50 protein-coding genes and 1 pseudogene (1 of these 51 cut by a window edge) are annotated in these 57369 nt (G+C 73.3%); 21 read left to right on the top strand and 30 right to left on the bottom strand.

The genetic code is table 11. The features are described 5' to 3' along the window. The 10 genes from pks13 to ACH0BZ_RS07065 all read right to left on the bottom strand — a co-directional run. Positions 1 to 3663: the 5' portion of a polyketide synthase Pks13 gene (pks13, locus tag ACH0BZ_RS07110; RefSeq protein ID WP_406897319.1), read on the bottom strand. 1332 nt of this gene lie to the left of the window's left edge; only the first 3663 of its 4995 coding nucleotides appear in the window; its start codon is at positions 3661 to 3663; its stop codon lies beyond the left edge, outside the window. Between the two features lie 90 nt (positions 3664 to 3753). Then, positions 3754 to 5700: a long-chain-fatty-acid--AMP ligase FadD32 gene (gene fadD32, locus ACH0BZ_RS07105; RefSeq protein ID WP_406897317.1), complete on the bottom strand. Its 1947-nt coding sequence runs from the start codon at positions 5698 to 5700 to the stop codon at positions 3754 to 3756. A 153-nt stretch (positions 5701 to 5853) separates the two neighbouring features. Then, on the bottom strand, positions 5854 to 6813 hold the full coding sequence (locus ACH0BZ_RS07100) for a cutinase family protein (protein ID WP_406897316.1): 960 nt from the start codon (positions 6811 to 6813) through the stop codon (positions 5854 to 5856). A 135-nt stretch (positions 6814 to 6948) separates the two neighbouring features. Then, complete coding sequence (locus ACH0BZ_RS07095; RefSeq protein WP_406897315.1) at positions 6949 to 7449, bottom strand: DUF732 domain-containing protein; 501 nt, start codon at positions 7447 to 7449, stop codon at positions 6949 to 6951. Next, positions 7446 to 9320 carry an alpha/beta hydrolase-fold protein gene (locus ACH0BZ_RS07090; RefSeq protein WP_406897313.1) on the bottom strand — a complete coding sequence of 625 codons (1875 nt, stop codon included), beginning with the start codon at positions 9318 to 9320 and terminating at the stop codon, positions 7446 to 7448. Before ACH0BZ_RS07090 ends, ACH0BZ_RS07095 begins: the two co-directional genes overlap by 4 nt. 204 nt (positions 9321 to 9524) lie before the next feature. Further along, positions 9525 to 10637 (bottom strand): alpha/beta hydrolase, encoded by a 1113-nt coding sequence (locus ACH0BZ_RS07085; RefSeq protein WP_406897312.1) that lies wholly within the window; start codon positions 10635 to 10637, stop codon positions 9525 to 9527. A 196-nt stretch (positions 10638 to 10833) separates the two neighbouring features. Beyond that, on the bottom strand, positions 10834 to 12771 hold the full coding sequence (gene zomB / locus ACH0BZ_RS07080) for a flagellar motor control protein ZomB (protein ID WP_406897310.1): 1938 nt from the start codon (positions 12769 to 12771) through the stop codon (positions 10834 to 10836). 14 nt (positions 12772 to 12785) lie between these two features. Continuing rightward, entirely contained in the window at positions 12786 to 13808 is a 1023-nt protein-coding gene (locus tag ACH0BZ_RS07075; protein WP_406897308.1) for a decaprenyl-phosphate phosphoribosyltransferase, read from the bottom strand. Next, a complete protein-coding gene (locus tag ACH0BZ_RS07070) occupies positions 13805 to 14419 on the bottom strand; it encodes a phosphatase PAP2 family protein (RefSeq protein ID WP_406897306.1) in 615 nt (204 codons plus the stop codon). Before ACH0BZ_RS07070 ends, ACH0BZ_RS07075 begins: the two co-directional genes overlap by 4 nt. Then, on the bottom strand, positions 14403 to 16409 hold the full coding sequence (locus ACH0BZ_RS07065) for a glycosyltransferase (protein ID WP_406897304.1): 2007 nt from the start codon (positions 16407 to 16409) through the stop codon (positions 14403 to 14405). The genes ACH0BZ_RS07070 and ACH0BZ_RS07065 overlap by 17 nt, the downstream gene beginning before the upstream one ends. A 130-nt stretch (positions 16410 to 16539) precedes the next feature. Between ACH0BZ_RS07065 and ACH0BZ_RS07060 the strand changes: the two genes are divergently transcribed. Next, positions 16540 to 17280, top strand: a complete 741-nt coding sequence (locus tag ACH0BZ_RS07060) for a peptidylprolyl isomerase (protein ID WP_406897303.1) — start codon at positions 16540 to 16542, stop codon at positions 17278 to 17280. Between the two features lie 30 nt (positions 17281 to 17310). Here the strand turns inward: ACH0BZ_RS07060 and ACH0BZ_RS07055 are convergent, their stop codons facing one another. Then, positions 17311 to 18768: a DUF5129 domain-containing protein gene (locus tag ACH0BZ_RS07055; protein ID WP_406897302.1), complete on the bottom strand. Its 1458-nt coding sequence runs from the start codon at positions 18766 to 18768 to the stop codon at positions 17311 to 17313. 79 nt (positions 18769 to 18847) lie between these two features. Between ACH0BZ_RS07055 and ACH0BZ_RS07050 the strand changes: the two genes are divergently transcribed. Beyond that, positions 18848 to 20125 (top strand): hypothetical protein, encoded by a 1278-nt coding sequence (locus ACH0BZ_RS07050; RefSeq protein ID WP_406897301.1) that lies wholly within the window; start codon positions 18848 to 18850, stop codon positions 20123 to 20125. 47 nt (positions 20126 to 20172) lie between these two features. On the opposite strand, the gene glf is transcribed toward ACH0BZ_RS07050, so the two are convergent. Further along, positions 20173 to 21375, bottom strand: a complete 1203-nt coding sequence (gene glf, locus ACH0BZ_RS07045) for a UDP-galactopyranose mutase (RefSeq protein ID WP_406897300.1) — start codon at positions 21373 to 21375, stop codon at positions 20173 to 20175. A 448-nt stretch (positions 21376 to 21823) separates the two neighbouring features. On the opposite strand from glf, the gene ACH0BZ_RS07040 reads away from it, so the two are divergent. Continuing rightward, positions 21824 to 23800 (top strand): N-acetylmuramoyl-L-alanine amidase, encoded by a 1977-nt coding sequence (locus ACH0BZ_RS07040; RefSeq protein ID WP_406897299.1) that lies wholly within the window; start codon positions 21824 to 21826, stop codon positions 23798 to 23800. A gap of 132 nt (positions 23801 to 23932) precedes the next feature. Here the strand turns inward: ACH0BZ_RS07040 and ACH0BZ_RS07035 are convergent, their stop codons facing one another. Both ACH0BZ_RS07035 and ACH0BZ_RS07030 read right to left on the bottom strand, forming a co-directional pair. Then, complete coding sequence (locus ACH0BZ_RS07035; protein WP_406897298.1) at positions 23933 to 24820, bottom strand: HAD family hydrolase; 888 nt, start codon at positions 24818 to 24820, stop codon at positions 23933 to 23935. Positions 24821 to 24833: 13 nt separating this feature from the next. Continuing rightward, complete coding sequence (locus ACH0BZ_RS07030) at positions 24834 to 25649, bottom strand: lysophospholipid acyltransferase family protein (RefSeq protein WP_406897296.1); 816 nt, start codon at positions 25647 to 25649, stop codon at positions 24834 to 24836. Between the two features lie 59 nt (positions 25650 to 25708). Between ACH0BZ_RS07030 and ACH0BZ_RS07025 the strand changes: the two genes are divergently transcribed. Further along, positions 25709 to 26245, top strand: coding sequence for a PaaI family thioesterase (locus ACH0BZ_RS07025; protein WP_406897295.1), 537 nt, complete (start codon positions 25709 to 25711; stop codon positions 26243 to 26245). 6 nt (positions 26246 to 26251) lie between these two features. On the opposite strand, the gene serS is transcribed toward ACH0BZ_RS07025, so the two are convergent. Together serS and ACH0BZ_RS07015 are read right to left on the bottom strand one after the other, a co-directional pair. Beyond that, a complete protein-coding gene (gene serS, locus ACH0BZ_RS07020; RefSeq protein WP_406897293.1) occupies positions 26252 to 27514 on the bottom strand; it encodes a serine--tRNA ligase in 1263 nt (420 codons plus the stop codon). Between the two features lie 21 nt (positions 27515 to 27535). Then, complete coding sequence (locus tag ACH0BZ_RS07015) at positions 27536 to 27979, bottom strand: ankyrin repeat domain-containing protein (RefSeq protein ID WP_406897292.1); 444 nt, start codon at positions 27977 to 27979, stop codon at positions 27536 to 27538. 46 nt (positions 27980 to 28025) lie between these two features. Between ACH0BZ_RS07015 and ACH0BZ_RS07010 the strand changes: the two genes are divergently transcribed. The 3 genes from ACH0BZ_RS07010 (at position 28026) to ACH0BZ_RS07000 (ending at position 31012) form a co-directional block, all read left to right on the top strand. Further along, positions 28026 to 29111: a septum formation family protein gene (locus ACH0BZ_RS07010; protein ID WP_406897290.1), complete on the top strand. Its 1086-nt coding sequence runs from the start codon at positions 28026 to 28028 to the stop codon at positions 29109 to 29111. Further along, positions 29108 to 29458, top strand: a complete 351-nt coding sequence (locus ACH0BZ_RS07005; RefSeq protein WP_406897289.1) for a metallopeptidase family protein — start codon at positions 29108 to 29110, stop codon at positions 29456 to 29458. The genes ACH0BZ_RS07010 and ACH0BZ_RS07005 overlap by 4 nt, the downstream gene beginning before the upstream one ends. 147 nt (positions 29459 to 29605) lie before the next feature. After that, positions 29606 to 31012, top strand: coding sequence for a DUF222 domain-containing protein (locus ACH0BZ_RS07000; protein ID WP_406897288.1), 1407 nt, complete (start codon positions 29606 to 29608; stop codon positions 31010 to 31012). Between the two features lie 3 nt (positions 31013 to 31015). Here the strand turns inward: ACH0BZ_RS07000 and ACH0BZ_RS06995 are convergent, their stop codons facing one another. From ACH0BZ_RS06995 to ACH0BZ_RS06985, 3 genes are read right to left on the bottom strand one after another with little or no spacing between them, the layout of a single operon-like run. Beyond that, a complete protein-coding gene (locus tag ACH0BZ_RS06995; RefSeq protein WP_406897287.1) occupies positions 31016 to 31663 on the bottom strand; it encodes a histidine phosphatase family protein in 648 nt (215 codons plus the stop codon). Further along, positions 31660 to 32643 (bottom strand): prephenate dehydratase, encoded by a 984-nt coding sequence (gene pheA, locus ACH0BZ_RS06990; RefSeq protein WP_406897286.1) that lies wholly within the window; start codon positions 32641 to 32643, stop codon positions 31660 to 31662. The genes ACH0BZ_RS06995 and pheA overlap by 4 nt, the downstream gene beginning before the upstream one ends. 26 nt (positions 32644 to 32669) lie before the next feature. Then, the gene (locus ACH0BZ_RS06985) at positions 32670 to 33215 is read right to left on the bottom strand and encodes a hypothetical protein (RefSeq protein ID WP_406897285.1); all 546 of its coding nucleotides are present in this window, start codon (positions 33213 to 33215) and stop codon (positions 32670 to 32672) included. A gap of 41 nt (positions 33216 to 33256) precedes the next feature. Here ACH0BZ_RS06985 and ACH0BZ_RS06980 point away from each other — a divergent pair, with 41 nt between their 5' ends. The 3 genes from ACH0BZ_RS06980 (at position 33257) to ACH0BZ_RS06970 (ending at position 36254) form a co-directional block, all read left to right on the top strand. After that, on the top strand, positions 33257 to 33907 hold the full coding sequence (locus ACH0BZ_RS06980; protein WP_406897284.1) for a hypothetical protein: 651 nt from the start codon (positions 33257 to 33259) through the stop codon (positions 33905 to 33907). Positions 33908 to 33926: 19 nt separating this feature from the next. Continuing rightward, positions 33927 to 34757, top strand: coding sequence for a CPBP family intramembrane glutamic endopeptidase (locus ACH0BZ_RS06975; RefSeq protein WP_406897283.1), 831 nt, complete (start codon positions 33927 to 33929; stop codon positions 34755 to 34757). A 75-nt stretch (positions 34758 to 34832) separates the two neighbouring features. Continuing rightward, a complete protein-coding gene (locus ACH0BZ_RS06970; protein WP_406897282.1) occupies positions 34833 to 36254 on the top strand; it encodes an LCP family protein in 1422 nt (473 codons plus the stop codon). 44 nt (positions 36255 to 36298) lie between these two features. Here ACH0BZ_RS06970 and ACH0BZ_RS06965 read toward each other — a convergent pair whose 3' ends face one another. The 5 genes from ACH0BZ_RS06965 to ACH0BZ_RS06945 form a co-directional block, all read right to left on the bottom strand. Beyond that, positions 36299 to 37069: a hypothetical protein gene (locus ACH0BZ_RS06965; protein ID WP_406897281.1), complete on the bottom strand. Its 771-nt coding sequence runs from the start codon at positions 37067 to 37069 to the stop codon at positions 36299 to 36301. 94 nt (positions 37070 to 37163) lie between these two features. Next, a complete protein-coding gene (locus ACH0BZ_RS06960) occupies positions 37164 to 38081 on the bottom strand; it encodes a DUF5926 family protein (protein WP_406897400.1) in 918 nt (305 codons plus the stop codon). After that, the gene (locus ACH0BZ_RS06955) at positions 38065 to 38910 is read right to left on the bottom strand and encodes a glycerophosphodiester phosphodiesterase (protein ID WP_406897280.1); all 846 of its coding nucleotides are present in this window, start codon (positions 38908 to 38910) and stop codon (positions 38065 to 38067) included. Before ACH0BZ_RS06955 ends, ACH0BZ_RS06960 begins: the two co-directional genes overlap by 17 nt. Then, positions 38907 to 39782, bottom strand: coding sequence for a DUF4328 domain-containing protein (locus ACH0BZ_RS06950; protein ID WP_406897279.1), 876 nt, complete (start codon positions 39780 to 39782; stop codon positions 38907 to 38909). The genes ACH0BZ_RS06955 and ACH0BZ_RS06950 overlap by 4 nt, the downstream gene beginning before the upstream one ends. A gap of 42 nt (positions 39783 to 39824) precedes the next feature. Next, the gene (locus ACH0BZ_RS06945) at positions 39825 to 40442 is read right to left on the bottom strand and encodes a protein-L-isoaspartate O-methyltransferase family protein (RefSeq protein WP_406897278.1); all 618 of its coding nucleotides are present in this window, start codon (positions 40440 to 40442) and stop codon (positions 39825 to 39827) included. 27 nt (positions 40443 to 40469) lie between these two features. Between ACH0BZ_RS06945 and ACH0BZ_RS06940 the strand changes: the two genes are divergently transcribed. Continuing rightward, a complete protein-coding gene (locus ACH0BZ_RS06940; protein WP_406897277.1) occupies positions 40470 to 41516 on the top strand; it encodes a tocopherol cyclase family protein in 1047 nt (348 codons plus the stop codon). An 11-nt stretch (positions 41517 to 41527) separates the two neighbouring features. Here the strand turns inward: ACH0BZ_RS06940 and ACH0BZ_RS06935 are convergent, their stop codons facing one another. Then, complete coding sequence (locus ACH0BZ_RS06935) at positions 41528 to 43372, bottom strand: pyruvate kinase (protein ID WP_406897276.1); 1845 nt, start codon at positions 43370 to 43372, stop codon at positions 41528 to 41530. Positions 43373 to 43639: 267 nt separating this feature from the next. Here ACH0BZ_RS06935 and ACH0BZ_RS06930 point away from each other — a divergent pair, with 267 nt between their 5' ends. After that, on the top strand, positions 43640 to 43843 hold the full coding sequence (locus tag ACH0BZ_RS06930; RefSeq protein WP_406897274.1) for a cold-shock protein: 204 nt from the start codon (positions 43640 to 43642) through the stop codon (positions 43841 to 43843). Positions 43844 to 43945: 102 nt separating this feature from the next. Here ACH0BZ_RS06930 and msrA read toward each other — a convergent pair whose 3' ends face one another. Further along, positions 43946 to 44626, bottom strand: a complete 681-nt coding sequence (gene msrA, locus ACH0BZ_RS06925) for a peptide-methionine (S)-S-oxide reductase MsrA (protein WP_406897273.1) — start codon at positions 44624 to 44626, stop codon at positions 43946 to 43948. Between the two features lie 127 nt (positions 44627 to 44753). Between msrA and ACH0BZ_RS06920 the strand changes: the two genes are divergently transcribed. Further along, entirely contained in the window at positions 44754 to 44912 is a 159-nt protein-coding gene (locus ACH0BZ_RS06920) for a hypothetical protein (RefSeq protein WP_406897272.1), read from the top strand. 50 nt (positions 44913 to 44962) lie between these two features. Here the strand turns inward: ACH0BZ_RS06920 and ACH0BZ_RS06915 are convergent, their stop codons facing one another. After that, positions 44963 to 45403, bottom strand: coding sequence for an NUDIX domain-containing protein (locus ACH0BZ_RS06915; RefSeq protein ID WP_406897271.1), 441 nt, complete (start codon positions 45401 to 45403; stop codon positions 44963 to 44965). 163 nt (positions 45404 to 45566) lie between these two features. Between ACH0BZ_RS06915 and ACH0BZ_RS06910 the strand changes: the two genes are divergently transcribed. Continuing rightward, a complete protein-coding gene (locus tag ACH0BZ_RS06910) occupies positions 45567 to 46169 on the top strand; it encodes a superoxide dismutase (RefSeq protein ID WP_406897269.1) in 603 nt (200 codons plus the stop codon). Between the two features lie 83 nt (positions 46170 to 46252). Here ACH0BZ_RS06910 and ACH0BZ_RS06905 read toward each other — a convergent pair whose 3' ends face one another. Together ACH0BZ_RS06905 and ACH0BZ_RS06900 are read right to left on the bottom strand one after the other, a co-directional pair. Beyond that, positions 46253 to 48499 (bottom strand): glycosyltransferase family 2 protein, encoded by a 2247-nt coding sequence (locus ACH0BZ_RS06905; protein WP_406897267.1) that lies wholly within the window; start codon positions 48497 to 48499, stop codon positions 46253 to 46255. 62 nt (positions 48500 to 48561) lie between these two features. Then, positions 48562 to 49503 (bottom strand): WcbI family polysaccharide biosynthesis putative acetyltransferase, encoded by a 942-nt coding sequence (locus ACH0BZ_RS06900; RefSeq protein WP_406897266.1) that lies wholly within the window; start codon positions 49501 to 49503, stop codon positions 48562 to 48564. Between the two features lie 154 nt (positions 49504 to 49657). On the opposite strand from ACH0BZ_RS06900, the gene ACH0BZ_RS06895 reads away from it, so the two are divergent. From ACH0BZ_RS06895 to ACH0BZ_RS06870, 6 genes are read left to right on the top strand one after another with little or no spacing between them, the layout of a single operon-like run. Further along, positions 49658 to 50701 (top strand): hypothetical protein, encoded by a 1044-nt coding sequence (locus tag ACH0BZ_RS06895; protein ID WP_406897265.1) that lies wholly within the window; start codon positions 49658 to 49660, stop codon positions 50699 to 50701. Then, a complete protein-coding gene (locus ACH0BZ_RS06890) occupies positions 50698 to 51792 on the top strand; it encodes a glycosyltransferase (protein WP_406897264.1) in 1095 nt (364 codons plus the stop codon). Before ACH0BZ_RS06895 ends, ACH0BZ_RS06890 begins: the two co-directional genes overlap by 4 nt. Continuing rightward, positions 51789 to 52832, top strand: a complete 1044-nt coding sequence (locus tag ACH0BZ_RS06885; protein WP_406897263.1) for a glycosyltransferase — start codon at positions 51789 to 51791, stop codon at positions 52830 to 52832. Before ACH0BZ_RS06890 ends, ACH0BZ_RS06885 begins: the two co-directional genes overlap by 4 nt. Further along, on the top strand, positions 52829 to 53674 hold the full coding sequence (locus tag ACH0BZ_RS06880) for a glycosyltransferase family 2 protein (protein ID WP_406897261.1): 846 nt from the start codon (positions 52829 to 52831) through the stop codon (positions 53672 to 53674). Before ACH0BZ_RS06885 ends, ACH0BZ_RS06880 begins: the two co-directional genes overlap by 4 nt. A 58-nt stretch (positions 53675 to 53732) precedes the next feature. Next, positions 53733 to 55781, top strand: coding sequence for a neutral/alkaline non-lysosomal ceramidase N-terminal domain-containing protein (locus ACH0BZ_RS06875; protein ID WP_406897259.1), 2049 nt, complete (start codon positions 53733 to 53735; stop codon positions 55779 to 55781). 59 nt (positions 55782 to 55840) lie between these two features. Continuing rightward, positions 55841 to 56608, top strand: a complete 768-nt coding sequence (locus ACH0BZ_RS06870) for an SDR family NAD(P)-dependent oxidoreductase (protein WP_406897258.1) — start codon at positions 55841 to 55843, stop codon at positions 56606 to 56608. Between the two features lie 88 nt (positions 56609 to 56696). Here the strand turns inward: ACH0BZ_RS06870 and ACH0BZ_RS06865 are convergent, their stop codons facing one another. Next, positions 56697 to 57056 (bottom strand): hypothetical protein, encoded by a 360-nt coding sequence (locus ACH0BZ_RS06865; RefSeq protein ID WP_406897257.1) that lies wholly within the window; start codon positions 57054 to 57056, stop codon positions 56697 to 56699. Between the two features lie 10 nt (positions 57057 to 57066). On the opposite strand from ACH0BZ_RS06865, the pseudogene ACH0BZ_RS06860 reads away from it, so the two are divergent. Continuing rightward, positions 57067 to 57369, top strand: a pseudogene (locus tag ACH0BZ_RS06860) (hypothetical protein); the annotation flags it as partial.

The following is a 57369-nucleotide window of genomic DNA, read 5'->3' as shown; positions in this document are numbered from 1 at the left end:
CGCCATGAGCGAGTCCAGTCCCAGGTCGAGCAGCGGCAGCTCGCGCGGGAGGTCGTCGGGGCTGTACCCCATCGACGAGGCGACGATCCGGGCGAGGCGGTCGGCGATCGATTCGCCGGAATCCGGGCTCCAACGGGTGTCGGCCTCGTCGTCGTCCCCGGCCTCCACCACCGGGGCGTCGGACTCGGCGGAGACGTAGTGCGGCTCGGGCACCTGGTCGGGGTCGATCGGCGTGCCGCCGGTGACCGCGCACTCCGCGACGAGCGAGAACTCGCCGGGGTTCGCGCCGTGGGCGTGGACCTGCAGCGAGGCGCCGCCGGGGTGCGGGGTCATCGTCGTCGTCACCGGGCCCGCCGCCGGGAGGACCCCCGGGCGGTTCACGGCCGTGAGCGAGGCGCCGTCGAGGACCGACGCGGCAGCGGACTGCATGAGGGCATCGACGCTCGGCACCGCCGCGGCCTGGACCTGCCAGGCGTGGCGGCCGTCGGGCAGCGCCACGTGCGCGCCCGGCATGCGGCCCTCGCCCGAGCCGCCGCCGGCGGTGACCTGCGGCCACAGGGTGCGGCGCTTCCACGCCGTGCCGGGGACGGCGGCGTAGCGGCCGGGACCCGTGACGTGGCCGTGGAGCATCTCCACGACCGAGGCCATGTCAATCTCGTGGCCGTGCACGTACAGCTGCGCGATCGCGTGGAGCAGGGTGTCGGACTCCGACTCCTTGCGCTTGAGCGTGTACAGCAGGTTGGGCTCGGAGAGCCCGGCGTCGAAGCACGTCGCGGCCACCGACATGGCGGCGACGGGGTTGGGCGCGAACTCGAGGAACGTCACGTACCCGGCCTCGACGGCCTTGCGGACGGCCTGGGTGAACCACACCTGGTGGCGCATGCCCTTGACCCAGTACTCCTCCGCGTGGATCGGCTCGTGGCCGGCGCGGTAGAACGTCTCGCGGTCCACCGAGGAGAACAGGCCCGAGGTGAGCGGGCGCGGGTCGAGACCGGCGATCTCGGCGGCGAGCTCGCCCAGCAGCATGTCGACGTCCGAGGTGTGGCCGGCGCCGCGGACCTGCAACTGGCGGGCGAACTTGCCCTGCTCCTCGACCCAGGCCACGAAGTCGGCCACCGGCTTGGCACGACCGCCGACCGTGGTGTGGGTGGGGGCGGCGTAGACGGCGGGCTCGATCGAGGCGAACTGCGGGTTCGCGGCGATGATCTCCGCCACCTCGTCCGCCGAGTACTCGACGAGCGCCATGGCGCCGGCGTCCTCGTCGGACACCTGCTGCTCGGCGTCGCCCATGAGGCGCGAGCGCACGCAGATCACGCGCACCGCGTCCTCGAGGTTCAGCCCGCCGGAGGCGTACGCGGCCGCGACCTCGCCCATCGAGTGGCCGATCACGGCCTCGGGCTTGGCCCCGAGCGCCCGGAGCGTGTCGACCAGGGCCACCTGGATGGCGAAGATGCCCACCTGGGCGGTCTCGACGCCGTAGGTCACCGAGTCGTCGAGGAACATCTCGGCGACGCGGTAGCCGGCCTCGAAGTCGATGAGCTCGTCCACCGCGTCCAGGCACGAGGCGAACAGCGGGTTGGACAGGTACAGCTCCTTGGCCATCTTGCGGTGCTGCGCGCCGAAGCCGGCGAAGATCCACACGTCGCCGGTGCCGGCGGGGGCGTCGGCGCTGAACACGCCCGGCCCCGGATCGCCGGCGGCCAGCGCCCGCAGGCCGGCGACGAGCTCGGCGCGCGAGTGGCCCACCACCGCGCCCCGGGAGCGGCCGTGGTTGCGGGTGGCGAGGGTGCGGGCGACGGCGCCGAGGTCCAGCGTGTCGTCCTGCTGCTCGAGCCAGTCCGCGATCTGCCCCGCGGTGGCCTTGCGGCGCGAGGGTAGCGAGCCGGACACCACGAGGACCGTGGCCGCCGGGGCGAGCCCCTCGCCGTCGCGGGCGACCGTACCGAGCGTGGCCAGCTCGTCGGCGTTGCGCACGACGGCCTCGGACACGCAGCGGGCCACGTCGTCGTCGGCCTCCTCGCCGACCTCCGCGGCCGGGGCGTCGACCGGCGCCTCGGGGGCCTCGGGCCGGTACTCCGCCACCACGACGTGGGCGTTGGTGCCGCCGAAGCCGAAGCCGGAGACGCCCGCGAGGGCGCGGCCGCTGTAGCGCGGCCAGGCGGTGGTCTCGGTGACCACGCTCAGGCGCGCGGCGTCGAAGTCGATGTACGGGTTGGGGCCCGCGAAGTTGAGGGTGGGCGGCAGCGCGTCGTGCCGCATTCCCAGGACGATCTTGGCGAGCCCGGCCGCGCCGGCCGCGGACTCCATGTGGCCGAAGTTGGTCTTGGCGGAGCCGAGCAGGGCGGGACGGTCGGCGTCGCGGCCGCGGCCGAGCACCTGGCCCAGGGCGGTGGCCTCGATGGGGTCGCCGAGGATCGTGCCGGTGCCGTGGGCCTCGATGTAGTCGACGTCCCGCGGGTCCACGCCGGCGTCCGCGTAGGCCTGCCGCAGCACGGAGACCTGGGCGTCCGGGTTGGGCGCGGTCATGCCGTTGGAGCGGCCGTCGGAGTTCACGGCGGAGCCCTTGATCACGGCGAGGACCTGGTCGCCGTCGCGCTCGGCCTCCGAGAGACGCTTGAGGACGAACACGCCGCCGCCCTCGGCGCGGCAGATGCCGTCGGCCTCCGAGGAGAACGCCTTGATCCGCCCGTCCGGGCTCAGGGCGGCACCGGTCTTGGCGAAGCCCATCGTGGCGGCGGGGGCGAGCATCATGTTGACGCCGCCGGCGATCGCGAGGTCGGACTCCCGCAGGCGCAGCGAGTTGACGGCCTCGTGGATCGCCACCAGAGACGTGGAGCAGGCCGTGTCGAGCGTCATCGACGGTCCGCGGAAGTCGAACGTGTACGAGACGCGGTTGGCGATGATCGAGTTGGAGGCGCCGGTGACGGCGTACGGCGACGCCGCGGCCGAGTCGGCGGTGAGGAACACCTGGTAGTCACTCGAGGACGAGCCGAGGAACACGCCCACCTCGCGGCCCTTGAGGTCGCTCGCGGGCAGGTGCGCGTTCTCCAGCGCCTCCCACGTGAGCTCGAGGGCCATCCGCTGCTGCGGGTCCACCATCTCGGCCTCGCGGGGGCTCATGCCGAAGAACTCGGCGTCGAAGTCCCGCACCTCGGAGTCGCGCAGCCAGCCGCCCCGGTCGGGGGCCTCGGCGAGCACCTGCTGCACGTAGGCGTCGCCCGCCCACTCGGACCAGCGGGTGGCCGGGCGCGGGCCGGTGGCGTCGCGGCCGCCGGCGAGCAGCTCCCACGTGGCCTCCGGCGAGTCGGCGCCGCCGGGGAAGCGGGTCGCCAGGCCGATGACGGCCACGTCGAACTCCATGCCCGCGCCGCGCTGGCGGAACGTGTGGAGGTCGGTGGGGATCTCCTCCTCCGCCGGGCCGTTGACCACGTACTCGGCGAGCGAGGCGATCGTGGGGTGCTGGTAGGCGACGGTGGCATCGAGGGGGCGGCCGAGCAGGTCCTCGAGGTCGGCGCTGAGCGAGACCGCATCCCGCGAGGACAAGCCGTACTCCTCGAGCGAGCGGTCGTCGGTGACCTTGGCGGCGTCGAGGCCCGTCGAGCGACAGACCCAGTCCCGCAGCCAGCCGCGGAGCTCCGCGACCGTCATCTCGCTCTGTGACATGGTGTGGCTCGCCTTCCGCTCGCTCGATTCCGTGCGTCCGCCCCCTGCGGCCGCACCCCTACTCTCCGGTGTCGGCCCGCAGGCCGCGCGCTAATCCGCGGGCGCGTCCGGGAAGGCGGTCTGCTGGTAGCCGCCCCGCAGGCTGCCGTCCACATACGCCGCCTTGCACGCCCGTCGGGCGATCTTGCCGCTCGACGTCCGCGGGATCGACCCCGCCGGCACGAGCAGCACGTCCTGGACCGTGACCCCGTGCCGCGCCGAGATGGCCGTCCGCACGGCGTCCGCGATCGGCGCCGGGTCGGCCTTACCCGCACCGGGGGCGCGCTCCCCCACCACGACAAGCGTCTCGGAGGAGTCGTCGGCGGCGATCTCGGCGCCGTGTCGGGCCTCCGGGGGCAGCTGGTTGGCCGGGACGGAGAACGCGGCCACGAAGCCGGGACGTAGCGAGGCCGAGGCGTCCTGGGCGGTGTTCTCCAGGTCCTGCGGGTAGTGGTTGCGGCCGGCGACGATCACGAGGTCCTTGACGCGGCCCGTGATGTAGAGCTGGCCGTCCACGTAGGCCCCGTAGTCGCCGGTGCGCAGCCAGCGCGCGTCCTCGGGCACGGTTCCGAACTCGCGGACCGTCTTGGAGCCCTCCGGCAGGCGCTCGTCGAGCACGTTGCCGAACGTCGCGCGCGACTCGTCCTCACGGCCCCAGTAGGCGCGGCCGATGTTGGTGCCGTGGAGCCAGATCTCGCCGACCCGGCCCTCGGGCAGCTCGCGGCCCCGGCCGTCGTGCTCGCCGGTCGCCTCGTCGATCCCGGGCTCCACGATCGCCGCCCACTGGCTCGGCGAGACGTAGCCGCACGCGACCTGCGGGATGGCGTCCTCGTTGCCCTCGACCTGCTCGGGCGTCAGGACCTCCATGCGGCCCTCGCCGAGGGCGGTGCGGTCCACGTGGATGACGATCGCCTCGTCGTCCTTACGCGGCGACGAGACGAAGAGGGTGGCCTCGGCCATGCCGTACGACGGCTTGATGACGGTCGGCGCCAGCCCGTACGGGGCGAACGCCTCGTTGAAGGCGCGCATCGAGGCCGGGGTGACGGGCTCGGAGCCGTTGATGATGGACGTGACGCCCGAGAGGTCCAGGGTCTCGCCGTCGCGGGGCAGGCCGCGGCGGGCGGCGTGCTCGAAGGCGAAGTTGGGGGCGGCGGCGAAGACGCCGTCGCCGCTGCGCACCGCGGCGAGCTCTCCGACCCACCGGCCGGGCCGCTGCACGAAGGCGCGGGGGCTCATCACGGTGATGGTGGCGCCGCCCATCGCCGGGAGGATGACGGTGAGCAGGCCCATGTCGTGGAAGAGCGGCAGCCAGGTCACGCCGCGGGACTCGCGGGACAGTCCCAGGCCGTCGAAGAGCTGCATGACGTTGGTGACGACGTTGCGGTGCGTGATCTCCACGCCCGCGGGGACGCGGGTCGAGCCGGAGGTGTACTGCAGGTACGCGATGTCGTCGGCGGTGAGCGTCGGCCGCTGCCAGCCCGACGCGAGCTCGTCCGGGATGGCGTCGACGGCGACGGTGCGCGGCCGCTCGCGGGCCGGCAGCTGGCGGAACAGCGTCCGCACGCCGGCCGCCGAGTTCGTGGAGGTGAGGATGACCGACGGCGTGCAGTCCCCGAGCACCGCGTGGAGGCGGTCGTGGTGGCCCGGCTCGTCCGGGTCGAACAGCGGCACGGCGATGAGCCCGGCGTGGATCGCGGCGAAGAACGACACGATGTAGTCGAGGCCCTGTGGGGCGAGGATCGCCACCCGGTCGCCCGGCTCGGCCACCTGCTGCAGCCGCGCGGCGATGGCGTGCAGGCGGTCGCCGAAGCGGGTCCACGTGAGCTCGTGCACCGCGCCCTGGCGGGAGGACGAGTAGTCGATGTAGCGGTAGACGAGACTGTCCGACGTCGGGTCCTGACGCGCGGCGGAAACATGGCCTTCGACGAAGTCGACGAGGGTCGTGTGATCGGGGATCACAATCGCCCCGCCGGCGTCGTGGTACTGCTCGAACTCCACGGTGCTCCGTTCCGTACCGATGACTGGTTGGTCGACGTCGCCGACCTCGGTCCTCCCGGGTGCGCTGACGACACGCTCGGTCGATCCTACAGCGTGCACCACAGCACTTTCGAAATCGAATTGAGATATGCGGTCGGCGCGTCGCGCGCGGGTTCAGTTGTGCGCGATCTCCGGCGCCGCGTCGACGAGTTCGGAGATGTGACCGAGCGTCCAGTCCGGCACGGTGGTGCCCTCGATGACGTCCGGGTTGGTGGCGTACTGGGCGTGGATCGCGTTGTTGGCGAGGAATTCCTGGAACCGGGCCGCGCCGTCCACCACGTTGAGCGGGGCGTTGCAGATGAGGTCGCGCGAGTCGCAGATCTGGGCGGTCCGGTCCTGCAGCTCTCCGAAGCCGCCGGGGCGCGGGCCCGTCATGGTGGCGCCGGCGATGAGCTCGGTGATGCCGGTGACGGGCTGCAGCGAGATCTCCATGCCCTGGCCGTTGCCGGGGGACAGGCCCGGCGAGACGCCCACGCCGGGCTGGCGGCGGCCGTCCGCGATGAGGACGCTGCCCCGCACGAGGTCCGCGGGGACCGGACCGTTGCCGGTGCCGATCTCGTTGGTGAGGTCGCCGGCGATCACCGCGCCCTGCGAGAAGCCCAGCAGGACGTAGGAGGTGTGCGGGCAGTGGTCGTGCGTGGCGGCGAGCTCCGCCCGTGCCCGCTCCAGGCCCTCGTGGCGACTCTGGTCGTAGGGGATCTCCTGCGGCCGCTGCGGGTTCCGGAACTGCGCCACGTAGGGGACGGTGAAGACCTCGAGCCGGTCGTCGCCGTATTTCTCGGCCAGCGGGTCCGTGATGGTCCGCAGCAGGGCGTTGGGCAGGAACGACGGCGCGTGCGGGTCGTCGGTCGGGCTGCTCTCCCAGGTTCCGGGGACGGCGAGCAGCTCGACGTCCGGGCAGTCCGCGGGCTGCGAGAGCTCGGGCTCGCCCGGCAGCGGCAGCGGGCCCTCGCCGGGCCCGGGCGTGAGCCCGCGGTTGCCCAGCCACCAGCCGATGCCCAGCACCAGCAGGACCACCAGGGCCAGGGCGCCCAGGGAACAGCCCAGGCGGCGACCTCCGTTGCGTCGAGCCACGATCCGCACTCCTTTCCGGCCACCCGCCCTCGGTGTCCGCGGGCCGCCGACGTCAGGTCCAACGCCCGGGGCGCCCGCCGGGTTCCGCGCGGCGCCCGGGAGTGACGGAGACGACGTCAGACGCGGTGCCGACCGTCAGGGGCAGAGCTGGCCGGCCGCGGCCTCCACGACCGCCCGCGACAGCTCGTCGACCTCGCGGTCCGAATAGCCACCCGCCACGATCTGACCGGCCACGGCGTCGGCGATGATCGTCGTCTCCCCCGCCGCCCCACCGGTCGTCCGGACGCGGCAGATGGCGTTGCCGGCGGCGACCAGCGAGTCGGACATCTCGTCGGTCTCGATGTCCTCGTCCTTGAGCGCCGCCAGGTAGCCGCGCTCCCGGGCCCCCACGACCGGGCCGGTGAGGCCGGGAGCGTCGGACTCCACCGGTACAGGGGCCTCGGTGTAGCGGCCGGCGTCCCGGGTGGCCGGGACGCGGGGCGAGTCCGTGCCCGTGCCGGGCGGCGGCGCCATCGTCCCGGCGTCCGGGGTGCCCGAGACCGTCGAGTCCCCACCCCCGCACGCGGTGAGCAGGCCGCCGGCCACGACAAGCGCGGCGGCCGCGGCGACCGCCCGGGTCCGTGCGCCGGGCGTCACGAGATCTCCGCCCGACCGTTGGCGACCGTGATCGTGCCACCCTCGAACTCCATGACCTGGCCTTCCGGGGTGGTGCGCAGCGCGCTCTTGGGGTAGCCGAGCCGCCCCCGCTCGTAGCCCTCGGTGCCCCAGGCCTCGAACACCGGGCCCTGCGGGACGACGTGCGCGCCGGTGCGCGGCGACCAGTAGATGATCCCGCCCTCGAAGCGGGTCAGCGCGCCGCCCTTCTCCAGGGGTGCCTCCTCGCCGGTCGGGTACCCGAGCGCCGAGTTCTCTGCGCCGGCCTCCTTGTAGGCGGCGAGGATGGCGCCCTTGACGAGCTTGGGACCGGTCTTCTCGGACCAGTACACGGTGCCGCCCTGGAAGCCCTGCACCACGCCCGGCTTGTTGGGGTTGGTGACCTCGTCCGTCGTCGGGTAGCCCAGCGCGCCACCCTCGGCCCCGCGGTCGTGCCACATGCCGCGGATCGCGCCGCGGACCGCGTGCGCGCCGGTGGTGGGCGACCAGTAGATGGCGCCGTTCTCGAAGGTGTTGAAGCGGCCCTTGCCGTCGGGCGTGCGGGTCTCGTCGGAGGTCGGCAGGCCGAGCGGGCCGTCCGGACCGCCCTCGGCCTGGTACGCGGCGCCGATCGAGCCGATCACCGAATGCGCCCCGTGCTGCGGCGACCAGAACACCCGGCCGAAGCGGAAGTCTGTGGCCTTGCCGCCCGCCACGTCGTACTCGTCCGTGAGGCACGGGCCGAGGTCGGGCTGGCGCTCCGCGAGCGCGGCGATCTCGCCGCGGGCGGAGCACGCGGGCTCCACGTTCTCGATGCCCACCGCGGCGGCGTACTGCGGCCACGCCTGGGTCATCTCGAACTGCCAGTACGGCCACGTGTGGGTGCCGGACGGCCGGAAGTTGGCGGTGACCTCCACGCCCGCGCCGCGGGCCTTGTTGACGAAGGTCTGGGTGGTCATCCGCGAGAGCAGCTCGAGGCCGTACCCCGGGAAATTGGTCGGGATGTCCGGCAGGCCGGACGGCTGGTCCCACGGGCCGGTGTTGCCGCTGCCCGCCGAGACGTAGACGCTCTGGCCGCGCATCTTCTCCGCGTGGAGCTTGGGGTCCTGGTCCTGCCAGCGCTGCGAGCCCAGCGGGCCCCACATCGACTCGGCCGGGTAGCCGCCGGCGTCCTGCATGGCCACCTTGATGGCCTCCGGCATGCCGAAGCTCGTGGTGTCGAGGAAGCCCGAGTAGCTGGCGGCGAAGCGGTAGCGCTCGGGGTGCCGCTGGGCCAGCATCATGGCGGCCGTGCCGCCCATCGACAGACCGGCGACGCCGTGCTTGTCTCCCACCCTCCAGTCGCGCTCGAGCAGCGGCGGCAACTCGTCCGTGAGGAACGTCTCCCACTGGTACGCCTCCCCCTTGGCGTCGGACTCCCAGTCGGTGTAGAAGCTCGACTCTCCGCCCACGGGAAGGACGATCACCGCGTTCTTGGCGTCGAAGAACTGGTCGATGCGGGTCTCGAGGGTCCAGCCACTCGCGTCGTCGCGGGCGCGCAGGCCGTCGAGGAGGAGCAGCGACGGGTAGGTGCGATCGGGTTCGGCGTTCCACGCGGCCGGCAGCATGAGCTGCACCTGGACGGCCTTCTTCATCGCCGGCGACTGCACCCACAGCGCCACGCGGTTGGCCGTCTTCCACTCGACCCGGTCCAGCCGGACGCCGGACGGCGCCTCGGACCGGGACTGGGCCTGCGACTGCGTCCCGCCCTCGTTCTGGGCCGAGGCGGCCGGCGGGGCGAGGAGGCCGGAACCCACCATGCCGGCGACGAGTGGGGCCGCGAGGAGGGAAGCCCACCGGGTGCGGGGGCTCGCGAATGCGCTGGGGGTCGCCATGTGTGTGTTCTCTTCCTTGCCGCGCGAGATGACAGGTCTGCCCGGGGCCGCGGATGCGGTGCGTCCGTGGGTTCCCCTCCCACGGCGAGCCCCGACGGTGCAACGAAACACCGGGGCCCCGCACGCGAATCTACGCGCGGGGCCCCGGTGTGACGGGTGAGGACTCGCTGAGGAGTGCCGTATTCGTCTGTGGACTCGGATCCGTCAGCCGCGGAGCGCGCCGAGGATCTGCGGCTTGGCCGCGATGAGGTCGTCGTTCCAGTAGCCCCAGCCGTGGATGCCGGTGGTGCGGTACTCGAACGTCGCCCGGTTCGCCTCGGCGTTGATCACGTTCTGGAACGCGATGGTCGAGCCGCGCGACAGGCCCTCGAGGATGATGCCGTTGAACGTGTTGAACACTGCCTGCAGGCTGGACGGCTGGTCATACTGACCCGGGATGGCCGACCCGGCGGTGAGGTACATCGGGATGTCCCGCAGGCGGTTCACGTTGAGCAGCGGGTCGTTGTAGCCCCACGCGGGCGAGCCGGGCAGGCCCCACATGGCGAACGGGTCACACTTGCACTGGTCGAACATCGCGAGCGGGATCATGGAGTACATGCCCGGCGCGGTGGGGTTCATGTAGCCGGAGAACACCGAGACCTGCTTGAACTGGTCACGGTGGTGGGCGGCGAGGGTGGCCGCCGCGGAGCCGCCCATGGACAGGCCGGCGATCGCGTTGTTGTTGGGCGAGACGCCGAAATGCTGCTGCAGGTAGCCGGGGAGCTCCTTTGTGAGGAAGGTCTCCCACTTGTACTCGAGGAGGTTGCCACCCAGGTTGATGGGCCGCTCCCAGTCGGAGTAGAAGGACACCTGGCCGCCGACCGGCATGACCAGGGTCACGTTGTCCATGAGGAAGCTGCGGTGCGCCTGGGCGTCGCGGGTCCACGCGTTCCAGTCGTCCCGGGCGCGGAGTCCGTCGAGCAGGTACAGGCCGCCGTTGCCGCCGTGGCTCGAGGGCTGGACCTGCACGCGGATGTTGCGGTTCATGCTCGGCGACCACACGTCACAGAACTGGACCCAGGACATCGCGCCGAGGTCCGGGTCGCAGTGACCGGTCGAGTCCGGACGCATCCACCCGCGGTTACCCACCGGGTTCTCGTTCACCGCCGCCGGCGCCATCGCCGGCGCGGCCTGCGGCGGCGGCTCGTTCGAACCGCTCCCCGCCGACAGGTCGGACTGGGCGGAGGCGACACCGGGGGCGCCGGCCATCAGCCCGACAGCGGTGGCCACGGCGGTGAACCCGGCCGCGACGCGGCGCCGGAGAGTGGTCTGGGACATTCGTAGTTTCCTTTGTTCGTTCCTGGTGCCCGCGGGGGTGCCCGCCGGCATCGGTGACGTCCATCGGACCGACCCCACCAGGGGAGGGCCGGAACTCGCGACACGCCTACTGTCGCGCATTATGGGACAGGTGTTACATGTCGAGACCGATTCAGGGCTCGACCGTTACCGTTCCGAGACAACGGCACGGGCAACCCTACCGAGTGCCCTGATACTTTTCCACTTCCTCAGGCATGGGCAGCCCGCAGCGCTGCACCTCGTAGCCAGGGATTCTGTTGATCCGGTACTCCGCGAATGAGAATGCGTTCACCAGGTTGGACCAGCGGAGTTCCGCCGTGAGCGGGCCCGCGTAGGACTCGATGAGCGCCTGTGTGGCCGGGCACTGCAGCGCCGTCTCCGCCTGGTTGATCCAGTTGACGTCGACCCACCGTGGAAAGTTGACGGGGTCCTCGACGACCCCGGTCTGCGCCAGCACCCAGTCGTACGGCAGGAACTTGTCGTGCCCGATCCGGCCGTCCTCCATCCGGTCGGTGTGCGCGGCCAGCGGCGAGGCCAGCCCCACGGTGTCGTAGACGTCCACGTCCAGCGGCAGGTTCATGCTCGTCATGCCCAGGTTGAGGAACACCACCGTCTTGATCGGGTCGGCCGGCAGCTCGTACGGGGCCAGGCCCGGCATCGGGTGGTCGTAGGGGACGACCTCCCACCGGTCCTGGTTGCCGGGAACGGCGAGGAACACCGCGCCGGTCTCGTTGCGCCGGACCTCCCGCACCAGCGCCCGCATCCGCGGGAAGTCCAGGTAGTCCTCGGCGAGCAGGGGGTGCCGACGCCCGGTGCGCTGGATGTAGAACTGCCGCTCGTCCACGATCCCCGCGGTGGTGATCGCCTCCGGTTCCTCCCGGAACGGGTCCTCGACAACGTGGACCGTCACCGCCCAGCCCACCACCACGAGCCAGGCCAGCCCCACCACCGGCACCGCGACGCGGCGCACCCGGGCGTCGTCCGCACCGCGGGCGGGTCCGAGCGGCACCGGCACCACGGAGACGGGCAGCAGAAACAGGAAGAGCGACGGCAACAGCACGCGGCCGTGCATGAAGTCGCCGCCCACCCGGGTCACGTAGATGAGCATGGTCACCGCGACCAGCAGGAAGGCGGCGGTGACGACGGGGGTGGACCGGACGCGGCCGCGCACGTCCTCGAGGGATTCCGGCCGCCGCCACCGCTCCGGCGTCCGGCCGCCGCCTGCCCACAGCGAGACGACCCCGGCGGCCAGGACCAGTACGAGCGGCAGCAGGAGCGAGTACGGGGCGAGCAGGTCCCACAGGTACGCCAGACCCTTGTCCCACTTGGAGCCGCCGGCGTCCTTGGCCACCGCGGTGAGCGGGTACGGCAGCGCGTAGTAGGACATCCGCCAGAGCTGGTAGGCCACCGGCACGGTGCCCGCGATCACCACGAGCCACCCCAGGTGCCGCCACGACTGCCGCGCGGCGGCGAGCAGACCCAGGAAGACCACGGCGGCCAGGGCCAGCTCGGGCCGCACGAGTGGACCCAACCCGGCGACGAACGCGATCACGGCGGTGCCCACGGTGGGCAGTCCCAACCGGTGCTCGCGGTGCGCGGCCCGGGCCCACAACTGCAGGCCCCACCACATCGCGCCGATCCAGGCGATCACCAGTCCCGTCTCCAGGCCGGAGGAGGCGAAGTCGCGGGCCGGAGGCAGGACGGCGTAGACGAACACCCCCAGCGGCAGCAGGAGCAGCGCACGCCCGGTCGGTGCGCGCCGCGTCCCGAGGTACATGACGCGCGTGCCGAGCATGGCGAACGCCACCGCGAGCATGCTCAGCGTGAGCGCGAGCCCCAGCGCCACCAGTTCGAGGCGGTAGCCGACCGCCTCGTGTGTGAAGTAGATGAGATAGGTCCACACGGTGGAGGTGTTGGACTCCACCCGCTCGCCGGCGTTGAAGACCGGGCCGTTGCCGGCGATGAGGTTGCGCACGGTGCGCAGGACGATGAGCCCGTCGTCGGCGATCCACCGCCGCTCCCACGCGCCGGCGAAGAAGGTGAGGACGGCCGTGACCAACCCGCCCCAGAAGACGAGCTCGTGGCGCCGCCCCGCCGTCCTCTCCGCGATCGACACGGTTCCGCCCCGCGTCAGCTCAGCGACGGGACGACGTACACGCCCATCACCACAGTGGCCACCCACAGGAACGCGAGGATCTGCAGGACGCGGTCGCCGAGCGCGATGTCCTCGGGCTCGCCGGCCTGGGCGGCGTCCACGTCGACGGCGTAACGCAGCACGGCGATGGTGAAGGGCACGATCGAGATCTGCAGCCAGATGGCCGTGTCGGTACCCTCGCCGCGCTGGTAGGCCCACAGGGCGTAGCAGAGCACGAGCACGGTGGCCGAGAGGGTCCACACGAAGCGCAGGTAGGTGGGCGTGTAGCTCTCGAGCGCCTTACGGATCTTGGCGCCGGTCTCCAGGTGCAGGCGCAGTTCGGCGTAGCGCTTGCCGGCCGCCATGAAGAGCGAGCCGAACGCCATGACGAGTAGGAACCACTGCGAGATCTCGACCTCGGCCGCGGCGCCGCCGGCCACCGCGCGCAGGAGGAAGCCGGAGGAGACAAAGGCGATGTCGAGTACCGGCTGATGCTTGAGGCCGAAGCAGTACATGAGCTGTAGCACGATGTACACGGCCACGACGATCGCGAGCGCGGGGTGCGTGAAGATCAGCGAGAGCGCGATGGCGGCCGCGATGAGCGCCACCGCCATCCCGTACGCCACGGGCACCGGCAGGACTCCCGCCGCGATGGGCCGGAACCGCTTGGTGGGGTGCGCGCGGTCGGCCTCGACGTCCATCGCGTCGTTGATGAGGTACACGCTGGAAGCCGCGAGGCAGAACGCCACAAAGGCGATGAAGACCGAGAACAGAACGGTCGTGTCGGTGAGCGTCTGCGTGCCGGCGGCGGCGGGCGCGGCCACCACGAGGACGTTCTTGACCCACTGCTTGGGACGCAGCGCCTTGATCATGCCGTCGACGACGTTCTTGGGCGGGGCCCCCTGGGCCTCCGCCTCCTCCTCGGCGCGGTCGATGAGGTTCGCGGTGTGCGGCTCCGAGCCGAGGAGCTGGTGCTCGCCCGCCGCCCGGGCGGCGGGGCGTCCGGTCTGATCGGTCATCGGGTCTCCTCGGGGGTGTCACGGAGCGCGGCGGGCAACATCCGCTGGACGGCAGGGCTCGGCCAGGCGGCGCGGGTGACGGCCGCGCAGCCGGCACCGACGGCGGCACCGGCGAGCACGTCAGAAGGGTAGTGGACGCCCAGCGTGAGCCGCGAGGCCAGCATCACCGGGACGAGCGTTGGGGCGACCGGCACGCCGCTCACCGCGCCCGCGAGCAGCGCGAACGCGGAGGTCGAGGTGGCGTGGGAGGAGGGGAAGCTGAGCGTGGAGGGGGTGCCCACCCCCACCCGCACGGCGGGGTGGTCGGGGCGACGACGACGAACCACACGCTTGAGGACCACGGAGGCGGCGTGCGCGGAGAACGTCCCCACGCCGACCATCGCCCACCGGCCGCGGCGGGGCGGGTCCGCCGCCATGCCGACGGCCGCGACCGCCATCCAGCCGAGCGCGTGCTCGCCCACGTGGCTCAGCATGACCGCGGCCTTCCGCGACCCGGGGACCGCGAGCAGCCGCCGCTGGACCTCCGACAGGAGCCGGACCTCGCCGGTGGGGACGGGGATCTCCAGCTGCGGGGCGCCGGCCGGCCCCGTCGACTCAGGATTCGAAGACACGGCTCCAGGCCTCCTTCGTGATGAGACCGGCGTGGGCCTCGCGGTAGCGGCGCCGCATCTCGGGGAACCGGCGGTAGAGCTCACGGTGGGCGTCGAGCGACGCGGCGAGCAGGGCCCGCGCCTTGTCCCGGTCGCGCTTGCGGTAGACGACGCCGCGGCCGTCGGCGGTGGTGACGGTGGCCCCGTCGACCCGGCTCAGCGAGTACCAGCGAGCCTCGATCGGCGGGAAGTTGGCCTGCGGCACCTCGTGGTGGGCCTTGTCGTCCCTGGTCAGGGTGTGGGCGAGGCCCCGGGCCAGGGCGAGGCCCTTGCGCACCGGGCCCTTCGGCTCGACGTGCACGCCGGCGGGCGCGCCGGACGGCGCCGGCAGCTCGACGGCGGAGCCGATCACCACGGCGTCCGGGTACTCCGCCCGCATCGTGCGCACCTTCGGCAGCGCCGAGGGCAGCAGCTCGTAGAGGGCCTCGGGGCCGCGGAGAAAGTCGCGGATCGCCTCGATCTGGATGGCGACCGTCGAGTACTCGAGGCAGACCAGGTGCTTGACCAGCGCCTTGAGGCTGGACTTCATGATCCCCTTGTGGTCGCCGTCGTGGTAGAGCGAGGCCACCACGAGGCGGTTGCGCAGGTGGAAGTACGCCTGCCAGTCGATCGCGTCGTCCTTGTCGCTCCACGCCATGTGCCAGATGGCCACGCCCGGCATGGTGACGGTGGGGTGGCCGGCCCGCCGCGCGCGCAGCCCGTACTCGGCGTCGTCCCACTTGATGAACAGCGGCAGCGGCTGGCCGATCTTCTCCGCGACCACGCGCGGGATGAGGCACATCCACCAGCCGTTGTAGTCCACGTCGATGCGGCGGTGGAGTTCCTTGGGGTTCTCGCGGTCCGTGAGCGGGTAGCGCGAGAAGTCGTAGTCGTAGTCCGCATGCGGCGCCGAGGTCCACATGAAGTCGTGAGCGCCCACGACCTCGCCCATCGTGTGCAGATGGCTGCGCTCCTGGAGGTTGAGCATCTGCCCGCCCACGAGCATGGGGACGGTCGAGAAGCGCCCGAACGCCAGCGCGCGGAGGATCGAGTCGGGTTCGATCTCGATGTCGTCGTCCATGAAGAGGATGAACGGCGCATCGGTGAGGCGTCGCGCCTCGTACATGATCCGGCTGTACCCGCCGGAGCCGCCGAGGTTGGGCTGGTCGAAGATCCGTAGCCGTCCACCGAGCAGGTCCTCGGCCTCGGCGAAGCCGGGCTCGTCGCGGACCTTGCGGTCACCCTGGTCCGGCATGAGCACGGCGTCGATCACCGCGTCGACCTCGGGGTCGCTCGTCAGCGCGCGCAGCGCGGCCACCGCGTCGCCGGGCCGGTTGAAGGTGGGGATGCCGACGGTGACGCGGCGGTCGTTGGGCACCTGCCGCGAGGGGTCCGGGCGGCCCTCGGGGCTGGCGTCGGGGCGCGTGGCCGGCGCGTCGATCGGCGAGTACCAGCCGGCCGCGAGCAGCTCCACATCCGTGTCGGAGGTGAGGTCGAACCAGATCCAGCCGCCGTCCTCGAACGGGCCGAGGTCGCACTCGATCTCCACCGTGCTCACCAGGTCGGCCCCGCCCGCGCCGGGCTCGCCCACCACCTCGCCGGTGATCGCGATGCGCGAGCCGTCGATCTTGGAACGGTAGAGGTCCACCCGGCCGGCACCGCGGAGGGTGAGCCGCAGGACCACCGACTCCAACACCGTCCAGCGGCGCCAGTACGCGGCGGCGAACGCGTTGAAGTAGGTGGCAAAGGACACCTCGGCGTCGGCCCCGATGCTCAGCGTGGTGCGGCTGCCCGAGTGGGCGCGGCGCGCATTGGTGGGCGCCTCGACCAGGTACAGGGACCGCACGTCGAGCGGCTCGCCGGGCCGCGGCAGAATCACGCGCTGGAGGCATTCCCGGCCACGCGGCGAGTCGAGGACGGCGACCGAGCGCCCGACCTCGTCGTCCGGCTCGTGGTGGCCGTGATGCTCCATATGGATGAGTCCCCGTTCCCGGCGGCCTGCGCCGCCCTCGGTACATGTCGAAAGCCGGATCGATCGTACCCGGCGGGTCGGGACACCCCTGATCACCACGCGGGGCCGGGGGCCCACCTAGGCTCATGCCATGACCACCACCGGCTCCGCCCTCCGTCGCCCCACCCTCCGCTCGACCCTCGGGGTGCTCGCCCTCGCCGTCCCGCTGGCCCTGGCCGGCTGCGGCGCCGACGACTCCACCGACGAGTCGGGTCAGGCCGCCACCGGGACCACCGCGGCCGACGAGGCCGCCACGCCGACGACCGCCGAGGCCGTCGAGGGCTCGCTCGAGTGTCCGCCGGTCGAGGGCAGGACCGAGCGCGCCACCGTCTTCGCCGAGGCCCCGCCGATGTGCCTCGAGCCGGGCGTGGACTACACGGCCCGCATCACCACCGACGCCGGCGTCGTCACCGTGGACCTGCTCGAGGACGCCGCGCCCGAGACCGTCAACAACTTCGTCTTTCTGGCCCGCAACAAGTACTACGACGGCATCTCGTTCCACCGCGTCATCCCCGGCTTCATGATCCAGGGAGGCGACCCCCAGGGCACCGGCGCCGGCGGCCCGGGCTACGAGTTCGCCGACGAGCTCCCCGAGGACGGCGCGTACGAGGTCGGCTCCATGGCCATGGCCAACGCCGGCCCCGACACCAACGGCTCGCAGTTCTTCATCGTCACCGGCGACGCCGGTGTCTCGCTGCCCCCGCAGTACAGCCTCTTCGGCACCGTCACCGAGGGCATGGAGGCCGTCACGGCGATCGAGGACGACGGCAGCCCCCAGGGCACGCCGCGCACCACGCACGTCATCGAGCGGGTCGAGATCGTCGAGGGCTGACCTCCCCGCCCCCGCCCCCCGACATCGGGCTCAGTAGCCGCTCGACCCACCGCCGCCGGAGAACGACGCGTTGGAATAGCTGGTGTTGGTCGCACTCGACGCCGCCGCCTGGGCGGCCTGCACGTCGTGGGCGTGCCAGCTCGACACCACGTAGTAGGGCACGAAGCCCTGGTATCCGTAGCCCACCCGCCAGTCGCGGTCGTACAGGCGGGGCGGGCGGCGGTCGCCGGCGTCCTTCGCCTCCTCGACATCCGCCATCTCGCGGTCGCGGATGGCCTCCACGACGATCCGGTAGTCCACCACCAGACGGGCGTACCGGTCCATGAAGTCCGGCGCTGCGGTGTCGCGCGCGAGCTCGTCTCCCCGCGCGTCCAGCGCCCGGGCCTCGGCCGCGAGCCGGGAGTCCTTCGTACCCAGGGCCGCGGCGAGCATGTCCTCGTGCAGCTCGCCGAGCTGGCGGCGGCGCGCGTCGACGTCGCCCTGCTCCATGTGGAACAGCTCGTCGATGTTCTTCTCGGCCGTCTCCATCTGGTCCACCGTCTCGTGCGCGGCGTTGATGTCGGCGGCGTGGGCGCGGAACTCGGAGTCCGAGGAGTCCGGCCGCAGGTCACCGATACGGCCCATGACGGTGTCCAGGGCGAGGAAGCGGTCGCGGACGTCGCGCCACTGGGAACGCAGCTCGTCGTCGGCCAGCGGGGAGGTGAGCGAGTTGGCGCGGATGTCCAGCCCGTCGAGTTCCCCGGCGACCCGCCCGTATTCGCGGGACACCCGGTCGTAGCGCTCCCTCGCCGTCGTCGCCTTCTTCTTCCGGCTAGCGGCGACCCCCGCGCCGATCGCGCCCGCGCCCACCACGCCCACGCCGCCGAGCGCCCACGGCAACCAGCCCGGCGCGCCCTCCCGCTCCGGCGCGAGCACGGTGGGATCGGCCGCCGCCTGCGCGCCCGAGAGCAGACCCACCGCGTGGTTCCCGCGGCGCATCGGGTCCTTCATCGCCTCCAGTGAACCGTCGAGGTGGCGGCCCTCGAAGAGGTCGAGCGCCGCGCACACGTCGTCGCCGCAGTAGATCCCCACGTCGCGGGACTCCGGGTCGTTGACCACGAGCAGCGCGCCCGGCGCCCACTTCTCGCGGTCCTCGGCGACGAGGTCGGGCCGGTCGGACTGCGCGAAACGCTCGGTGGTGTCGTTGAGGTTCTCGCCGCCGTCGTCGAAGGTCAGGAACACCACGCGGCGGACCTGGGGCGGGAACGCGATCCGCCCGGTCTCGGTGCGCAGGAGGTCCTCGTCGCCGGATGAGAGGACGTCGGCCCGGTCGGTGATCTCCACCTCCACAGCCTGCTCCGGCTCGTCGGCGGTCGGTGCGGGGGCCTCGGCCGGCGCCTGGGCGTACGCGACGGAGCCGGGGGACCACGCGATCATCGTCAGCAGCGCCGCGGCACCCGCGAGCGCCACGAGGAGTCGGAACAGGACGCGGGGCACGGGCCGGGTCATGTCCTCAGAGTAGCTGCGGCGCTCCGCCCGCGACAGCCTCTCGGCGCCCGACCCGACCGGAGCCGTTACCGTGGTCTGGGTGTTCGTACTCGAAACGCTCATCGCCATCACCGTCGCCCTGACCACCGCTTTCGGCGGGCTCGTCGCCGAGGACCTGATCTCCCGCGACGCCGCGTGCACCGTCTCGGCCGTGCCCGATCTGTGGTCGGAGAACTGCACGTCGCCGTCGCGCCTGGGGTGGTTCCTCGGCACGCTTGCGGTGCTCGTGGTGGCCATGGCGCTGCGCGCGTGGCTCATGGCGCACAACGGCACCCTCTACTACCTGCGGCTGCTGCCCGCGGAGAGCGCCGACCGCACCCGCGCCGCGGTGGACGTGGCCAACGCGCGCAGCCTGGACTTCCGCTCGGCGACCGGCTGGTTCGGCACCCGGGGCGAGGTGGTGGACCTGCGGCGCGAGGTGGGTCAGGTGTCCGGCGAGTTGGAGCGGGCGATGAACGACGACGACCACGCCACCGGCTACGTCCTGGCGCCCAATCTCGCGTTCCCGGCCGCCCTCGCGGTGGGCTATGACGTACTGCTGCGCGAGCGCACGCACCTCGCGGAGCTCCCCGCCGAGGCGCGGAAGCGGCGCCTGCCCGGGGGCGACACGGGCGTGCGGACGGTGTACTTCGACGACGGCGACGACACCTGGTCCGAGCGCCGCTGGCGGTCGCGCCGCGCGCAGTCCGACACCCAGCTCGCCCTGCACACGCTCGACGCCGGGGCCCCGGACCGGACGGCCGTCCGGCGCGTGTGGCTCTCGCTTCAGCTCGAGGGCGGCGGGCCGGTCTCAGAGATCGACGTGGGTCACGCCCTGCGTGAGACGTGCGAGGTGGTCGTGGTCGCCGGCCCCACCGCGAACGGCGACGACGACGAGGGGGCCGCCCTCGCCCCGTGGACGCTGCCTGCCGGGCGCTGGGTGCCCGGTGCGAGCGGGCGGCGCGTGGACCCGCGGGCGTTCGCGAGGCTCGTCGAGGAACTCTCGGGCGTGGTGGAGCAGGTGCTCGACGACTACCCCGAGGCCGAGGTGCTGCTCACCGGACGGATGCCGCGGACGGTGGCGTTCGCGCTGGGCTACGTGATCGCCCAGCGCAAGGACGACCGGATCGAGGGCAAGCGCGCGGCCCTACACCCCACGCGCTCGGACGACACCCGCGCCGAGCGCGCCCAGGCCGTGGCCGAGAACGAGGGGCTGAGCTCGCTGAGCCGCTTCTGGGACTCGGTCACCCCGGTACTCGTCCACCTCGGCGAGGCCAAGGCGACGCTCGCGCACCCCGCCCAGGACGCCGCGGCGGTCCGGAATCACCGAATGCCCTGACCTGGACCGGACCCACTCGGGGCGGGGCCGGGGAGTCGGGCGGAGACTCAGGCGTCGGCGAGCGGCGTGCCGTCGCGCAGGTGCGGGGCCAGGGTGTTGTCGAACATCGTCAACGCCGAGGCGATCGCCATGTGCATGTCGAGGTACTGGTAGGTGCCCAGGCGGCCGCCGAACAGCACCTTGTTCGCGGCGGTCTCGGCCTTGGCGCGCTCGCGGTAGGCGGCCAGCTTCTCGCGGTCGGTGGAGTCGTTGATCGGGTAGTACGGCTCGTCGTCGCGGTTGGCGAAGCGGCTGTACTCGCGCATGATCACGGTCTTGTCGTTGGGGTACTCCTTGCGCTCCGGGTGGAAGTGCCGGAACTCGTGGATGCGCGTGTAGTCGACCTCGGCGTCGTTGTAGTTCATCACCGGCGTGCCCTGGAAGTCGCCGGTGGGCAGGACCTCGGTCTCGAAGTCCAGGGTGCGCCAGCCGAGCTCGCCGTCGGCGTAGTCGAAGTAGCGGTCCAGCGGCCCGGTGTAGACGACGGGCGCGTCGGGAGAGGCGGCGCGGACGGCGTCGCGGACGTCGAACCAGTCGGTGTCCAGCTCGACGTCGATGTTGACGTGGGCGGCCATGTTCTCCAGCCACGCGGTGTAGCCGTCCACCGGTAGCCCTTCGTAGGTGTCGTTGAAGTAGCGGTTGTCGAAGGTGTACCGCACGGGCAGGCGGGTGATGTTGCCGGCGGGCAGGTTCTTGGGGTCGGTCTGCCACTGCTTGGCGGTGTAGTCCTTGATAAATGCCTCGTAGAGCGGCCGCCCGATCAGGGAGATGGCCTTTTCCTCGAAGTTGGCCGCCTCGTCGGAGGAGAACTCGGAGGCCTGCTCGGCGATGAGTGCGCGGGCCTCGTCGGGCGAGTAGTAGCGGCCGAAGAACTGGCAGATCAGGCCCAGCCCCATGGGGAACTGGTACGCGGTGCCCTGGTGCATGCAGAACACGCGGTGCTGGTAGCCGGTGAAGCCGGTGAAGCGGTTGACGTACTCCCACACGCGCTCGTTGGAGGTGTGGAACAGGTGCGCGCCGTACTTGTGGATCTCGATGCCGGTCTCCGGCTCGGCTTCCGAGTAGGCGTTGCCGCCGATGTGGTGGCGCCGCTCCAGGACGAGCACCCGCTTGCCGAGCTCCTCGGCCGCCCGCTCCGCGACCGTCAGGCCGAAGAAGCCCGACCCCACCACGATGAGGTCGTAGGCCCCCCACTGCCGCTCGTCCGCCATGTCCGGTGCCTTCCTCTAGATCCTGCCGTCCGTGTGGTCCGCCGACCAGGGTATCGGGCGGCAGCGGGGGCCCCTCGGGGCACGCCGACGACGAGGGTGACGCCCGCCCCGGCCGGGCGGAGGCGGGAAACTCCCGACCTGCGCGGATTTTCTGGTGGCCCGTCCGGGGCGCGCACCGGCGCGCCCCGCCGCTGCTCAGGTCAGGCGGCCGCGCGCCTCGTCGTCGCACGCCGATTCGAAATCACACGCGTGTGATCTCAATATTCACGCGTTCACCTCTTGGATTCACACGTTTCTTGGCTACCATTGACCCCGTTAGTCACATGAGTCCCACCTGTCGCACGCTCATGGCCGGTGGGGCAAAGAGACACCTGATCTGGAGAAGCCCTTGAAGACTCGCCGCCGTCCCCTGACTGTCAGCGGTCGACGCCGTACCCTCGCCCTCGCGGTGGCGGTCTCGGCCTCCGTCGTCACCCCCCTCGCGGTCTCCGCCTCCGGTCAGCTCTCGGAGCGTGGCGACGACATCGTGGCCACCGCCGGCTCCGCCTCGCCCACGGGCGAGCAGGAGGTCGCGCTCGCCGGGGCGCCCGACGCCGCCGGTGTCGACGCCGACATCGCCGGCGGCTCCGGGCCGGTCAAGGAGGTCACCTCCGAGACGCCGTTCTCGATGGTCGGCGTCACATGGAAGGGCTACCACCCCGAGGCCTCCGCAGACGTGCGCGCGAAGAACCCCGACGGCTCATGGGGCCCCTGGTACGAGGCCGAGTCGGTCGACGGCAAGGGCGAGTCCACCACCGGCACCGGCGGCACCGAACCCGTCTACCTCGGCACCGACACCACCGCCGTCCAGATCCGGCTCGCGGGCGTCGAGCTGTCCGACACCTCGCTCGCCGACGCGCCCGACGCGCCCGCCGAGGCCGAGGCCCCCGCGGAGTCCGAGCCCACCGCGGAGCCGGCGGCCGCCGACATCGCCGCCCCCCGCCCGGCCGAGCGCGAGGACGAGCCGGTGGCCGAGCCCGCGTCGGAGGCCGCGGACGCCTCCTCCGACGCCCCGCCGCTCCCGGTCCGCTTCGCCGACATCAAGCCGGTCGCCGACTCCACCGAGCTCGACGCCGGCACCGTCCGCGCCGTCCTGCTCTCCCCCGACTCCACCCCGACCCCCGCGCCCGACTCCTACGGGGACATCGCGGCCGAGGGCGGCACCGGGGAGTTCGGCGACATCGCCGTCAAGCAGCCCCCGATCATCTCGCGCTCCGGGTGGGGCGCCGACGAGTCGATCCGCTGCGGCGGCACGACCTACGACTCCTCGCTCGCCGCCGCGACCGTCCACCACACGGCCGGCAGCAACAACTACAGCCGCGAGGGCTCCGCGAGCGTCGTGCGCGGCATCTACACCTACCACGCCCGCACCCTGGGCTGGTGCGACGTCGGCTACAACGTGCTGGTGGACAAGTACGGCCAGGCCTTCGAGGGCCGCCGCGGCGGCCTGACCAAAAACGTCCAGGGCGCACACGCCGGTGGCTTCAACGGCAACACCTTCGGTATCTCGATGATGGGCGACTACTCAAACGTCACCCCGCCGGCCGTCACCGTCCGCAAGATGGGCGAGATCATCGGCTGGCGCCTCGCGATCGCCGGCGTTGACCCCAAGGGCCGGGACACGCACTACTCCGAGGGAACCTCGTACTCCAAGTACGCCTACGGCCAGCGCGTGGTCCTGCCCAACATCTTCGCGCACCGCGACGTCGGGAACACCACGTGCCCGGGCAACGCCGGCTACGCCAAGATGGGCGAGATCCGCGACATCGCGGCCGCCTACGCCAAGGGCGGCGGGAGTGGCGGCACCACGCCGTCGCAGCCCTCCGACCCCACTCCCCCGGCGACCAACCCGGGCGGCGGCACCACGCCGCGCCCCGGCACCGGCGGCGGCTCCCCGTCGATTCCCGTGCCGGACCGGGGCAGCGCCCAGCAGGCGGCGACCGAGGCGCTCCGGACCGTCCTCGCGGGCGGCACGCTCGACGGCCCCACGCTCACCCGGATCCTCACCGGCGGCAAGACGCTCTCCGACATCCCGGTGAGCGCCGGCTCGGTGGCGGACGCCCTCGGCGGCGACTTCGCGACGCTCGCCAAGCAGCTGGCCGGGCCGCTCGGCAAGGTACTCTCCGGCGTCCAGCGCTTCGGCAACGTCTCGCTGGTCAAGACCGAGAACGGCGCCCTCTACTCCTCGCCCGAGACCGGCACCCATCCGGTGTGGGGGAGGATCGGCGACGCCTGGGCCGCCCAGGGCTTCGAGCACGGCCCGCTCGGCCTGCCGGTGGCCACGGAGGCCAAGCGCGACGACGACACCGTCGCCCAGCGGTTCGAGCACGGCACGATCGTCTACGACCTCGCCACCGGCGAGATCACGGTCGAGCCGAACGGCTGACGCCCCGGCCGGCGGGGCTCGCCGGCACCCAGACCCGCGGACCGGGTCCCACCAGGTGTGCCGCGCGCCCCCTCTCCGGGCGCCGCACGCCGGGGAAGTGGTGGGGACCGGTCCGCGCCCGGTTCTCCGGGGTCAGTTCCACCAGCGGCGCAGGACGTGCGCGAACCCGGCCTGCTCGTTGGTGAGCGTCACCTCGTCGGCGACCGCCTTCACCTCGGGGATGGCGTTGTCCATGGCCACGCCGTGGCGGGCCCAGCGCAGCATCTCCACGTCGTTGGGCATGTCGCCAAAGGCGATGGTGGTGGGGACGGCGCCAGAGGCGACCGTGTCGGACACCTGCCCGGGGGCCCGACCCGGGATCGGGCCCGGCGCCCCGACCTCGTGCGGGATGCCCAGGCCGGCGGCGACCTCGGCCAGCCCGCTCGCCTTGGTGGCGCCGTGGACGGCGAACTCGATGAGCCCGTCGGTGGTGGAGAAGGTGACGTCGGCGTACTGGTCGGCCTCCCCGCGCAGCGCGGCGACCATGTCGGCGCTCCGCATGCCCGGCGCGCGGGCGAGCAGCTTGAGCACGGGGCGGTCCAGGACCTCGGCGTGCCCCACCTCGAGGTGCTCGGGGTGGATCCAGGCGTGCTCGTAGTCCGGGCTCGCGACGAACTGTGCGTCCGCGGCGTCCTCCCCCATCCGCTCGGCCGCGATGCCGCATCCCGGTAGGCGGCGCTGGAGGATCTCGTCGAGCGCCGCCAGCACGTCGGGTCCGAGCATGCTCACCTGCAGCAGCGCCCCGGAGTCGGTGTCCATGATGACGGCACCGTTGGCGCACACGGCGAGCGGAGCGACGGGCAGCTGGTCCACCACCTGGTCGAGCCAGCGGGGTGGCCGGCCGGTGGCCAGGACGAAGGTGGACCCGTCAGCTACGAGGTCGGAGATGACGGCACTGTTGGCCGCCGGTACGCGGTCGTCCCAGTCGAGAAGCGTGCCGTCGACGTCGGTCGCGACCAGGCGCGGGCGGTCGGCGCTCACGGCGCGACCCCCGTCACGGCGCGTCCGGACCCGACGGTCCCTTCGGTCCCTCGCCGGGCCCGGTGGAGGCGGCCTTCTCGGCGCGGCGCCGCATGCGCTCGGCGTGCTCGGCGTCGTCGAGCGCCGTGGCCTCCTCGAGCGTCGGCGCGGAACCGCCGAGCCGCGCCGGCACCCACGGCGCGCCGGCCGGGTAGGGGCCGTAGCGGCGCGCGTACTCGTCCTGCAGCAGCTCGAGCGTGGACTGCATGCGGGCACGCAGCTCCTGCACGCAGTCGGCCACCGGCTCGTAGGGCTGCATCGGCGCGCCCACCTCGATGATGATCGGCACCTTGGGCCGCAGCAGCTTCTTGGGCAGCCCCTTGGTCCACACCCGCTGGGAGCCCCAGATGGTGACGGGCAGGATCGGCACCCCGGCCTCGAGCGCCATGCGCACGGCGCCGGACTTGAAGCCCTTGATCTCGAAGCTGCGGCTGATGGTGGCCTCGGGGAACACCCCCACGAGCTCGCCCGCGCGGAGCCGGTTGACGGCCTCCTTGAACGAGTCGGCGCCCGCGGTGCGGTCCACGGGGATGTGCTTGAGCTCGCGCATGATCGGCCCGGCCACCTTGTGGTCGAACACCTCAACCTTGGCCATGTAGCGGATGAACCGCTTGTGGACGCGGGCCGGGATGCCGCCGTAGACGAAGTCGAAGTAGCCGGTGTGGTTGATCACCACCACGGCGCCGCCGACCTCGGGGAAGTTCCGCTCCCCGCGCATGGTGATGTCCAGGCCCTGCACCTTGAACAGCGTGCGGGCGAAACCGATGATCCCCGTGTACAGCAGCTCCACGCGGACCAGCGTAGTCGTCCCCGGCCCCACCGGCCCGCGGTGCCGGTAGGTTCGGCGAGGTGAGCACCGACCACTCCCCCGAGACCGGGCCGGTCGACGTCGTCGACACCGCCGCCCGCACCCGCAGCTACTCGTGGGCCCCGCTCCGCCCCGACGCCGGACACAACACCGTCCACGCCGGCCTGGCCGCGCTGCACCGGATCATCGACGGCGAGCGTCACCTGTCCCCCGGCGCCTTCACCCTCGGGGTGCGCCTCACCGCGGCCGAGGAGGGCGCCGTCACCATGACCGCCGCTCCCGCCGAGTGGGCCCTGAACAACGGCGGGACCGTGCACGGCGGGATCGTCTCCGGGTGGGTGGACTCGGCGCTGGGGTATGCGACGGCGACGGTCGTCCCCGAGGGGGTCGGCTACAACACGCTCGACCTCACGGTCCGCTACATCCGCGCGCTGCGCCTCGAGCACACGCCGGCCACGATCCGCGCGGAGGTCGAGCACGCGGGGCGCTCGACGGCGGTCGTCCAGGTCAAGGTCGTGGACACGCGGGGCCGCACCTGCGCCAGCGCGAGCGGCGTGATGATGCTGTTCCGGCCCTGACCCGGGTCAGCGCACCGGCTCGAGTACGTCGCGCCCCACGAACGGGCGCAGCGCCTCCGGCACCACCACGGAACCGTCGGCCTGCTGGTGGTTCTCGAGGATCGCGACGAGCCAGCGCGTGGTGGCGAGGGTGCCGTTGAGGGTGGCGGCGGTCTGCGGGCGGCCGTCGTCGTCGCGGTAGCGCACGCCCAGGCGGCGGGCCTGGAACGTGGTGCAGTTGGAGGTCGAGGTGAGCTCGCGGTAGGTGCCCTGCGTGGGGATCCACGCCTCGCAGTCGTACTTGCGCGCGGCGCTCGACCCCAGGTCGCCGCCGGCGATGTCGATCACGCGGAACGGCAGGCCCATCGCCTGCAGCATCTCCTTCTCGAAGCCCAGCAGCCGCAGGTGCTCCTCGTGCGCCTCCTCGGGCTTGCACCAGGAGAACATCTCGACCTTGTCGAACTGGTGCACGCGGATGATGCCTCGGGTGTCCTTGCCGTGCGAGCCGGCCTCGCGGCGGAAGCAGCTCGACCAGCCGCAGTACCGCTTGGGCCCCTCGGACAGGTCGAGGATCTCGCCGGAGTGGTAGCCCGCGAGCGCGACCTCGGAGGTGCCCACGAGGTACAGGTCGTCCTGCTCGAGGTGGTAGACCTCGTCGGCGTGCGCGCCGAGGAACCCCGTGCCCTGCATGACGTCCGGGCGCACGAGCACCGGCGGGATCATGAGCGTGAAGCCGTTGGCGGTGGCCTTCTGCGCGGCGAGCTGCAGCATCCCCAGCTGGAGCAGCGCGCCGTAGCCGGTGAGGAAGTAGAACCGGGCTCCGGAGACCTTGGCGCCGCGCTCCATGTCGAGCAGCCCCAGCTTCTCGCCGAGCTCGAGGTGGTCGCGGGGCTCGAAGTCGAAGGTGGGGATCTCGCCGATCCGCTCGAGCTCCACGAAGTCGTCCTCGCCGCCGGCGGGCGTGCCCTCCTCCACGACGTTGTCGAGCAGCCGCTGGATCCGCTCCACCTCGGCGAGCGCGGACCGCTCGGCCTCCTCGGCGTCCTTGACGGCCTGCTTGAGCGCGCCCGCGGCCTCGAGCAGCGCCGGCCGGTCCCCGGGCGAGGCCTGGCCGACCTTCTTGCCGTGCGCCTTCTGCTCGGCGCGGGCGGTGTCAGCCGCGGAGATGGCCGACCGGCGGGCCTCGTCGGCGGCGAGCAGCCGGTCCACCAGGGCCGGGTCCTCGCCGCGGGTGCGCTGGGAGGCGCGGACGACGTCGGGGTTCTCGCGGAGGAGCTTGAGATCGATCACGCCGCTCAGCCTAGCGGGGGTTCAGACGCCGAAGAGCTCCAGGAAGGCGTCCTTCTCGAACATCCGGGCCGCGTCGACCGCCGACGGTGTCCCGGCGTAGGGGTCCGCCCCGGCCTCGTAGAGCGCACGGACGATCTCGCCGTAGCCCTTGAACACCGCTCCCGCCAGCGGGGTCTGGCCGCGGTCGTTCGCCCGGTCCACCTCGGCGCCGCGGTCGAGGAGGGCGCGGACGGTCTCCGGGTGGCCGTTGTAGGCGGCGAGCATGAGGAACGCGTCCCCGCGCTCGTTGGTGAGGTCGGGCGTCACCCCGGCGTCGATATACGCGAGCAGTCGCTCGGTCTCGCCGTCCCGGGCGAGTTGGAAGAGCATCTGCGCGAACTCGAGGACCTCGTCGTCGACCCCCTCGCGCGGCGACCGGACGCCGTCGTCCGGGCCGGGCGGCACATCGTGGTCCTGAGCGCTCATGCCCCGGATCCTATCCGGACGCGGAAAGTACGGCATCATGGGAGCGATGTCCGTCTCCACCTCCACCCGTACGCGCGACCGGAGCGGGTCCCTGCTGCGGACCCGGGGCGCGGTCGTGGCCTCCCTCCTCGCGGTCCTCGTCGGCGGGGCGGGGACGGGTGTGTTGCTCGCGGCGGCGCTCGACGACCCCACCTCGACCACCGCCGGGCGCGTCGCGGCGATCGTGCCACAGATCGACCCCCGCTCTCTCTCCGGCGCCGCCTACGCCGACGCGGTCCCCGGGACGTGCCTGACGTGGTCCACCGACGCCGCGGACCGGGTGACGGCGTTCACCGCCGTCGACTGCGCCGAGCCGCACCGGTTCGAGGTCGCCGACCGCATCGACCTCCACGAGGTGCCCGGGTTCGGGCCCGACGCCCCGTTCCCCGACTCCGACCAGGTCAACACGATCGGCGCAGACCGCTGCATCCCCCTGGCCTCGCGGTACGCCGGAGGACGTGAGATCGATCCGGCCGGGCGCTTCACCGGGCTCGTCGTCCCACCGTCGCTCGAGGGCTGGGACAAGGGCGACCACTCGGTGCTCTGCGGTATCGCCGGCTCGGAGCTCGACGGCCGGTCGGCCACCACCACCGGCTACTTCGTGGACGCCGACCAGCACCGGTTCTGGGACTCCGGGACCTGCCTCGGCTTTACCGACGAGGGCCTACCGGGCGCGACCGTCCCGTGCTCCGAGGACCACTCAATCGAGATCGTCTCCACCCTCGACGTCTCCGGCACCTTCCCCGAGGGCCCCGAGCCGCCCGAGTCGCGCGGCCAGTCGGAGGCCACGGCCGAGGCGTGCCACCGGGCGGGCGTGGACTACCTCGGGGGCGACGCCGAGGCCCTGCGCCGGACAACCCTCATCTCGACGCTCGTGCACCCGATCTCGCGGGTCTCGTGGGCCACGGGGAGTCGGACGGTGAACTGCGGGCTCATGAAAGCGCAGGATCCCGGGCCGTTCGCGGTCCTGCGCGGCTCGGCGCGTCAGGGGGTGCTGGTGGACGGCACCACCCCGGTCGCCCCCACCACCACCGCGATCCCCGCGCCGGGGCCGGCACCCGGGCCCGAGGACGGCACACCCGGTTCGCCGTGAGCATCTCGGTGGACGAGTCCCGCTTCGAGTCACTCGTCGACGACGCCCTTGACTCCGTCCCCGACGCCCTGTTCGAGGCGATGGACAACGTCGTCGTCCTCATCGCCGACCGGAACCCCGACGAACCGGGACTCCTCGGCCTGTACGAGGGCGTGGCGCTCACCGAGCGGGACACCACCTATTCGGGCTTCCTGCCGGACACCATCACGATCTACCGCGACGCCCTGTGCGACTTCTGCGACACCGAGGAGCACCTCGTCGAGGAGGTGGCGATCACGGTGATCCACGAGATCGCGCACCACTTCGGGATCGACGAGGAGACCCTGCACGAGCTGGGCTGGGGCTAGCCGGCGGGAGGGAGCCGGTCTGGCAGACATCTTCCCCTTCGAACACTTGCGCTAATGCTCCGCGGCGGGCTACACTCGTACACAGATTCGAACCAGGGGGGTTCGGCGGTCTACCCGAGGGGGGTGGGTGCGGTGACGGTCCTGTCCATGCCCGTGACCCCGTTGGCGTCGATGTCGCTCGCCGAGCTCGTCGAGGCCTCCCGCGCCGTCACCCTGACGCAGAACCTGGCCGCAGTGGAACGGCTCGACACGGTCTACGCGATGGTCCGTGCCGTCACCGCCCGCACCGAGGCCGAAGAGACCAGGCGTGACGACGAGGACGCAGCCGCCGGCCGCCCGCCACGGCCCGGGTACGCCCGACTGGCCCCCACCCGCCTGGCCCGCTCCCACGTGTCCACCGCGATGAGCCTGCCGACCTGGCACGCCGACCGCATGATCACCGCCGCCGTGCAGCTCCACACCCGCCTGCCGGTGCTGTCACGCCACGCCCGCGACGGGGTGTTCGACGAGGCCATGATCGTCGACCTGGCCTGCCGCCTGGCCGAGGTTCCCGACCACCTGGTCCGCGCCGTGGAGGACGAGGTCGTCTACGGACTCCGCCGCCAGATCGACGACGGCGACCCACCCACTCGCAGCTCCCTCGGCAAGCGCATCGACCGCGCCATCGAACGCCGCGACCCCGACGAGGTCGACCGCCGCAACCAAGCAGCCCGCGACAACCGCCGCGTCACCTTCCGCCCCCGCGGCCAGGGCCTGACCTCGATGTCGGCCCTGCTACCCGACCACGACGCCGCCACCCTCGAAGCCCGGCTGCGTGACACCGCCGCGGCCGACCCCGGCGACGAGCGCACCACCGCCCAACGCCTCGCCGACGCCCTGACCGACCTGGCCACCCCACCCGCCGAGCACACCGACACCGACGACAGCGCCCGCCAGGGCCGCCGGCCCCGCCTGGACATCACCGTCATCGCCGCCGCAGCCCAAGGCCTGCCCCAACGCGTCGAACTCATCCAGAGCGCCTACGCCAGCTTCGACTGGCTGTGCACCCAGGTCCTGGCCGAAGAAAACGGCGGCGCCCGCTTCCGCCTGGTGGACCCCCTACCCGGCGCCCAGGACCACTACCAGGACCCGCTGAAGTACTTCGTCTCCGACGCCCTCAAACACCGCATCCGACTCCGCGACGGCACCTGCCGCCACCCCGGATGCACCGTCAAAGCCGAAGACTGCGAAATCGACCACGTCCTGACCTTCTACAAAGCCGACCCCACCAAAGGCGGACCCACCGCCGAATGTAACCTGATCTGCCTGTGCAAAATGCACCACCAGGAAAAAACCTTCGGCCCCTGGACCTACACGCCCGGCCCCCGCGGCGACGGCGAACTGATCATCCGCACCGACACCGGCCACACATACCGAACACACCCAACAGGACCCCTGGCCCTGGCACGCCAACACCTCACCGAAACAGCGCTACAACGCTGGTTCACCACCCACTTCAACAACCACCACCCACCCGACGAACAGTCACCGCAAGACCAACCGCCGGACAGCTGAGGATCAGAACGTCGGCCGGCCCTGGTGGTCTCCCCATCGTTCGCAGGACCAGCCGCCGCGGTCGGGGGCCAGTTCGATGACGCCGCAGTTGGGGATGCGGTTGACCAGCGCCCAGCGGGAGGGCACCGCGCCGGCGAACACGGCGACCATCCGCATGAGCGTGCCGTGCACCACCAGCACCGCGTCGGTGCCGTTGTCGAGGAAGCTGTCCCGCAGCTCGGAGACCAGCGGCATCACGCGGTCCTGGACGTCGAGCGCACTCTCGCCCCCGGGCAGGCTCGAGGTGAGATCGCCGTCCTCGAGCCAGTCGCGGACCACCCGGTTGTAGGCGAGCAGTGCCTCGGCGCCGGTGCGCATCTCGTAGTCGCCGGCCTGGACCTCGAAGGCCCCGGGGACGGCCTGCGTGGGCATCGGGGCGTCGCCGAGCCGGAAGTGCTCGGACATGAGCCCCGCGGTCTCGCGCGCTCGGGCCGCCTCGGAGCTCAGGAGCACCGACGGCGCGACTCCCTCCTGCGCGAGCTCCTGGCCGACGATACGGGCCTGGTCGCGGCCGAGCTCGGTGAGCGGGGCGCCGGGCAGCGCGGTGTCGAGGGCACCGGCGACGTTGGACGGGGTCTGGCCGTGGCGGACCAGGTACAGGCGCGCGCTCACGGCCGCCCCTCCCCGCTCGCGCCGGCCCCGGACCCGCCGGCCCCGGCTCCGCCGTCGACCTCGCCGCGGCGGATGGCATCGAGCCAGTCGCGAGCCTCGGCCGGGTCGGGCGGCGCGGCGCCTGAGTCGCCGCCTGCGGCGACGGGCCACGAGCCGAGGAAGCGCAGGCTGGCGGTCCGGCGGTGCAGGGAGGCCAGCGCCTCGGCGACCACCGGGTCGTCGAGGTGCCCCACGAGGTCCACGTGGAACAGGTAGGTGAAGCGCTCGGTGCGGGTGGGCCGGGACTCGACGCGAGTCAGGTCGATGTCGCGGATCGACAGCTCGGAGAGCGCCTGGACCAGCGAGTTCGGCTCGTGTGGGAGGCCAAAGACGACAGCGGTACGGTCGGCCCCGGTACGCGCGGGCGGGGGCGCCGGGTGGCCCACCAGGACGAACCGGGTGCGGGCGCCGCCGACGTCGGCGACCTCCTCGGCCAGCGCGACGAGCCCGTTGATCTCGCCGGCCCGGGCGGGGGCGGCGGTGGCGTCGGCGGACCCGGCGGCGACCTCCTGGGCGCCGGCGGCGGTGGAGGAGGTGGTCTCGATCCGGGCGGCCGGCAGGTGCTCGGACACCCAGCGGCGCACCTGCGCGGCGGCCACGGGGTGGGTGCGCAGCACGCGGACGTCGGCGGCCGCGGTTCCGGGCCGGACGAGGATGGAGAAGGTCACGTCGAGTTCGGTCTCGGCGAAGATCTGCAGGCGCGAACCGGTGGCGAGGGCATCGCTGGTGGGACTCACGGTGCCATCGACCGAGTTCTCGAACGGTACGCACGCGTAGTCGGCGTCGCCGGCGCGGACCAGCGCCAGGGCCTCGTCGGGTGTGGCCGCGGGAACGGCCCGGGCGTCGCCGAGCACCGCCGCGACGTGCGGGACGGCGCGGAGCTGCTGGAGCGCGGCGTCGGTGAACGTGCCGGGCGGGCCGAGGTAGGCGACGGTGACCACGACGTCCAGCCTAGCCAGCGACGGCGTCAGCCAGCAGCCGTCAGCTCCGCCGTCACCCTCGCCACGTCAGCGGCGGGGACGACGACGCACGTCACCACGTCCCGCACGGCCTCACGGGCCGAGCGGGACAGCGCGACCAGTGCCGCCGGGTCGGGGTGGGCGAGCGCCGCCCGGACGTCGGCGCCCGTCATGGCGGCGACGGCGCCGGAGAGCAGCGCCCACACCTGGTCGGCGTCGGTGCACCGCGGCACGAGCCCCGCGCCGAACCCGACGCCGGAGTGGGCGGCCACGGCGAGCAGGTCGGCCAGGTGGTCGGCGGCGGGCCCCGGCCCGGCGAGCCCGGGGGACACCTCCACCAGTGCGGGCGATCCGGCGGCGAGCACACCGGCCACCGCGTCGAGCCCCGGCAGGCTGGCGGCCGGGTCAGCGCCGGAGCCGCCGGGCACCACGACCGGCGGGGGCGCCGACCAGCGGCCGAGCACGTCGGCGAGGTCTGCCTCGGCCACCACGAGGTCCTCCCGCAGATCCGGCCGTGCGGGCCCGCGGGCCAGGAGTTCCAGCGACACCGTCATGCCCTCAGGTCTACACCCCGGCGTTGCTACCCTCTCCCCCGATGGGTTCCGACGACGCCCCCGCCGACGCCTCTCACCTCACCCCCGAGGAGAAGCGTGGGCCCCGCACGCTCCACGTGGCGCTGATGCTGCTGGCCGTGCTCCTCGTCGTGTCCGTGGTGGCGGACCCGGAGATGGTGCTGCCGCGCGACTCCACCCTGCACGGCGCCCACCACACCGACGAGGCGGCGGGTTTAGCGATCCCGGTGCCCGTGGGCTGGCGGGCGGACGGCCCCGAGGCCGCCGAGTTCGGCACGACCCGCATGGTGCCGACGGGTACGGGTGAGGCACTGTCCGTCCGCATCCTCGCCGGCCGGATGGAGCCCGGGAACGCGGCGGCCGCGATCACCGACGACCAGGGGGCCGCGACCGCCCTCGCCGAGATCGTCCAGCAGTACGTCCTGGGGGTCACCGGCACCCGCGACGACGTGCGCATCGTGCCCGTCGAGTCCGGGCTCGGCGAGGGGACGGCGGTGTCCTACGTGGTGGTGCCCACCGAAGGCGCGGAGGGCTCGGGGGGCCTGGTCTACGCGGCCGTGTTCGGCGAGGGGGAGGAACGCTCGTGGCTCGCCTATCTCTCCACGTCGCAGAACTCCTCGCCGTCCCCGCGGTGGGTGGACCGGCTCGTCGGCAACATCCAGCGGACGGGATGACGGCGGGAAAGGCCGCGGTATGACGACGAGGGTCGCGGTCCGCGACGCGCTGTCGGTCCGCGGGGCGTTCGCCCGGTACGCCGCCCGGTTCGACGTCGTCACCGAGCCCCGCACGCGCCGCCTCCTGGTCTGGGAGATCGTGATCGTCCTCGCCGTGACGTTCGGGCTCTCCGGCCTGTATTCGGTCCTCGACCTGGTCTCGGCGCTGCTGGTACCGGAGTCGCTGGCCGACCAGACGGCCACGCTCAACGCGGCGCGGTCCACGCACGCCTGGCTCGACCTGGCCTACCAGCTGGCCGGCGTGCTGCGGCTGGTGGCGTGGGCGGCGCTGCCGCTGGTCCTGCTCGCCCACTCCGGGGTGGGGCCGCGCGCCGCCGGACTGGTCCGGGGCCGGGCGGGCCGGCAGGTGGCGTGGGGGCTCGCGCTCGCCGCCGTCATCGGGATCCCCGGGCTGGCCCTGTACCTCGGCGCGGTGGCGGCGGGGGTCAACCTCCAGGTGGCGGCGTCGGGGCTCACGGAGACGTGGTGGCGCCCCGTGGTGCTGACGCTGGCCGCGGCCGGCAACGGCGCCGCGGAGGAGGTACTCGTGGTGGGCTACCTGCTGGTGCGGCTGCGGCAGCTCGGGGTGCCGCCGGCGGTCGCGCTGGTCGGGACCGCGCTGCTGCGCGGGTCGTATCACCTCTACCAGGGTTTCGGTGGCGGGCTGGGGAACCTGCTCATGGGGCTCGTCTTTGCCCTGTGGTGGATGAGGACGCGCCGTTTGTTGCCGCTGATCCTGGCGCACACGCTGCTCGACGTGGTGGCGTTCCTGGGCTATGCGCTGCTCGCTCCGCATGTGAGCTGGCTGTGAGCGGGCCGTGACGTCCGTCTCCACGGCGGTGCGGGTCCGGACCCGTCGGCACCCGGGCAAGTAGAGTCCGTTGCCATGACCGACGACCCCAGGCGGCGTCACCTCACGCCGGAGGAGGCCGCCGAGCTCCGACGCCGCGCGCGCGAACGCCGCGGCTACGCGGACCCGCCCCGCCGGTCGGACCAGCCCCGCCGTGCGGCCCAGCCGCCACGATCCGCGGAGCCGCCCCGGAGACGCTCGGCGGGCGCACCCGGGTACCAGCCGCGGCAGGAGCCCGAGCCGTGGCCGTCCGCGGGCCGGGGCCGCGACGAGCGCCGGGCTACCGAACCGCGCCGGGACCCCCGCCGCGAGCCGCGTCGCGAGCCACGTGCCCGCGGAGCCGAGCGCGACCCGTACCGCGAGCCCGTCGACCGCCGTGACCCGCGGCGACGACCCGACCCCCGCCGGCAGCCCGACCCCCGCCGGCGCACCGATCCCCGTGGTCGGGTGGACGCGCGGAACCGGCGCGCGGACGTTCGGCCGGCCCGCCAGCCCCGTAGGCGCCGGCTCGGACCGCTGCGGGGAATCGCCCTGCTGCTGGCGGTGGTGCTGACGCTGGGCGTGGTGTCGCTGATCTGGGCGGATTCCAAGCTGCAGCGAATCGACGCGCTCACCGACTACCCGGGCCGCGGCGGCAACACCCCCGGCACCGTGACCCTGCTCGTGGGCACGGACTCGCGCGAGGGGCTCACGGAGGAGCAGCAGGCGCAGCTGTCGACCGGCTCGGAGTCCGACGCGGGCGGCAAGCGCACCGACACGATGATGCTCGTCTACACCCCGCGCGGCGGGGACCGCACGATGCTCATCTCGCTGCCCCGCGATCTACTGGTCACCATCCCGGACTACGGCCAGAACAAGCTCAACGCCGCCTACACGTTCGGCGGGCCTCCGCTGCTCGTCCGCACCCTCGAGGAGCAGACGGGCGTGCGGATCGACCACTACGCGGAGATCGGCTTCGGCGGGTTCGCCGGGATCGTCGACGCGGTGGACGGGGTCGATCTGTGCATCGAGCAGCCGATCGACGACCCGATGGCGGGCATCAACCTGGCGCCCGGCTGCCAGACGCTCACCGGCCCGCAGTCGCTGGGCTTCGTCCGCTCCCGCTACGGCTTCGCCGAGCAGGACCTCCAGCGCGTCCGCAACCAGCGGCAGTTCCTGGGGGCGCTCATGAAGAAGATGATGGACCCGGGCACCCTGCTCAACCCGTTCAGAGCGCTGCCGCTGCTCGACGCCTCCACCGAGGCGATCACCGTGGACACCGGCGACCACATCTGGAACCTCGCGTCCGTGATGTGGAAGGTCCGCGACGACCCGCTCACCGTCACCGTGCCGTACGACGGCATGGGCTCGGGCGACGTCGGCTCCTACCTGGTGTGGGGCCCCAGCACGACGGCGTTCTTCGACGCGGTGGCCTCGGGAGGCACGCCGCCGCAGGAGTACCTGGACCCCGGACAGTAGGTCCGGATCAGCACCGTGGATCCGGGAGTGGCGTGACGGCGAGGTCAGCCCGCCGGCGTGATGGAGACGATCCCCCAGGTGCCGTCCTCCGCCTGCACCACGCGGACCCGCTGCCGGATGGTGACGGGCTCGGCGTCCGGCGGACTCTCGGTGAGCGTGACGTCGAGCAGCTCGGGCGAGAGTTCGCGGATCTGAACGCAGTGCCGGGTGCCCTCGGGCAGGCGGTCGACACCCTCGGTGCGCAGGCGCTCCTCGGACATGCGGCTGGTCGGCGAGACCGCCTCGAACGCCCCGGCCGCGGACCGCTCGACGTAGTAGGCGTGGTCGAAGGCGAGCACGGCGCCCGCGGGGGTGTCCAGGCCGCCGGGGCCGTCGCCGGAAACCAGGCCCGGCCCCTCGACCGCGGGGCAGTGGTCGGCCGGCGCGGCGGCGGGGGCCCCGGCGTCGGCAACCGGGCCGCCGCCCGTGGCGCCGCGGACGAGGAGGTAGCCGACGACGGCGGAGCCGGCGAGCACGGCGAGACCGCCGGCCACGAGCAGGGCGGCCGGGGCGAGCCGTGAGCGGCGGTCGGTGGTCGGGCGCGGGGGCGGGTCGTCGCCGAGGCGGATGCGGTGGGGCGCCGCGGCTTCCGCGGGGCCGGCGGACACGGCGCGCTCGGCCGCGGGGCCGGATTCGGGACCGGGGCGCCCCGCCGGCGCGGCGTGATCGGCCGGGGTCGGGTTCGGGGTCGGTCCCGCCCGCAGCCACGGCGGAACGGTCACCTCGGGGGAACGGGGGACCTCGTCGTCGTCCCCCGTTGCCGGCCGGTCGGCCACGTCGCACCCCCTCGTCGCGTCGGGCGCGCCCTGTGGCACGCGGCACCCGAGGGGATACTAGGGCCCCGCCGCCCCGCGCGGGGGTCCGTGCCCGTCAGCGCAGCGTGACCTGTCGGGCGCGCAGGCCGTCGCGGGAGGACCGCTCTTCGGAGGTCAGCGGCCCGTCCTGGGCGAGTGCGTCGGCGATCCGGGCGTCGAGCTCCACGAGGGCGGGCGCCCACTCCTGGGCATGCATCTCGGGGTCGAGGTCGAAGACCGGGACGAGCAGGCCGTGCGTGCGGAAGGACCCGGCGAAGCGGGAGCCCTCACCGAGGTGGAGGCCGCCGGCGGCGTGGACGCGGGCGACGGCGTCGAAGAGCGCGTCCTCGTCCTCGGGCCGCACCCAGCGGATATGGGCCTTGTCGCCGGCGTCGACCCACCAGGCGGCCTCGATGCCGTCCCGGGCGACACGCGCGGACGGCATCATGACCTCGTTGGCGTTCTGCACCGCCTGGGCGATCTCCGGGGCCACCTGGACACCGTCGGCGATCCACCACGAGAAGTCGTCGTGGACCTCGATCTGCAGCGGGGCGGCCGCGTCCACGACGTCGGCGAGGGCGGGCGTGTCGTCGTCGGGGTAGGTGGCGGTCAGGGTCTCGCCGCCCCCGGCGCGGGTGGCCCAGTCCACCGCGTAGGCCAGGTCGGCCGCCGGGTCGGGGCCGTGCACCTGCACCTGGAGGCCGACGAGCGCCTCGCCGCCCAGCTCGTCGTCGCGCACCAGGCCGGCGATGGCGCCGGGCAGCACGGTGGCCAGCACGATCTCGCGGTCCGTGCCGGGCGTGGTGAGCCGGGCGGTCGCGGACGGCACGAACTCGCGCATCGCCACCATGTCGCACTCGCCGGCGAACCCGGCGAACGGACGCGGATCGACGCGCAACTCCTCGCGCTCGGCCGCGCGTGCGGCGAGTTTGGCCTGGCGCTTGCCGCCGGACTTGGGCTGGTTGTGACGGCTTCTTCTACCCACGAGTGCCAGGATACGGGGCGTCCTGCGCGACGGGGGCCGGACGGTCCTCGAGGGCCTCCAGCGCCCGCGCGGGGACGTTGGTGCCCACCCAGTCCACGCCCAGGTCCCGGCAGAGCCGGAGGTCGGCCGGGTCGTCGGCCGTCCAGCAGTAGGTGCCCAGGCCGCGCGATCGCCAGTACTCGACCAGCCACGGGCGGGCCCGCAGCGCGCCGATACTGGGGCCCATGAACTGGGCGCCGCAGCCCTCCGCGGGCCAGGACTTGAGCACGTTGCGCCGCTCGCGGAGCTGCACCACGGGCACGGCGGGCACCATCTGCCGGAATCGACGCACCGCGAGGACGGAGAAGCTCATCATGAGCGCCCGCGACTCGCCGAACGTGGCCGGCTTGTCCAGGCCGAAGTAGCGAAGCTCGTCGCGCAGCGCGGCCTCGACGCGGCCGCCGGTCGGAACGGGGTGCTTGGTCTCGAGGAACAGGCGGACCTGCGGGTACGCCTCGGCAAGCACGAGGAAGCTGCGGAGGGTGAGCACCGGCTCGGGGCGACGGTGGAGGGGGTGCCACGACCCCACGTCCAGGCCGGAGAGCTCGTCGAGCGTGCTGGCGTGGACCCACAGGTCGCGGTCGCCGACCCGGGTGGTGCGCGGGTCGTGGAGCAGGACGGGGACGCCGTCGGCGGTGAGCCGGATGTCCACCTCGAGCGCCTCGGCGCCCTCCTCGAGCGCCTTCTGGTAGGCCACCAGGGTGAGTTCGGGGTAGTCGGCGGAGGCCCCTCGGTGGGCCACGATCCCGCTCCGTGTGGACACCGGGGACGCCGGCCGGGTGGTCGCCGGAACCGTCACGGGCTCTCCTCTCGCGCTGGGGACGCGTCCACGATCCCCCTCACGAGAAACCGTCGGGTGAACCGTGGGAGAGGGTCACCGAAACTCCGCGTGACGGCGAGGGTCTCGGTGGCCACCCAGGCGGCGGTCGCCAGCGCGAGCGCGGTGAGCAGCACGGTGTCGGCCGCGGCCTGCGGGCCGTCGGCCGTGCCCCGCCACACCGCGAGCGCCACGGCGAGCCCGTTGACCACCCACGCCGCCCACCAGCGGCGCAGTCGGCCGGCCGTCGGGGCGCGAGCTGGGGCGCGGGTGGCGCCGACGACGGCGCGGCGTAGCTCCTCGAGGTAGACGGGGGTGCGCAGGTAGGTAACGACGGGGAGCAGGCTGCCCGCCCACAGCTCGATCCGCCGCCGGGGGTCGCGCTCGGGCGCGTATGCCGCGCGCCGCCGCGTCACGAGCCACGCGGTGGTCGCGACCGCAGCCAGCAGGCCCACGACGAGCGCCACCGCGCCGGTGACCCACACGAGCGCCGTCGTCACCGCCTCGACCCACCATGGGGCGAGGCGGTCGGAGTACCAGGCCAGGACGGCGTAGCGCAGCAGGTGCGCGGCGGCGGCGCCGGCCAGCCAGCCGCGCGCGGCGGGCAGCAACCACCGGATCGTGCCGGCCAGCCGGGCGGTGGGTCCCGGTCCGGCCTGGCGCGGCGGCTCCGGGCGGGGCGCGACGACCGGGGGGAGGCCCCAGCGGGGCGTGGCCGGATAGGACGGGGTCCGGTCGCCCCACGCCGCGCCGGTGCGGGCGCGCGGCCGGGGCGGCCGCGGGACCGGCAGCGGCGTGCGCCACGGCGGATGCGCGACCCAGCGCCACCCGTGGGGCCGCCGCGGTGAGGTCATGCCGACCATGCTGGCACAACCCCCCGACGCGCATCGGACCGGTCAGCGCAGCGGGACGAACCGATAGCCGCCGTGCCGGGTCTCGCGGACGGACCCGGCGTCGTCGACCTCGACCCGGCGCATGACGTCGTCCACCGGCACCACCATCACCCCGCCGGGCGCGAGCTGTGCCAGCAGGTCCTCCGGTAGGCGCCGCGCCATCGCCGAGACGAGGATCCGGTCGAACGGGGCGGCGTCGGGCGCGCCCCGCACCTCCGGGTCGGCCACCCGCAGCGTCGCGGCCCCCGCCCCGGGCGAGCCGGCTCGGTGCGCGCGCACCGCCGCGGCGGACCGCTCGACCAGCTCCGGCACGAGTTCCGTGCCCAGTACCCGCCCCTCGGGGCCGACGAGCTCGGCGAGGATCGCCGTGGTCCAGCCGCTGCCCGAGCCCACGTCGAGCACGGAGGCGCCGCGCGGCACGTCGAGCAGCCGGAGCATGTCCGCCACGGTGGAGGGCTGGGAGTTGGTGGAGCCGTACCCGATGGGCAACGGGCCGTCCTCGTGCGCCCGCGCCCGGACGTCGTCGGGGAGGAAGCACTCCCGCGGCACGGCCGCCATCGCCTCGTCCACGTCGTCGCGCCGCCGCCACATGTCGCCCTCCCGCCCGTCCGGTATCGCCACCGTACGGCGCGTGGGACGGTGGCGGACATGAACCCGCTGCGCGCGTACCGCTCGACCGGCGCGGATCTGCCCTTCGGCGATCCGCGCGCCGCACACGGTACCGCCACCTCCGGGGTGGCGATGGAGGGCTACTTCTACCGGGTCACCGACCCGGCGACAGGGCGGGTGGTGATCGCGCTCATCGGCGTCAACCGGGGCCCCGACGGCCCGTGGGCCACGCTCGGCCTGGCGAGCGCCGTCGCCGACGGCCCCTCCACCGTCGCCACCCGGGCCGTACCCGGTGCGTGGTCGGACCCCGACCGGCTGGGCGCCCGCTCCGGCGACGCCTTCGTGGGCCACGACCGCGGCGTGGACGTGGACCTCGGGCCGGGAGCGCGCCTGCACCTGGAGATCGACGAGGCCGTGGAGTGGCCGCACCGGGCATTCGGCGGCTCGAGCGTCTTCCAGTGCGTGCCGGCGCTCAACCAGTACTGGCACCCGTGGCTGCTCGGCGGCCGCGGCCGGGGCTGGGCCGAGGTGGGCGACGAGCGCTGGGAGTTCGACGCCGCCCAGGTCTACGGCGAGAAGAACTGGGGCGGCGGGGGCTTCCCCGAGTCGTGGTGGTGGGGCCAGGCCCAGGGTTTCGACGACCCCGGCGCGTGCCTGGCCTTCGCCGGCGGCCAGGTCCACTCGGGGCCGCTGCGCACCGAGGTCACCGCGATCGTGGTGAGGCTGCCGGACGGCCGCGTGGTGCGCCTGGGCAACCCGGTGGTCTCGCCGGTGCGGGCGCAGGTCTCCGACGACGAGTGGCTGCTCTCCGGCCGCGGTTACGGCTGGCGGATCGACGTGGTGGGGCGAGCCCCGCTCGCGCGGGCCCACGTGCTGCCGGTGCCCCTGCCGGACGAGGGCCGCAACACCGCCGGGGACCTCGAGCACCTCACCGGCGAAGTGGAGGTGACGGTGCGACGACGAGGCCGGCTCGTCTGGTCGGGCCGCAGTTCGCTGGCCGCGCTGGAGCACGGCGGCCTGGCGCGGGCCGAGGCCGAGTTGCGCCGCCGGGGTGTCCCGCCCGGCGCCACCGTCCACGCCCCCTGAGCCGACGTCGCTCAGTCCCAGCTCTCGACGTGCCGCAGCAGCGGCAGGGCCTTGCGCTGGACCTTGCCCATGCGGGCGTGGATCGTGTCGAGGGTCTCGATGGCCTCGGTGACGTACGGGCCCTTGTTGAGCATCACGCACTCGGCGCGCTGGGCCGAGCCGGCGTCGGAGATCTCGGCCCGCGACGGCAGGCCCGTCTTGGCCAGTGACTCGAGCACCTGCGTGGCCAGCACCACGGGCACACGCGCCGCCTGACACATGAGGGTGATGTTGCGCGGGATCTCGGACAGGGACTCGAAGCCCATCTCCACCGCGAGGTCGCCGCGGGCGATCATCACGCCCACCCGCTCGTGCCGCATCGCCTCGAGCAGCAGGCGCGGCAGCGCGCGGTAGGCCTGGCGGGTCTCGATCTTGAGCAGCAGCCCGAGCTCGCGGCCCGTTTCCGCAGCGGCGGCGCGCACCGCGTCCACGGCCTCGGCCACGTCCCGGCGGGTACGGACAAACGAGACCGCCACGACGTCGGCGTGCCTCGCCGCGAAGCGCAGGTGCTCGCGGTCCTCGTCGGTGAGGGCCGGGGTGTCCACCTCGAGGCCGGGCACGTTGATGCCCTTCTCTGAGCCGAGCCAGCGGCCGCCCTCGCGGCAGCGCACCACCTCGAGGCGCGCCCACGGCTCGTCCGTGCCGCCCACCTCCGAGGTCGCGCGCACGTCCGCGGCGATCACCCCGTCGTCGAAGAGCACCCGGTCGCCCACCGTCAGCGCGTCGACCACCGCCGGCAGCGCGCAGCCGAGTCGGATCTCGTCGCCCACCCGGGGCGGATCGACGGGGTCGGTGGCGCCGGTGAGGAGGATCGTGTCGCCGCGGCGGACGCGGATACGGCGGGGGACGGCGGGGATGCCGCGCACGCGGGCGCCCTCGAAGTCGCAGTCGACCATGGTGCCGTCGCGCACCCACGCGTTGCGGTCGCCCTCGGCGAGGACGCCGTCCGGGCCGGCGGCCACCACGGTGAAGCGGCGCTTGAGCCCGCGGGCGTCGGGGATGTCGATCACCTGGCCGGGCGCCCGGCGGGCGAGCCACGCGGGGTCCACCCGCATGCACAGGGGCGGGCGGCCGACTGTCGGTGGCGGGGCCGGGGTGTCGGCGGGGTCCATGTCGTCGCGCGTCAGCCAGATGCGGGACGGCTCGACCACGGTGCCGTCGACGTCGCGCGTCACCCGGGCCCGGCCGACCGGGGCGCCGAGCGTGATGGGGCCGGTCCGCAGCTTGGGCCCGGCGAGGTCCATCGAGACGGGGATCCGCCGGCCGACGCGTTCGGCGGCCGCGCGGACGTGGGCGATCATCGCCTCCCACCGGGCGGGGTCGTCGTGCGCGCAGTTGATCCGCGCGAGGTCCATGCCGCGCTCGGCCATGCCCAGGACGAGCCCGGGGTCGTCGGCGGCCTGCGACGGCAACGTCACCATCACGCGGCCTGAGCGCCCGTCGCGGGGGCGGCCCAGGAGCGCGTCGGCGTGCTCCCCCAGCGCCGCGTCCCCGGCATCGCGCGCCTCCGCCGTCGCCGCCCTACGCGCGTAGAGGGCCGGGTCAGCCCCGCCGAGCGCGGCCACCGCGGCCCGCGCCGACCTCAACGACGCCTCCACGTCCACCTCGCAGCCCACGAGTGGGGACAGACCCGCGTCGAGCAACCGGTCCTGCAGATCGCGCAGGTCATGGCCCCGCAGTTCCGCGTAATCGACGAGATTCACCGCCCCGTCGCGGTGCGTGGTGGCCACGTCCGCCAGGAGGTCGGAGCGCTCAGCCCGGGCCCTGGCGAGGTCGGCGAGCAGGGAGTCGAGGTCGCGTGCGAGGTCGGAGAACACCCCGCCAGTCTGGCGCGGCGCGCGGCGGTGGTCGAGTATGCGGGCGCGGCTGCACCACCTGTTCATCCCCCTGTCACCCGGCGGGGGTGACGAGCCGCCTCGGTACCTGTAGGGTGATCCGCAGTAGTTGAACATGTACGTTGTATTTCTGTAGAACCACACCCTCCGCCAGAGGGTGATGCGGCACGCAGGGAAACACAGCACGCTCTCTGCTGCATCACCAGGCGCCCCGACAAGCGGGGTGCCGACTGTCGAAAGGATCCCGGTATGGCTACCGGCACCGTGAAGTGGTTCAACGCCGACAAGGGCTTCGGCTTCATCGCCCCCGACGACGGCTCGGCCGACGTCTTCGCCCACTTCTCCGCCATCAACGGCTCGGGCTACCGCTCGCTCGAGGAGAACCAGCAGGTCTCCTTCGAGGTCGTCCAGGGCCAGAAGGGCCTGCAGGCCGAGAACATCACCGTTCTCTGATCTGACCTCACCTCGGCAAGGGCCCCGGCGGGATTCGTTCCCGCCGGGGCCCTTCCCGCGTGTCGGCGCCACCTCACTCGTGTGCGCACCCCGATGCCCGGCTCAGCCGACGGGACACGCGATGCCGCTGCGCACGTGGCAGTCGTAGCCACCGGGGTTCTTGAGCAGGTACTGCTGATGATGGTCCTCGGCGTAGAAGAAGCGCCCCGAGCGCACCTCGGCGAGCATGCCGAACTCGGTGGTGAGCGGCCCGAAGCCGGCTGCAGCGAGCTCATCCTGGTAGGCCGCGCCCAGGCGGCGGGCAGCCTCCAGCTGCTCGGGCGTCGTGGCGAGGACGGCCGAACGGTACTGGGTGCCCATGTCGTTGCCCTGGCGCATCCCCTGGGTGGGGTCGTGCCACTCGAAGAACGTGGCGAGCAGCGTCGCCACGGGCAGCACCTCGGGATCAAACACCACGAGCACCACCTCGGTGTGGCCGGTCGCGCCGGTGCACGTCTCCTCGTAGGTGGGGTTCACGGTCCAGCCGCCCGCGTAACCGGCCGCCGTGGTCCACACGCCGTCGAGCTGCCAGAGGATCTTCTCGGCGCCCCAGAAGCAGCCCATGCCCAGCACGATCGCCTCGTGCCCCGGCGGGAAGGGCGGCCGCATCGGGTTGCCCGTGGCGAGGTTGGCCGGCGCCACCGGCATCTCGGCGGACCGCCCCGGCAGCGCGGCGTCCTCGCCCACCACCTCCGTCGCGGTGCGCATGGTCCTCAGCCTGATCGCGTCCTCGAGCCAACCCATGGACGCCAGGGTAGCCGCGACTCGAGACCGTGGCCCGATCGTGATGTGACGTGCGCCATAGGACTGGATAGGGTGGGGCACCAGCCCGCCGACGAGCGGCGGACCTGACGATCACGGGGGAACGATCATGGACGCCCGGGGAGCCGCCCACGACCGGATCCGGCACCTTCTCGACGACGAGCCGGCACCCGCCGCCCCTGACGAGCGCTGCGGCCCCAGCCTGCGCTGGGCCGCGATCGGCGCCGCGGTGTGCCTGGCCCTCCTCGTCGTCGTCCTCGTCTTCTGACCCGACCCCGCCGCGCGCTGCGACCCCGGCCGCCGGGGACCAGGCCTGAGTCATCCCCGCGCCTCGCGCGCAACCCTCACCAGTAGCGGCGCCCACGGCGCGCAGTCCTCCTCTGGCAGGCCCGCCACGTCCTCGGGTCGAACCCACCGCAGCTCGGCGATCTCGGCGCGCGGCGCGGGCTCGTCGCGGCCAGCGACGAGGTCCACGGAGAACACCTCGGAGACCAGGACGAAGCCCGGCTCGTTTGCGGTGGCCGTGTGGAAGCGGCCGACGTGGTCGAGTTCGGCGGCGTCCACGTCGAGCCCCAGTTCCTCGCCCAGCTCGCGGGCCGCGCACTCCGCGGGGCTCTCCCCCGCCTCCCACTTGCCGCCGGGCAGCATGAAGCGGTCGGTGCCGCGCTTGCGCACCGTGACCACCGCGCCGTCGGGCCGCGTGAGCACCACGGCGGAGACGGAGATGACGCGCCCGGCGGGGCTATCGCGCTGATCCACACCCCCGATCATGGCAGGCGGCACGCGGTGTCGCGGTGGGAGTGGATCCGGTGGACGACGGCGAGGGCGCGCGATCACTATGGTGGAGGTCGGTCGCCGTGACGGGCGCCACGGGCTGCTGGCCCGCGCGCTGCCCGCCACCCAACAGAAAGGACTCCCCGTTATGGCCGAGTACGTTCTTCCCGATCTCGACTACGACTACGGCGCGCTTGAGCCGCACATCTCCGGCGAGATCATGGAGCTGCACCACTCCAAGCACCACGCCACCTACGTCGCCGGCGCCAACACCGCGCTCGAGCAGCTCGCGGAGGCCCGCGAGGACGGCTCGATCTCGGGCAAGGCCCCGCTGCTGAGCAAGAACCTCGCCTTCCACCTGGGTGGCCACACCAACCACTCGGTGTTCTGGAAGAACATGTCGCCCAACGGTGGCGACAAGCCCGAGGGCGAGCTGGCCTCCGCGATCGACGCCGAGTTCGGCTCGTTCGACAAGTTCCAGGCCCACTTCAACGCCGTCGCGAGCACCCTGCAGGGTTCGGGCTGGTCGGTCCTCGGCTACGACCACATCGGTCAGCGCCTCGTGATCCAGCAGCTCACCGACCAGCAGGGCAACATCTCGGTGAACATCACCCCGCTACTCATGCTGGACATGTGGGAGCACGCCTTCTACCTCCAGTACAAGAACGTCAAGGCCGACTACGTCAAGGCCTGGTGGAACGTCGTCAACTGGGAGGACGTCGCGCAGCGGTACGCCGCCGCCAAGGGCTGAGTCCGCCGATTCCCCGACTCCCGACCGACGGGCCCCGCGCACGCGAGCGCGGGGCCCGTCGGCGTCTCCGCGGGGGCCGGGCGTCAGCGTCCCCAGCCGCCGAAGTGCGCCTCGAGTCGCGGCTCGGCGATCCACCACCCGGACAGACCGAGCGTCGCGTCGCGTTCCGGATCGGGCGCCCCCCACCGCTCGACGCGGGCACGCCCGCGCCGGGTGGCGAGCCGGCCCGCCCGTCGCCCGTCGACGACGAGGCCTACGTCCGCCAGCCCGCAGCGGTTCGTCCTACTCGCGGCCTCGGCGAGCGCTCCTGGGGTGGGTGCGACACCGGCCTCGAGGGTGATCTCCGCGCGCACGCCGTCCACGATCCCGGCGGGGACCGCGTGCGCGTGGACCCTCGGGTCGGCGGCGAGCAGCACCGGTACGGGGCCCGGCACGGCGAGCGCACAGTCGGCCCCGGCCAGGACCGCGCTCGCGGTGAGCAGGACGGCCGCCTCGTCGTCGGCCCCCGTCACCGTCACGGCAAGGTCCGGCCGCGCGGACACCACGCCGCCCGGCCGCGCGCCGGGCTCGGTGATCCTGCCGGCCAGGGCCAGCGTCTCGGCGTTCTTGGTCGCGAGCGCGGCGGCGGGGTCATCGGTCGAGCGCGCCCCGAAATCCGGGCCGTCGTGCCACGCCACCGCCTCCGGCTCGTGCGCGAGCAGCGCGCCGGCCTGCCAGGCGCGCCACCCGAACTCCCAGTCCTCGCCGCCGTACCCGACCATGTCCCCGGCGAATCCACCGAGCTCCTCGAAGAACGTCCGGGAGCAGGCGAGGACGCTCGAGAGCACGTAGCGGTACGCGCGGTCGTCGGCATCGAGGAGGTTCCGGGTGTCGCGGTAGCCGTCCACGAGCCACTGCGGATCCGGCAGCGCTGTCTCAGGGTCGGCACCGGGCCCGGTGAGCCGCGCGTACCGGCGGCGCCCGACCACCACCGCTTCGGGGGCCACCGACGGCAGTCGACTGATCGCCGTGACGAACCCGGGTTCGGGGACCGTGTCGCCGTCCACAAAGACCAGGACGTCACCGTCCCCCGCCGCCGCCCCGAGGTTCCGCGCAGCCGCCGCGCGGAAGCCCCGGTCCTCCTGCCGGACGAGCGTCACACCCTCCGGTACCGCGGGCGGATCCGGGGAGCCGTCGTCGGCCACGATCACCCGTAGCCGGCCTGCCGGGTGTGTCTGCGCGGCGAGCGCGTCGAGGACCAGCGCGAGCCGCCCGGGGTCACGGTAATGGATGACGACGACGTCGACCCGCGGCGGACGCGGGCTCGTGACCCCGTCGAGGAGGTCCCAGCGATTGCCAGTCACGGGCGCCGCGATCCGCTCGCCGGCGATCCAGAAGCGGCGGTAGGCCGTGCACACCTCTGCCCATCCCCAGCGCGGGACGGTCCCCAGCCGGGTCGTGGCGGGCTCCGTCCACGCCCGCCGGATCGCCTCCGGCCAGTCCCCGTCGGCGACGAGGGTCACCGTGCCCGGCCAGCGCTCGGCGAGCTCACGGGTGTACCGGTTCTCTGCGGTGAGGGGGCGCCGTCCGGCGGAGATCCACGCGGCGATCGATCCGCTCGCCGAGACGTGCCGGTGCGGGGCCGCCGGCACCGCCGCCGCCTCGAGATCGGCCCCCAGCCGCCCGGCCGGGACATAGCCGCTCACCGCGACCCGCACCTCGCACCGTTCCCCCCGGGCGATCAGGTCGTCGGCGAGGTCCTCGTGCCCCTCGCTGCACTCGCCCAGCGCCACCAGGCCGGGCCCGCCGGCGTGCCCAGGGGCCGGGGACGAAACGCCACCGATCCCGGCGAGCGCGAGCGCGTCGACGGTCTCGGCGTGCCCCTTGCCGGGGTACAGGAAGCCGAACACCGCCACCGCCGCGTCCAGCCCCGGCAGTGCCGGCTCGGCGGCTTCGGGCAGGTCCGGCAGCGGCAGGGGGATCACCGTCGGCGCGTGGTCGATGCCCGCCTCCCCGAGAAGGAGCCGCTCGTGGTGACTCGCCACCACCACCGCAGACGCCGCCGATGAGACGGCCCGGTAGCAGTCCGCCCGTGCCCGGAACGAGATCTCCCCGTCCGAGGGCTGTGGCACGTCGTGCAGGGTCACCGTGGCATCGCGGCCGGCGCAGGTCCGGCGGACCGCGTCGGCCGCCGCAGCGGGGTCGGCGCCCCAGATGCGGTCTGTGAACCCCAGGTGCAGCGGCGTTCCGGCCGGGAGACCGGCGAGCGCGGCCGGGAGATCGCGGTGGTCGCGCACGCGCAGGACCGGCGCGCCGAGTGTGGCGGCCAGCTCGGCAGAGTGCTCCGTCACGCCGTGCCGGTCCGGCCCGAGCACCACGTGGGTCCGAGCGGTGGTTCGGCTCCGCGCCCGCGTCACGCCAACCCCAGCAGCGCGATCGTGTCGGCGTGGCGGTCCAGGCCGGCCGCGACGACCTCGGGATGGGCGGCGTACCAACGCAGCTGCTCCTCGACGATCCGCTCGTCCGCCACGGGGTCGCCTTCGACCAACCAGGCGGACCGCGGCTCCCCCGGTGCGCCGAGCGCGGCGAGCACGTGGTGTTCGACCGGAGTGAACACCGAGCGGAGCAGGACCATCCCCGGGTCGCCCACCGGTTCGGGGATCCCGAGGGCCGCCCGCACGCGCTCCGCCTGGGCGGTGAGGACGCGGTTGCCCGGGTGGTTGACGGTGTGGAAGTCCTCCAGCCGCGGGGCCTCCAGCAGGTCGGAGACGACCACGGTGCCGTGGGCGGACTCCCGGCGGCGCAGCTCCGCGACAGACCGGGCGGCCACCGCGCGGAGCACATCCGGGTCGCGGGGGAACGCCCGCTCCCGTCCGTCGTGCGCGCGCAGCAGTGTGCGCAGGTCGTGGTACGGCACCCCGGGAGGATCGCCCGCCGCGGCCCGCACGGTGACCTGACAGGGGTAGAGGCCGGCGAAACGCAGGACGGGGATCCGGACCACGCGGGCCCGCGCGGGCAGCATCGCGGCGGCCTGGGCGGTGCCCACCGGGAGACCCCGGTAGTCGTCGACGATCGGCTGGGTCACGAGGACGTCGGTGCGCGAGAGGAGCGCCCGCAGGAACGGCACGTCGCGCGGCTCGAACTCGTGCACCGCGGGGATCCGCACGCCCCGGACCGGGCCGTCGAGCAGGATGCGGGTGGCCTCGGCCTGGCAGTTGCCGAGCACCACGAGGACCGGCCGGTCGTCGCCCGGGGAGCCGAAGCCGTCCAGTCCGTAGAACTCGCCATAGTGCCGGGTGCGCCCGTCCCCCGGGTCGGGGAACGGCTCGGGCATCGCGATCGGCCGGTCCGTCATACCCGCAGGGTACGGTCAGGTGAGACCGGGCGCCTCCGGTACGCAGACCCCGTCATCCGGTGGTCCACCGGGGCCCGGGTGCAGGGTGTTCGGGAACGGGGAGGCCGGTGCGGTGGGGGCAGACGTGGTGACATGCGCGCGCGGGACGATCCGCGTGCAGTCCGTGCCCGTGGGGCATCCGTACGTCGCGGGGGCTCTTCCCGACCCCCGCCTCGACCCCGTCGCGCTCCTGCCCGATCCCATCGTGGACCCGTTGGAGCCTGAGCGGTGGTGGCCCCCGCGGGCACTGGACCCCTCGTGGCTCGAGGCCCACGCCGACGAGATCGACGTCCTCCACGTCCACTTCGGTTACGACGAATCCGCGCCCGAGGAGCTCGAGGCCGTCGCCGCCGTCGCGCGGCGGTACGCCATCGCCCTCGTGGTGACCGTCCACGACCTTCACAATCCGCACCAGCCGGACCCGGAACCCCACCGCGCGCGGCTCGGCGTGCTGGTCGGTGCCGCCGATGCCCTGATCACGCTCACGGCAGGTGCCGCGGACGAGGTGGACCGCCGCTGGGGGCGGCGCCCGGTGGTGATGCCACACCCGCACCTCGCAGCCGGCCGGGACCGCCGCCCGCGCGGCGTCGGCCGGATCCCGCGCGTGGGGGTGCACCTCAAGGACCTGCGGCCCAACACCGATGTCGGCACGGCCTGCGAGGCGATACGCGCGCTGGCCGACGACCACGCGCTGCGGGGCGAGATCCGGGTCCACCGCGAGGTCCTCGACGCCGCGCACCCACGCCACGTCCCCGGGCTCCGGGACCGGCTGGATGTGCTCGCCGCGCACGAGCGGATCGACGTGCTCGTACACGATCGCCTCGACGACGCCGCGCTCGCCGACGCCCTGGCCAACCTCGACGTGGCGGTACTGCCGTACCGGTTCGGGACGCACTCCGGGTGGCTGCAACTGTGCCGGGATCTCGGGGTCCGGGTGGCGGCTCCCGACTGCGGGTACTACCGTGAGCAGGCCGAACCCGCGGCCGTGGCGGAGTTCGTCACCGGCGACACCGACTCCCTGGTCGGTGCCGTGCAGCGGCTGCTCGCACAGCCCGCGCCCGCGCCCACCACGGCGACGGTGGCCCGCCGCCGGCGGGAGCGCTCGCGCCGCGAGCATCTGAAGGCATACCGGGCCGCGCTGGCGGAGGTCCGAGGATGAGCGCCGCCGACCGGCCCCTGCGCATCGCTCTGGTCGCACCGGCCCGGTTTCCCGTCCGCGAGCCGTACGCGGGCGGGCTGGAGTCGATCGTGGCCACCCTGGCGTCGGCGCTCCGCACCCAGGGGCACGAGGTCGAGCTCTACGCCGTCCGCGGATCCGCGGAGGGCTCCACGCGCTTCGCCTTTCCCGGCATCAGGTGGGGTCGCCAGGACCACGCGAGCGACGTCGGGTATCCGCCCGGGGGGCAGGAGGCCGAGCACCAGGCCTTCGACGCACTCGTACAACACCTCGCCGCCGAGGGCGGGCACGACGTGATCCACAACCACAGCCTCCACCCCGCTCTGCTCGCGCGCGCCGGCGAACTCGGCGCCCCGCTGCTCACAACCCTGCACACGCCGCCGTTCCCGGAGCTCCAGGACGTGATTACCCGCGCCGTGGCCGAGGGACGCTCGTGCGGCCATGTCGCGGCGGTGAGCCGGTCGGTGGCCGATGCCTGGGTACTCCCCGACTCCGCCGAGGTGATCGGCAACGGTATCGACCTGGAAGGCTGGCCCGCCGGCCCCGGAGGCGATCACCTGGTGTGGACCGGACGACTGGTGCCCGAGAAGGCACCCCACCTCGCACTGGAGACCGCGCGGGCCGCCGGGCGCCCGCTCCGGCTCGCCGGCCGGATCGGCGACGACGACTACGTGCGGGCGCGCGTGCTGCCACTGCTGAGTTCGGAACACGAGTACCTCGGCCCACTCCGGCGACCCGAGCTCGCCACGCTCGTCGGGTCCTCGGCGGCCGCGCTCGTCACGCCGCTGTGGGAGGAGCCCTTCGGGCTCGTCGTGGCCGAGGCCATGGCGGCCGGGACGCCCGTGGCGGCACTCCGGCGCGGAGGTGTCCCGGAGGTCCTCGGCCCCTGGGCCCGGGTGTGCTCGACGCCCGTCGAGGACCCGCGGGCCCTGGCGCGGGTCGTGGATCGCGCCGTCCGGCTGGACCGTGCCGCCATCCGTTCCGACGCGCGGGGGCGGCTCGGCGCCGACGTCATGGCCCGGGCTTATGTCGCCCGATACCGGGATCTCGCCGCGGCGGGCGTCGCGGGATGATCGGCTGGTACGCCCACCACCACGGGCGCGGGCACCTCCAACGCGCTGCGGCCGTGCTCGACCACATGCCGGGGGACGCGACCGTCCTCAGCTCCGCGACCGTCCCGCCGGGTCTGCTCCCGGACGGCGTGGGCGTGCTACCACTCGCCCGCGACGACGACGAGGTCGGCGACGGCACCGGCCCGATCGATCCCACCGCGCACGGCATGCTCCACTGGGCGCCGTTGCGCCACCCCGGACACCGCGAGCGGATGGCTCGGATCGCCGGTTGGCTCGAGGCCACCGATGCCCGGGCCCTCGTCGTGGACGTCTCGGTGGAGGTCACGCTTCTCGGACGGCTGCTCGGTACACCGGTCGTCGCCACGGCGATGCCGGGGCGCCGCCCGGACCCCGCCCACGCCCTCGGGCACACCGCGCCGGCCGCCCTCCTCGCGGCCTGGCCGGACTGGGTCCCCGCGGCTCCGCACCTGTCGGACCACACCGCGCGCCTGCACCGGGTCGGCGGGATCTCCCGCTTCGCCGGTCGCGCGCGGCCGGCCACCTCGGACGACCGCACGCGGGTCGTGATCCTCGGCGGCGCCGGCGGGAGCGCCGCTCCCGCCGGCTACTGGGCCGCGGCCGCCGCCCAGATCGCCGGGTCGGGTCGGGGCCGGGCGGGGCCGGAGGTGACGATCATGGGCGGGACCGACGGCGAGTGGGTCGACGACCCCTGGCCGCTGCTCTGCGGCGCTGATCTCGTGGTGACGCACGCGGGCCAGAACGCGGTCGCGGATGTCGCCGCCGCCGGCGTGCCCGCCGTGGTGATCCCGGAGCCCCGGCCCTTCGACGAACAGCGCGCGACCGCCGACATCCTCCGAACGGCCGGCCTCGCCGTCGTCGTCGACACCCTCCCCGCTCCGGGCGGGTGGCCCGCCCTCGTGGCCGCGGTGCTCGGCTCCTCTACCGGCGACCCCGCCCGGGCCCGCGAGAACTGGGGGCGCTGGCAGGTCGACGGCGCGGCGGCTCGGGCGGCCGCGGTGGTGGCCGAGGTGGCACGGTGAGCGCGGTGAGCACGGTCGTCGTCACCCTGGCCACCCGGTCGCGGGCCGCCCACCTGGCCGTACAACGGGAGGCCGTCCGCCGACACCTCCCCGGGTTCCGCCACCTGGTCGTACTCCTCGACGACCCGGGCTGGACCCCGTGGCCGGGCGCGTGGACGGTAGACGCCTCGTCGGCAGGTCCGGTCGAGCTCGCCCGCGCACGCAACACCGGGGGCGACGCGGCGGTGTCGGCCGGGGCGGAGCACCTGGTCTTCCTCGACGTCGACTGCCTGCCCGGCCCCGACCTCGGGAAGCACTACTCCGCGGCACTGCGTACCCGACCCGACACGGTGGCCTGCGGCCCGGTCACCTACCTCGACCAGGCACCGGCCTCCGGATACGACCTCGACGCGCTGGACGATCTCACCGACCCCCACCCGGCCCGACCCGCACCGCCGGACGGACTGATCCGGGCAGCGACCTCCGACGAGTACGTGCTGTTCTGGTCGCTCTCCTTCGCCGTCACCGCCAGCACCTGGTCGGCGATCCGCTCCCGGATCGGAGGATTTCACGAGAGATACCGCGGGTACGGCGGAGAGGACACGGATCTCGGCCTGGCCCTGCGCGAGTCCGGCGTCCCGATGGCCTGGGTGGGCGGGGCCCACGCCTACCACCAGCATCATCCGGTGTCGGACCCGCCGGTCGAGCACGTCGACGCGATCCTCGCCAACGGGGCCGTATTCCGGGAGCGCTGGGGCTTCTGGCCCATGGTCGGGTGGCTCGAGGAGTTCGAGACCCTCGGCCTGGTCCGACGGGATGCGGAGGGGGTGTGGACAAGGAGCCCCGGACGTACGTCCAGTTAGGTAACCTCGCGCGACAGGTGATCCACCTCACCCTCGACCAGATGATCCGGGAGCCCCGATGTCCGATTCGACTATCCAGGTCAACCGCCGCACCGTCCTCGGCGGGGCGGCCGCACTGGGGGGCGTCGCAGCGCTGCAGTCACTCCTGCCCGCCGTGGCCTCCGCGCAGTCGACCCCGATGTACGTCGGCCGCGGCATCGGCGACATGACGGGCGAGCCGCTGGGTGCCGGGATGAACGGGTACGCGGACACCGAGCAATCGTCCGTCGGGCTGCACCTGCGCCAGCGGGCCCGCGCCTTCGTGTTCGCGGACTCGCCGTCGTCGCCCCGGTTCCTCCACGTGACGGCCGAGATCGGGCTCATGTTCCAGTCCATCCAGCAGGAGGTGCTGCGGCGGCTGGCCGCCGAGTTCGGCGACACCTACCACGAGGGCAACGTGGCGCTCACCGCCACGCACACGCACGCCGCGCCCGGCGGTACCTCCGGCCACCCGATGGTCGATCTGTCCATGGGCGGGTTCCGACCGGTGACCTTCGAGGCCAACTGCGCGGGCATCGTCGACGCCGTCCGCATGGCCCACCACGACCTCGCCCCGTCCGAGGTGGGCGTCACCACGGGCGCGCTGCACGACGCCGGCGTCAACCGCTCCCGCGGCTCCTTCGAGCGTGACACCCCGGAGGAACGGGCCCACTTCCCCGAGGGGATCGACCCCCGCTCGCAGTCGCTGCAGATCACCCGCGGCGGCCGGCTGGTGGGCGTGCTCAACTGGTTCGCCGCCCACGCCACCTCGATGACCGCCGAGAACCGGCTCGCCTCGCCGGACAACAAGGGCTACGCCGCCTGGCACTGGGAGCGCGAGGTCGCGGGCCAGGACTACCTCGCCGGCGGCACGCCGGCGCTCGTCACGGCGTTCGCACAGACCAATCCCGGCGACGTGAGCCCCAACCTCGACCTGCGGCCCGGACACGGGCCCACGGCCGACGAGTGGCTCAACACCCGGATCACCGGCGAGCGGCAGTTCGCGGCCGCGCGCGACCAGGTGGGCCGCGGGGTCCGGCCGCTCGGCGGCGGGATCGACGTGCGGCACCGGTGGGTGGACATGTCGGCCGTCGAGGTGCGGCCCGAGTTCACCGGCGACGGCCGCAGCCACCGCACCGCCGTCGCCGCGCTCGGGGCCGCCTTCGCCTCGGGCAGCCAGGAGGACGGCGGCGGCGGAGACGAACTGCCCTTCGCCGAGGGCGACCGCGGCGGCAACCCGGCCGTCAAGGCGATCGCCGACGTGGTGGTGCCGGCGTGGCTGCGTGAGGCCCACGGCGCCAAGGACGTCCTTCTGCCGGTGGGTCTGGTGCCGCACGCGATCCAGCGCGTCTACCCGTTCCATCTCGTCCGCCTGGGCACCCACTACCTGTTCTGCCTGGGCTTCGAGCCGACCGTCGTGGCGGGCCTGCGCCTGCGCCGCACCCTGTCCGCCGAGCTCGGCGTGCCCGAGGACCATGTCACCATCCAGGGCTACACCAACGCCTATGGCCATTACGTGACCACGCCCGAGGAGTACTCGGCGCAGAACTACGAGGGCGGCGCCACCGCCTTCGGCCCGTGGACCCTGCCCTCCATCCAGCAGATCGCCGCCGACCTCGCGCGCTCGATGCGCTCCGGCGCGCCCAACGACCCCGGTTCGCCCGAGCGCGACCTCACCGGGCAGATCCCCACTTCGCCGCTGGGCAACCCGACGGTGGACACCCCGGTGCCCTTCCGGAATTTCGGCGACGTACTCGACCAGCCTCTCGGCGAGTACCGGGTGGGCCAGCGCGTAGCGGTCCGGTTCAGCGGCACGCATCCGAACTCCGACCTGCGCCGCGGCGACACGTACCTCGCGGTGGAACGGCGCGACGGCGGCCGGTGGGTCCGGGTCCACGACGACGGCGACTGGTCCACGATGATCGTGTTCGAGGGCCTGCTCACCGTGACCAACGCGCTCGTGAACTGGGACATTCCGCCCGGGACAGCGCCCGGCGAGTACCGCGTGGTGTACACGGCCTCGGGGCGTGGGATCGACGGGAAGTCGTTCCCGGTCCGCGGCGAGAGCAGGGCCTTCGACGTGGTCTGAGCCCCTCTGGGACACTGGGAGAGTACTTTCCTTGCATCTCCTAGTGAAAGGATCCGCCCGTGGACATCAAGGGTGCCTCCGTCATCGTCACCGGCGCCGCCTCCGGCCTGGGTAACGCCACCGCACGGTCGTTCGCCGAGAAGGGCGCACAGGTCTTCGGCCTCGATCTCCAGCAGTCCATCGACAAGGCCAAGGAGCAGGGCATCGACGAGGGCATCACGCTTCTCGCCTGCGACGTGACCTCCGAGGACGACGTCAAGTCGGCGATCGCGAAGGCCACCGAGGCCGCCCCGCTGCGCGTGGTGGTCAACTGCGCCGGCATCGCCCCGGCCGCCCGGATCGTCTCCAAGCGGGGCGTGCACGCCCTGGACCTGTTCCAGACCTGCATCTCCGTGAACCTCGTGGGCACGTTCAACGTCTTGCGCCTGGCCGCCGAGGCCATGTCCACCCAGGACACCGTCGACGAGGACGGCCAGCGCGGCGTCATCATCAACACCGCCTCCGTGGCCGCGTACGAGGGCCAGGTCGGCCAGATCGCCTACGCCGCGTCCAAGGGCGGCGTCTACTCGATGGGTATCTGCGCCGCGCGCGACCTCGCCCAGTTCGGCATCCGCGTCAACACCATCGCCCCCGGCACCATCGAGACCCCGATGCTGCGTGGCCTCACCGAGGAGTTCCAGAAGACCCTCGAGGCCTCGATCCCGTTCCCGTCGCGCCTCGGCCGTCCTGCCGACTACGCCCAGCTCGCGAACGCGATCGTGGAGCACGACTACCTCAACGGCGAGTGCATCCGCATGGACGGCGCCCTGCGCATGGCGCCGCGGTAACGCGCCCCTCCCCAACGGCCCGAGGCCCGTCCCCTTCGTCGGGGACGGGCCTCGGGTCTGTGTGCCGTCGTGGCAGGATCCGTGCGAATCAGCCGCGGCCGTTCGGGTTCGTCGGGCCGGGGGCCTGGGGCGTGCCGTCGACCGGCTGCTGCGCCGGAGCCTTGCCCGGCTGGCCGGGGAGCGAGCCGGTGTCCACGCCCGGGATCTCGGGAAGCGCAGGGAGTGGGGGCAGCTGGACGCCGCCACCGGCGAGGGACTGCTCGATGGCCGGCATCGCCGCAGCGCCGGCCGCGATCGAACCGCCGACGAGGGCGATCGGGACGAGCACACCGAGCGACCCCACCGGGGCGCCGAGCGAGCCGACGAGCGAACCGATGGGGGCGACGATCGAGCCGACGACCGGGACGAGCGAGCCGCCGCCGGGCAGCTCGCCGACCGAGTCCGTCACCGACCCGGGAGTGATCGAACCGGAGGGAATCGAGCCACCGCCCGGAAGCGAGGAATCACCACCGAGGGAATCCGACACCGACTTCTCGACACCACCACTGCCACCCGGCACAGCACTCGACAACACACCGAGCGACGCACCCGGGACCGCCAACGAACCAACCGCGATATCGATCACCGAACCGACATCCGAGCCCCCACCCAACGAGCCACCGCCGGGCAACTCGCCGACCGAGGCCGTCACCGACCCGGGAGTGATCGAACCGGAGGGAATCGAGCCACCGCCCGGAAGCGAGGAATCACCACCGAGGGAA

This window comes from Dietzia sp. 179-F 9C3 NHS (assembly GCF_045369825.1).
Taxonomy (GTDB): Bacteria; Actinomycetota; Actinomycetes; order Mycobacteriales; family Mycobacteriaceae; genus Dietzia.
Note: the sequence above shows the minus strand (reverse complement) of the source record. Positions and strands in the feature narration are given on the sequence as shown.

Bases quoted from the DNA above. Each gene is read 5' to 3' on its own strand.
- ACH0BZ_RS07090 (WP_406897313.1), bottom strand. From the start codon at position 9,320: ATGGCGACCCCCAGCGCATTCGCGAGCCCCCGCACCCGGTGGGCTTCC.
- ACH0BZ_RS07085 (WP_406897312.1), bottom strand. From the start codon at position 10,637: ATGTCCCAGACCACTCTCCGGCGCCGCGTCGCGGCCGGGTTCACCGCC.
- ACH0BZ_RS07075 (WP_406897308.1), bottom strand. From the start codon at position 13,808: ATGACCGATCAGACCGGACGCCCCGCCGCCCGGGCGGCGGGCGAGCAC.
- ACH0BZ_RS07065 (WP_406897304.1), bottom strand. From the start codon at position 16,409: ATGGAGCATCACGGCCACCACGAGCCGGACGACGAGGTCGGGCGCTCG.
- ACH0BZ_RS07060 (WP_406897303.1), top strand. From the start codon at position 16,540: ATGACCACCACCGGCTCCGCCCTCCGTCGCCCCACCCTCCGCTCGACC.
- ACH0BZ_RS07055 (WP_406897302.1), bottom strand. From the start codon at position 18,768: ATGACCCGGCCCGTGCCCCGCGTCCTGTTCCGACTCCTCGTGGCGCTC.
- glf (WP_406897300.1), bottom strand. From the start codon at position 21,375: ATGGCGGACGAGCGGCAGTGGGGGGCCTACGACCTCATCGTGGTGGGG.
- ACH0BZ_RS07015 (WP_406897292.1), bottom strand. From the start codon at position 27,979: ATGAGCGCTCAGGACCACGATGTGCCGCCCGGCCCGGACGACGGCGTC.
- ACH0BZ_RS07010 (WP_406897290.1), top strand. From the start codon at position 28,026: ATGTCCGTCTCCACCTCCACCCGTACGCGCGACCGGAGCGGGTCCCTG.
- ACH0BZ_RS07000 (WP_406897288.1), top strand. From the start codon at position 29,606: ATGCCCGTGACCCCGTTGGCGTCGATGTCGCTCGCCGAGCTCGTCGAG.
- ACH0BZ_RS06985 (WP_406897285.1), bottom strand. From the start codon at position 33,215: ATGACGGTGTCGCTGGAACTCCTGGCCCGCGGGCCCGCACGGCCGGAT.
- ACH0BZ_RS06980 (WP_406897284.1), top strand. From the start codon at position 33,257: ATGGGTTCCGACGACGCCCCCGCCGACGCCTCTCACCTCACCCCCGAG.
- ACH0BZ_RS06975 (WP_406897283.1), top strand. From the start codon at position 33,927: ATGACGACGAGGGTCGCGGTCCGCGACGCGCTGTCGGTCCGCGGGGCG.
- ACH0BZ_RS06970 (WP_406897282.1), top strand. From the start codon at position 34,833: ATGACCGACGACCCCAGGCGGCGTCACCTCACGCCGGAGGAGGCCGCC.
- ACH0BZ_RS06950 (WP_406897279.1), bottom strand. From the start codon at position 39,782: ATGACCTCACCGCGGCGGCCCCACGGGTGGCGCTGGGTCGCGCATCCG.
- ACH0BZ_RS06940 (WP_406897277.1), top strand. From the start codon at position 40,470: ATGAACCCGCTGCGCGCGTACCGCTCGACCGGCGCGGATCTGCCCTTC.
- ACH0BZ_RS06930 (WP_406897274.1), top strand. From the start codon at position 43,640: ATGGCTACCGGCACCGTGAAGTGGTTCAACGCCGACAAGGGCTTCGGC.
- msrA (WP_406897273.1), bottom strand. From the start codon at position 44,626: ATGGGTTGGCTCGAGGACGCGATCAGGCTGAGGACCATGCGCACCGCG.
- ACH0BZ_RS06920 (WP_406897272.1), top strand. From the start codon at position 44,754: ATGGACGCCCGGGGAGCCGCCCACGACCGGATCCGGCACCTTCTCGAC.
- ACH0BZ_RS06910 (WP_406897269.1), top strand. From the start codon at position 45,567: ATGGCCGAGTACGTTCTTCCCGATCTCGACTACGACTACGGCGCGCTT.
- ACH0BZ_RS06900 (WP_406897266.1), bottom strand. From the start codon at position 49,503: ATGACGGACCGGCCGATCGCGATGCCCGAGCCGTTCCCCGACCCGGGG.
- ACH0BZ_RS06890 (WP_406897264.1), top strand. From the start codon at position 50,698: ATGAGCGCCGCCGACCGGCCCCTGCGCATCGCTCTGGTCGCACCGGCC.
- ACH0BZ_RS06885 (WP_406897263.1), top strand. From the start codon at position 51,789: ATGATCGGCTGGTACGCCCACCACCACGGGCGCGGGCACCTCCAACGC.
- ACH0BZ_RS06875 (WP_406897259.1), top strand. From the start codon at position 53,733: ATGTCCGATTCGACTATCCAGGTCAACCGCCGCACCGTCCTCGGCGGG.